Origin of the sequence: Devosia lucknowensis (assembly GCF_900177655.1) — a bacterium.
Lineage (GTDB): Bacteria > Pseudomonadota > Alphaproteobacteria > Rhizobiales > Devosiaceae > Devosia > Devosia lucknowensis.
The window spans coordinates 229438-287108 of record NZ_FXWK01000002.1; the positions used below are offsets into that span (position 1 = coordinate 229438).

The 57671-nt window shown below is 62.4% G+C and carries 50 protein-coding genes and 1 pseudogene (2 of these 51 only partly in view); 38 read left to right on the plus strand and 13 right to left on the minus strand.

Going from position 1 to position 57671, the window contains the following annotated elements:
• The 6 genes from CCK88_RS13480 to CCK88_RS13505 form a co-directional block, all read left to right on the plus strand.
• Nucleotides 1-243, plus strand: the 3' end of a protein-coding gene (locus tag CCK88_RS13480) for an ABC transporter permease (RefSeq protein WP_086471121.1). The gene continues 675 nt to the left of window position 1, outside the view; the window shows 243 of its 918 coding nt (coding positions 676-918); its start codon lies beyond the left edge, outside the window; the stop codon is at nt 241-243.
• The gene (locus CCK88_RS13485; protein WP_086471122.1) at nt 243-1097 is read left to right on the plus strand and encodes an ABC transporter permease; all 855 of its coding nucleotides are present in this window, start codon (nt 243-245) and stop codon (nt 1095-1097) included. Before CCK88_RS13480 ends, CCK88_RS13485 begins: the two co-directional genes overlap by 1 nt.
• A gap of 21 nt (nt 1098-1118) precedes the next feature.
• Nucleotides 1119-2618, plus strand: coding sequence for an ABC transporter substrate-binding protein (locus CCK88_RS13490; RefSeq protein ID WP_086471123.1), 1500 nt, complete (start codon nt 1119-1121; stop codon nt 2616-2618).
• Nucleotides 2619-2632: 14 nt separating this feature from the next.
• Nucleotides 2633-3292 carry a cysteine hydrolase family protein gene (locus CCK88_RS13495; RefSeq protein WP_170926490.1) on the plus strand — a complete coding sequence of 220 codons (660 nt, stop codon included), beginning with the start codon at nt 2633-2635 and terminating at the stop codon, nt 3290-3292.
• A gap of 58 nt (nt 3293-3350) precedes the next feature.
• Nucleotides 3351-4997 (plus strand): dipeptide ABC transporter ATP-binding protein, encoded by a 1647-nt coding sequence (locus CCK88_RS13500; protein ID WP_086471125.1) that lies wholly within the window; start codon nt 3351-3353, stop codon nt 4995-4997.
• Between the two features lie 81 nt (nt 4998-5078).
• Nucleotides 5079-6491, plus strand: coding sequence for a dihydrolipoyl dehydrogenase (locus tag CCK88_RS13505; protein ID WP_086471126.1), 1413 nt, complete (start codon nt 5079-5081; stop codon nt 6489-6491).
• A 5-nt stretch (nt 6492-6496) separates the two neighbouring features.
• Here CCK88_RS13505 and CCK88_RS13510 read toward each other — a convergent pair whose 3' ends face one another.
• The 5 genes from CCK88_RS13510 to CCK88_RS13530 all read right to left on the minus strand — a co-directional run bounded on the left by CCK88_RS13510 (nt 6497) and on the right by CCK88_RS13530 (nt 11134).
• Nucleotides 6497-7234 (minus strand): ABC transporter permease, encoded by a 738-nt coding sequence (locus tag CCK88_RS13510; protein ID WP_086471127.1) that lies wholly within the window; start codon nt 7232-7234, stop codon nt 6497-6499.
• On the minus strand, nt 7231-8163 hold the full coding sequence (locus CCK88_RS13515) for an ABC transporter ATP-binding protein (RefSeq protein WP_086471128.1): 933 nt from the start codon (nt 8161-8163) through the stop codon (nt 7231-7233). Before CCK88_RS13515 ends, CCK88_RS13510 begins: the two co-directional genes overlap by 4 nt.
• On the minus strand, nt 8160-9347 hold the full coding sequence (locus CCK88_RS13520) for an ABC transporter permease (protein ID WP_086471966.1): 1188 nt from the start codon (nt 9345-9347) through the stop codon (nt 8160-8162). Before CCK88_RS13520 ends, CCK88_RS13515 begins: the two co-directional genes overlap by 4 nt.
• Nucleotides 9348-9416: 69 nt before the next feature.
• The gene (gene osmF, locus CCK88_RS13525) at nt 9417-10331 is read right to left on the minus strand and encodes a glycine betaine ABC transporter substrate-binding protein OsmF (RefSeq protein ID WP_086471129.1); all 915 of its coding nucleotides are present in this window, start codon (nt 10329-10331) and stop codon (nt 9417-9419) included.
• A 140-nt stretch (nt 10332-10471) separates the two neighbouring features.
• Complete coding sequence (locus CCK88_RS13530) at nt 10472-11134, minus strand: GntR family transcriptional regulator (protein ID WP_086471130.1); 663 nt, start codon at nt 11132-11134, stop codon at nt 10472-10474.
• 140 nt (nt 11135-11274) lie between these two features.
• Between CCK88_RS13530 and CCK88_RS13535 the strand changes: the two genes are divergently transcribed.
• Together CCK88_RS13535 and CCK88_RS13540 are read left to right on the plus strand one after the other, a co-directional pair.
• Complete coding sequence (locus CCK88_RS13535; RefSeq protein ID WP_086471131.1) at nt 11275-12447, plus strand: MalY/PatB family protein; 1173 nt, start codon at nt 11275-11277, stop codon at nt 12445-12447.
• A gap of 64 nt (nt 12448-12511) precedes the next feature.
• Nucleotides 12512-13426: an MBL fold metallo-hydrolase gene (locus tag CCK88_RS13540; RefSeq protein WP_170926491.1), complete on the plus strand. Its 915-nt coding sequence runs from the start codon at nt 12512-12514 to the stop codon at nt 13424-13426.
• Here CCK88_RS13540 and CCK88_RS13545 read toward each other — a convergent pair.
• The gene (locus CCK88_RS13545; protein ID WP_086471133.1) at nt 13418-15136 is read right to left on the minus strand and encodes a SulP family inorganic anion transporter; all 1719 of its coding nucleotides are present in this window, start codon (nt 15134-15136) and stop codon (nt 13418-13420) included. The genes CCK88_RS13540 and CCK88_RS13545 overlap by 9 nt on opposite strands.
• A 15-nt stretch (nt 15137-15151) precedes the next feature.
• Nucleotides 15152-16045 (minus strand): MBL fold metallo-hydrolase, encoded by an 894-nt coding sequence (locus CCK88_RS13550; protein WP_086471134.1) that lies wholly within the window; start codon nt 16043-16045, stop codon nt 15152-15154.
• Between the two features lie 125 nt (nt 16046-16170).
• Between CCK88_RS13550 and CCK88_RS13555 the strand changes: the two genes are divergently transcribed.
• From CCK88_RS13555 to CCK88_RS13670, 24 genes are all read left to right on the plus strand, one after another.
• Nucleotides 16171-16917, plus strand: coding sequence for an SDR family NAD(P)-dependent oxidoreductase (locus CCK88_RS13555; RefSeq protein ID WP_086471135.1), 747 nt, complete (start codon nt 16171-16173; stop codon nt 16915-16917).
• A 10-nt stretch (nt 16918-16927) separates the two neighbouring features.
• Nucleotides 16928-18139 carry an acyl-CoA dehydrogenase family protein gene (locus CCK88_RS13560; protein ID WP_086471136.1) on the plus strand — a complete coding sequence of 404 codons (1212 nt, stop codon included), beginning with the start codon at nt 16928-16930 and terminating at the stop codon, nt 18137-18139.
• A gap of 29 nt (nt 18140-18168) precedes the next feature.
• On the plus strand, nt 18169-19191 hold the full coding sequence (locus CCK88_RS13565) for a phosphotransferase family protein (RefSeq protein WP_086471137.1): 1023 nt from the start codon (nt 18169-18171) through the stop codon (nt 19189-19191).
• 116 nt (nt 19192-19307) lie between these two features.
• Complete coding sequence (locus CCK88_RS13570) at nt 19308-19988, plus strand: TetR/AcrR family transcriptional regulator (protein ID WP_244557535.1); 681 nt, start codon at nt 19308-19310, stop codon at nt 19986-19988.
• Nucleotides 19989-20203: 215 nt separating this feature from the next.
• Nucleotides 20204-20920 carry a GntR family transcriptional regulator gene (locus CCK88_RS13575; protein ID WP_244557536.1) on the plus strand — a complete coding sequence of 239 codons (717 nt, stop codon included), beginning with the start codon at nt 20204-20206 and terminating at the stop codon, nt 20918-20920.
• The gene (locus CCK88_RS13580) at nt 20920-21339 is read left to right on the plus strand and encodes a rhodanese-like domain-containing protein (protein ID WP_244557537.1); all 420 of its coding nucleotides are present in this window, start codon (nt 20920-20922) and stop codon (nt 21337-21339) included. Before CCK88_RS13575 ends, CCK88_RS13580 begins: the two co-directional genes overlap by 1 nt.
• A gap of 3 nt (nt 21340-21342) precedes the next feature.
• On the plus strand, nt 21343-22296 hold the full coding sequence (locus tag CCK88_RS13585; RefSeq protein ID WP_086471139.1) for an ABC transporter permease: 954 nt from the start codon (nt 21343-21345) through the stop codon (nt 22294-22296).
• Nucleotides 22293-23174 (plus strand): ABC transporter permease, encoded by an 882-nt coding sequence (locus CCK88_RS13590; protein WP_086471140.1) that lies wholly within the window; start codon nt 22293-22295, stop codon nt 23172-23174. Before CCK88_RS13585 ends, CCK88_RS13590 begins: the two co-directional genes overlap by 4 nt.
• Nucleotides 23175-23226: 52 nt before the next feature.
• Nucleotides 23227-24828 (plus strand): ABC transporter substrate-binding protein, encoded by a 1602-nt coding sequence (locus tag CCK88_RS13595; protein WP_086471141.1) that lies wholly within the window; start codon nt 23227-23229, stop codon nt 24826-24828.
• A 5-nt stretch (nt 24829-24833) separates the two neighbouring features.
• Nucleotides 24834-25865, plus strand: a complete 1032-nt coding sequence (locus CCK88_RS13600; RefSeq protein ID WP_086471142.1) for an ABC transporter ATP-binding protein — start codon at nt 24834-24836, stop codon at nt 25863-25865.
• Nucleotides 25858-26829: an ABC transporter ATP-binding protein gene (locus CCK88_RS13605; RefSeq protein WP_086471143.1), complete on the plus strand. Its 972-nt coding sequence runs from the start codon at nt 25858-25860 to the stop codon at nt 26827-26829. Before CCK88_RS13600 ends, CCK88_RS13605 begins: the two co-directional genes overlap by 8 nt.
• 20 nt (nt 26830-26849) lie before the next feature.
• The gene (locus CCK88_RS13610) at nt 26850-27698 is read left to right on the plus strand and encodes an alpha/beta fold hydrolase (RefSeq protein ID WP_086471144.1); all 849 of its coding nucleotides are present in this window, start codon (nt 26850-26852) and stop codon (nt 27696-27698) included.
• A 23-nt stretch (nt 27699-27721) separates the two neighbouring features.
• Complete coding sequence (locus CCK88_RS13615; protein WP_244557538.1) at nt 27722-29389, plus strand: acetate--CoA ligase; 1668 nt, start codon at nt 27722-27724, stop codon at nt 29387-29389.
• An 8-nt stretch (nt 29390-29397) separates the two neighbouring features.
• Nucleotides 29398-31311: a CocE/NonD family hydrolase gene (locus tag CCK88_RS13620; RefSeq protein WP_086471145.1), complete on the plus strand. Its 1914-nt coding sequence runs from the start codon at nt 29398-29400 to the stop codon at nt 31309-31311.
• 3 nt (nt 31312-31314) lie between these two features.
• Nucleotides 31315-32718 (plus strand): amidohydrolase, encoded by a 1404-nt coding sequence (locus CCK88_RS13625; protein WP_086471146.1) that lies wholly within the window; start codon nt 31315-31317, stop codon nt 32716-32718.
• 366 nt (nt 32719-33084) lie between these two features.
• Nucleotides 33085-35013 (plus strand): ABC transporter substrate-binding protein, encoded by a 1929-nt coding sequence (locus CCK88_RS13630; protein WP_086471147.1) that lies wholly within the window; start codon nt 33085-33087, stop codon nt 35011-35013.
• An 81-nt stretch (nt 35014-35094) separates the two neighbouring features.
• The gene (locus CCK88_RS13635) at nt 35095-37203 is read left to right on the plus strand and encodes an alpha-amylase family protein (protein WP_086471148.1); all 2109 of its coding nucleotides are present in this window, start codon (nt 35095-35097) and stop codon (nt 37201-37203) included.
• Between the two features lie 21 nt (nt 37204-37224).
• Nucleotides 37225-38211 (plus strand): ABC transporter permease, encoded by a 987-nt coding sequence (locus CCK88_RS13640; RefSeq protein WP_086471149.1) that lies wholly within the window; start codon nt 37225-37227, stop codon nt 38209-38211.
• Complete coding sequence (locus CCK88_RS13645) at nt 38211-39389, plus strand: ABC transporter permease (RefSeq protein WP_086471150.1); 1179 nt, start codon at nt 38211-38213, stop codon at nt 39387-39389. The genes CCK88_RS13640 and CCK88_RS13645 overlap by 1 nt, the downstream gene beginning before the upstream one ends.
• Nucleotides 39390-39393: 4 nt before the next feature.
• Nucleotides 39394-41133: an ABC transporter ATP-binding protein gene (locus CCK88_RS13650; protein WP_086471151.1), complete on the plus strand. Its 1740-nt coding sequence runs from the start codon at nt 39394-39396 to the stop codon at nt 41131-41133.
• Nucleotides 41134-41149: 16 nt separating this feature from the next.
• On the plus strand, nt 41150-41935 hold the full coding sequence (gene hyi / locus CCK88_RS13655; protein WP_086471152.1) for a hydroxypyruvate isomerase: 786 nt from the start codon (nt 41150-41152) through the stop codon (nt 41933-41935).
• Nucleotides 41936-41938: 3 nt separating this feature from the next.
• Nucleotides 41939-42817, plus strand: coding sequence for a 2-hydroxy-3-oxopropionate reductase (locus CCK88_RS13660; RefSeq protein ID WP_086471153.1), 879 nt, complete (start codon nt 41939-41941; stop codon nt 42815-42817).
• Between the two features lie 75 nt (nt 42818-42892).
• On the plus strand, nt 42893-45004 hold the full coding sequence (locus CCK88_RS13665) for a beta-galactosidase (protein WP_086471970.1): 2112 nt from the start codon (nt 42893-42895) through the stop codon (nt 45002-45004).
• Between the two features lie 76 nt (nt 45005-45080).
• Complete coding sequence (locus tag CCK88_RS13670) at nt 45081-46085, plus strand: LacI family DNA-binding transcriptional regulator (RefSeq protein ID WP_086471154.1); 1005 nt, start codon at nt 45081-45083, stop codon at nt 46083-46085.
• Nucleotides 46086-46656: 571 nt separating this feature from the next.
• Here CCK88_RS13670 and CCK88_RS13675 read toward each other — a convergent pair.
• Nucleotides 46657-48116: pseudogene (locus CCK88_RS13675) on the minus strand (NAD-dependent succinate-semialdehyde dehydrogenase).
• An 11-nt stretch (nt 48117-48127) separates the two neighbouring features.
• Nucleotides 48128-48832 (minus strand): aspartate aminotransferase family protein, encoded by a 705-nt coding sequence (locus CCK88_RS13680; RefSeq protein ID WP_425290639.1) that lies wholly within the window; start codon nt 48830-48832, stop codon nt 48128-48130.
• Between the two features lie 181 nt (nt 48833-49013).
• On the opposite strand from CCK88_RS13680, the gene CCK88_RS13685 reads away from it, so the two are divergent.
• From CCK88_RS13685 to CCK88_RS13695, 3 genes are all read left to right on the plus strand, one after another.
• Nucleotides 49014-49151 (plus strand): hypothetical protein, encoded by a 138-nt coding sequence (locus CCK88_RS13685; RefSeq protein WP_086471971.1) that lies wholly within the window; start codon nt 49014-49016, stop codon nt 49149-49151.
• A gap of 510 nt (nt 49152-49661) precedes the next feature.
• A complete protein-coding gene (gene catB / locus CCK88_RS13690) occupies nt 49662-50285 on the plus strand; it encodes a type B chloramphenicol O-acetyltransferase (protein WP_086471155.1) in 624 nt (207 codons plus the stop codon).
• A 234-nt stretch (nt 50286-50519) separates the two neighbouring features.
• Complete coding sequence (locus CCK88_RS13695; protein ID WP_140048990.1) at nt 50520-51173, plus strand: CPBP family intramembrane glutamic endopeptidase; 654 nt, start codon at nt 50520-50522, stop codon at nt 51171-51173.
• A gap of 267 nt (nt 51174-51440) precedes the next feature.
• Here CCK88_RS13695 and CCK88_RS13700 read toward each other — a convergent pair whose 3' ends face one another.
• The gene (locus tag CCK88_RS13700; protein ID WP_140048991.1) at nt 51441-52277 is read right to left on the minus strand and encodes a hypothetical protein; all 837 of its coding nucleotides are present in this window, start codon (nt 52275-52277) and stop codon (nt 51441-51443) included.
• Nucleotides 52278-52716: 439 nt separating this feature from the next.
• Between CCK88_RS13700 and CCK88_RS13705 the strand changes: the two genes are divergently transcribed.
• Nucleotides 52717-53130, plus strand: coding sequence for a response regulator (locus tag CCK88_RS13705; protein ID WP_086471158.1), 414 nt, complete (start codon nt 52717-52719; stop codon nt 53128-53130).
• Here the strand turns inward: CCK88_RS13705 and CCK88_RS13710 are convergent.
• Nucleotides 53127-54560 (minus strand): PAS domain-containing protein, encoded by a 1434-nt coding sequence (locus CCK88_RS13710; RefSeq protein WP_086471159.1) that lies wholly within the window; start codon nt 54558-54560, stop codon nt 53127-53129. The two genes, CCK88_RS13705 and CCK88_RS13710, sit on opposite strands and share 4 nt — an antisense overlap.
• A gap of 404 nt (nt 54561-54964) precedes the next feature.
• Between CCK88_RS13710 and CCK88_RS18255 the strand changes: the two genes are divergently transcribed.
• A complete protein-coding gene (locus CCK88_RS18255) occupies nt 54965-55336 on the plus strand; it encodes a hypothetical protein (RefSeq protein WP_140048992.1) in 372 nt (123 codons plus the stop codon).
• Nucleotides 55337-55638: 302 nt separating this feature from the next.
• Here CCK88_RS18255 and CCK88_RS13715 read toward each other — a convergent pair whose 3' ends face one another.
• Together CCK88_RS13715 and CCK88_RS13720 are read right to left on the minus strand one after the other, a co-directional pair.
• Nucleotides 55639-56088, minus strand: coding sequence for a universal stress protein (locus CCK88_RS13715; protein WP_086471160.1), 450 nt, complete (start codon nt 56086-56088; stop codon nt 55639-55641).
• A gap of 33 nt (nt 56089-56121) precedes the next feature.
• Nucleotides 56122-56589, minus strand: coding sequence for a DUF305 domain-containing protein (locus CCK88_RS13720; RefSeq protein WP_086471161.1), 468 nt, complete (start codon nt 56587-56589; stop codon nt 56122-56124).
• 136 nt (nt 56590-56725) lie between these two features.
• On the opposite strand from CCK88_RS13720, the gene CCK88_RS13725 reads away from it, so the two are divergent.
• Nucleotides 56726-57671 carry the 5' portion of a hypothetical protein gene (locus CCK88_RS13725; protein ID WP_244557539.1) on the plus strand. The gene runs 236 nt beyond the window's last position, so 946 of the gene's 1182 nt are visible here — the first part of the coding sequence; it begins with the start codon at nt 56726-56728; its stop codon lies off the right edge, out of view.

The window sequence follows — 57671 nt, forward strand, 5'->3', positions numbered from 1 at the left end:
GCAATCCTGCCGGTGATCACCGTGGCCGGCATCAATCTGGGCATCCTCGTGGGCGGCACTGTGGTGCTGGAGATGGTGTTTAACTGGCCAGGCCTGGGCCGTCTCATCGTCCAGGGCGTCACCCAGCGCGACTATCCGATCGTGCAGGCGGGCGTCGTGACGATCGCCGTCATCTTCATCCTCATCAATGCCGTGGTGGACATCCTCTACGGCCTGCTCGACCCAAGAGTGAGGCTGTCGTGATGGCCAGCACACCAACCGCAACCGCATCGAGGCCGGCGTCTCGGGCACCCCGCTTTGCGTTCTCGTTCGTCCTCGCCATGCTGATGCTCGCCATCGTGGCGCTGCTGGTGATCGCGGTGCCCTTCTGGCCCGGCTTCGACCCGATCAAACAGAACCTGCTGTTCGCGCAGGAGCCGGCCTTGCGCAACGCCGCCTATCCGCTCGGCACGGACGCCCTGGGACGCGACATGCTCAGCCGACTGTCGATGGCGACGCGCGTGTCCGTGCTGATCGCGGGCGGCGCCGTGCTGATCAGCGCCTGCCTCGGCCTCACCATCGGCCTTCTAGCAGGATGGCTGCGCGGTCCGATCGACAGCGTGTTGATGGCCATGGGCAATATCCAGCTGTCCATCCCGGTGGTGCTGTTGCTGATCGTCCTAGTGGCCTCGCTGGGCTCTCACCCGGTGCTGCTTGTGGTCCTGCTCGGGTTGACGAACTGGGTCGGCTACGGGCGCGTGGTGCGCGCACAGGTCATGTCCCTGCGCGAACGCGAGTTCATCACGGCGGTGACCACGGCCGGCGGTTCGGGCTGGTGGATCATGAGCCGGCATCTGCTGCCCAACGTGCTTCCCTCGGTCTTCGTGCTGGCTGCATTCGATATCGGCGTCATCATCACCATCGAGTCATCCCTGAGCTTCATCGGCCTCGGTATCCAGCCGCCGACACCAAGCCTTGGGCTGATGATCAGCGAAGGTCAGCGCTACCTGCAGACCCACCCGTTTCTCACCGTCTTTCCCGCCATCGCCATCTTCCTGCTGATAGGGGGCATCCAGTTTGCCTCGCAGGCCCTGACGACCCGCCGGACGCGCGGCTAGCGTCCCATACCGGAGGTAACAATGACCCGTTCTGCCTATCGCCTGACCCGTCGTAGCCTTTTGCTCTCCACCGCCGTGCTCGCAGCCGGCGCCGCGTTTGCGTCCCCCGTCCTGTCGCAAGAGCAGACCACAGTTCGCGCCGCGCAGGTGACGGACCCGACCAGCCTCAACCCCATCTACGATACCGATCTGCAGTCGCTGAACATCTTCTACAGCGTCTTCGACCAGCTGGTGGGCATGGACAATGATGGACAGGTCACGCCGCGCCTTGCCACCGAGTGGACCGCCTCGGACGATCTCAAGACCTGGACGTTCACCCTGCGCGAGGGCGTGACCTTTCACGATGGCTCGCCGGTGACTGCCGAAGACGTCGTGTTTACCTTCGAGACGGCGATGAACGATCCCGCCTCGCGCCTCGGCGGCTATCTCACCAAGGTCGAGAGCGTGACCGCGGAAGGCAATTCGATCGTCATCACGCTCAACCAGGGCTATGCACCGCTGGACCGGCAGCTAACGCTGGTACCGATCGTGTCCAAGGCTGCCTACGAGGCCATGGGCGCGGACGAATACGGCCGGAAGCCAATCGGGTCGGGTCCCTATGTGGTGGAAAGCTGGGTGAGCGATGTCGCCGTGACCCTACAGCGCAACGACAACTACTGGGGCAACAAGGGCACCTACCCGACCGTCATCTTCCAGACCGTCCCCGATGAAACGGCACGTGCCAATTCGGTGCAGTCCGGCGACCTCGATATCGCGCTGCTCGGCCCCTCCAGCGTCCCGGCCGTCGAAGGTTCGGGCGCCGTGGACATCGTCAGCGTGCAGTCCAACCTCGTTGTCTATCTCGGCTTCAACACCGGCAATACCTGGCTCGGCGACGTCAATGTCCGCAAGGCCATCGACATGGCGATTGATCGTCAGACCCTCAACGATCGCCTCCTCAACGGCTTGATGACGCCGGCGTCGCAGCTGCTGGCCCCCGCCACCTTCGGCTACGACGCCGCGATTGCCGCGACGCCGTTCAATCTCGAGGAAGCCAAGAGCCTGATTGCCGCCTCCGGCTACGATGGCACGCCCATCCCGCTGACCTATCCCAATACCGGCCTGCCGCAGATCGACCAGATGGCGCAGGTGCTGGCCTTCTTCCTCAACGAGGCAGGCCTGCAGGTCACGCTGGAACCCCAGGAAGCTTCTACCTTCATCAACAACTGGTTCATCCGCGAGCTGCCCGGGCTTTACGTCTTCCGCTTCGCGCCTTCGGTGCTGGATGGCGACTTGCCCTTCTCGATGCTTATCCGCTCAGGCAACCAGGGTTTTGCCGAGGACACCGAAATCGACGCCCTGCTCGACCGTCAACTGGCCGAAGGCGACCCAGCAACCCGCGCCGCCACGCTCGGTGAGGTCAGCAGCATCGTCAATCGCGACACCTATTACGCACCGCTCTTCATTGACACCAACACCTATGGCGTCACCAAGGGGCTCGACTGGACGCCGCGTGCCGACGGCATGATCGTCTTCAACTGAGGGGAATGACCACAATGGCTGAACTCCACCCCTACCGCCTCTACGACGGGGACATTCCCAAGCAGAACACCGCGCTGCTCGTCGTGGACATGCAGCGCGCGTTCTTCGACAACAACGACTCGCTGGGCCAGATCGGCATCGATGTCTCTCCGTTGCGGGCAGCCATTCCAGGCACCGTGAAGCTCGTCGACATCGCCCGTCGGAACGGCGTGCCTGTCATCTTCACGCGCTACGTCTATTCGGTGGGCGGGGTGGATTTCGGCGTCAAGTACGGTGCCATGGCCGAAGAACGGCTCGCTGTATCTTCGCTTGCCCATGGGAGCGACGAGATCGAGCTTATTCCCGAACTCGGCCAGCGGCCCGATGAAGTCGTTATCGACAAGTCCCGCCCCAGTTCCTTCTATGGAACGCGGCTGGAGCCAGTGCTGACCGGCATGGGCATCCGCAACCTGATCGTCTGCGGCGTCACCGCCAACATCTGTGTGGAGTCGACGGTGCGCGATGCCGGCCAGCGCGACTATAACACGTTCGTGGTGGCGGACGCGGTTGCCGAGTTTCTGCCCGAGCGCACGCACTATGCCCTCTTCAGCATGGCATGGTCGTTTGCCCACGTCGTTCAGGTCGGCGACATCGCCAAGGCCTGGGGCGCACCCAATCAGGCACTGGCCAGCTAGGCCGTCAAACCGGGCCGGCCGCGATGCGGCTGGCCCTTGTCCGTTCGCGAGGCCCGTCATGACCGAAGACTCCCGCCCCCTGCTCGTCATGCGTGACGTCTCGATCGAATTCGAGACGCCGCGCGGGCCCATTTCGGCCGTACGGAATTTCAACCTCACGCTGGAGGCCGGGCGCAAGGTTGCGATCGTGGGGGAATCCGGTTCAGGCAAATCCACAATCGCTGCCGCGATGAATGGTCTTCTGGCAGCCAACGGACGCATCGTTTCCGGGGAAATCCTGTTTCAGGGGCGCGACATCGCGCGGATGAAGGAGACGGAGCTGCGGGCCATGCGGGGCAGCCTCATCGGGCTCGTGCCGCAGGACCCGATGACCAATCTCAATCCCCTGCAGCGCGTCGGCACGCAGATTGCCGAGGCACTGGAAGTCCACGGCAAGGCAATTGGCAAGGCCGCCTTGGCCCGCGCCGTCGACCTTCTGGAAATGGTCGGCATTCCAGAACCGTCGCGTCGTGCCCGGCAGTATCCGCACGAACTCTCGGGCGGGATGCGCCAGCGCGTGTTGATCGCCGCGGGTCTTGCCTGCGAACCCAAGCTCCTGCTGGCGGACGAGCCGACCAGCGCGCTTGACGTGACCGTGCAGCGGGTCATTCTCGAAGAGCTGGACCGACTGACGAGCCAGCTTGGCACGGCCCTCGTTCTCATCACCCACGACCTCGCCATGGCTGCCGAGCATGCCGACGACGTGGTCGTCATGTACCGCGGGGACGTGGTGGAAAACGGCGATGCGCGCGCGGTGCTGCGCCGTCCGAGCCACGAATACACCCGGCGGCTCGTCGCTGCGGCGCCCACACTCGATAGTACGCCCCTCATCACGACGCAGCCTGGGGCGCCGGACGGCAGCGCTGCAGCGCCTCTGGTGAAGATCACCGGCCTCAGAAAGGTCTATGGCGGCGGCGGCGGCTTGTTTGAAGCGAAGCAAAAATTCGTGGCCGTCGCCGGCTCTGACATCGCGATTGCCCGCGGCCAGACGGTCGCCATCGTCGGGGAGTCAGGGTCGGGCAAATCGACGACGGCGCGGATGCTGCTTAAGATCGAAGAGCCGACGGCGGGCGACATCTCGTTCGATGGCGTCCCAATCACGCATCTCAAGGGGCGCGCGCTTTTTGCCTTCCGCCGCCGCATGCAGCCGGTGTTCCAGAACCCGTTCGGCTCACTCGATGCCCGCTATACCGTGCTCGAATCCATCGAGGAACCGATGATCCTCCATGGCATGGGTGACGCCACTGCACGCGCTGCACGGGTGCGAGAGCTGCTCGACCAGGTCGCGCTGCCGCAGGATATCGCGACGCGCCGACCCGCCGAGATTTCAGGCGGACAAAGCCAGCGCGTGGCGATCGCCCGCGCCCTGGCGCTCAGACCGGACCTGATCGTGCTCGACGAAGCTGTTTCGGCGCTTGACGTCATCGTGCAGGCGCAGGTTCTCGAACTGCTCGTCTCGCTGCAGCGCGAGTTGGGGCTGTCCTACCTTTTCATCAGCCACAACCTCGCAGTGGTGCGGCTGATCTCGCATATGGTGCATGTGATGAAGAGTGGCGAGATCGTCGAATCCGGGCCGCCGGAGCGGCTCTTCACCGCCCCTCAGCACCCCTATACCCGCGAGTTGATCGCCGCAATTCCGGGCATCAACCTCACGGAAAGCGCATAAGCGCCCGGGGCGGAACCACACCGCGCGCCCGAGACTTTTCCTGACGCGGACCATTCCGTCCTCAATCGGGAAAGCTACAACATGGCCCAAGTCGATGAACTCGAGTGCGACGTGGCCGTGATCGGCGCAGGCACAGCGGGACTGGCGGCGATGCGCCGAGCGCTGCGCGAAGGCGCGAAGGTGCTGCTCGTCGACGACGCGTTTTCAGGCACGATGTGCGCCAATGTGGGCTGCATGCCCTCCAAGCTGCTGATCGCCGCAGGCAATGCCGCACACGACGCCCGTCATGCCGATGTCTTCGGGATCGGCGTCGACGGCATTCGCGTCGATGGCAGGCGCGTCATGGGGCGGCTGCGCGCCGAGCGCGACCGGTTCGCCGCCGCGACACGCAAGGGCTTCGAAGACTTTCCGGCCGGCACGATGATCACCGGGCGGGCGCGCTTTCTATCCGCGACAAGGCTTGGCCTCGAGGATGGGCGCATCATCACGGCAAGGGCCGTGGTGATTGCGACCGGCGGCAACCCCGTCATCCCCAAGGGGTTCAAGGAGATCGCCGATCTTTGCCTTACCCATGAGACGGTGTTCGACCTCGTGGACCTGCCCAAATCGATCGCGGTGATCGGGGGCGGCCCCATCGGGCTCGAACTGTCACAGGCGTTCGCCCGCCTGGGCGTCCGCACCTGCCTTTTCGACGAGTCCGAAACCATCGGTGGGGTGCAGGACGAAGCGATGCAGGACCTCATCCAAAAGGCAATCGGGGCCGAGCTGACGCTTCACCTCGGCGTCAAGACCAGAGGCAGTCGGGCCAATACGGGCGCTAGAGTGCACTGGTCCGGCGCGGCCGAGGGCGCAGAGATATTCGATCATGTCCTGATTGCCACCGGCCGCCCACCGCAGTTGCGCGACCTCGGGCTCGAGACAACAGGCATCCGTCTCGACGAGAATGGCACCCCGGAATACGACCGGGAAAGCATGCAATGCGGTACTGCCCCGATTTTCATTGCCGGCGACGCGAATGCGGATGTTCCCGTGCTGCACGAAGCCTCGTCGGAAGGACGCATGGCCGGCCGCAATGCGGCGACCTATCCCACAGTCGTGCGCACGCCGCGGATGACACCATTCTCGATGATCTTTTCCCAACCCGTCATCGCCAGGGTCGGGGCCGAACCCACCGGCGCCAGTGTCTTCGGCACCTCCGACTACGATGACCAGGGGCGCGCCAAGGTGGAAGACGAGGCGCTTGGACGCGTGGTCATCCATGCAGAGCCGACCCGTGGAAGGCTGACCGGAGCGCTGCTGTTCTGCCCTGGCGCCGAACACATGGCGCATCTTCTGGTGCAGGCGGTGGCACACGGCATCACCGCGAGCGAGATGCTGTCCCAGCCCTTCTACCACCCGACGCTCGAGGAAGGGCTCAAACCGGCGCTGCGCGAAATTTGCTCGAAAATCCCGGCTTCAGGCGATTACGACCGGAGCATCTCGCCGGGCAGCTGAGATCGTCAGCGCCCGGTGCGCCTGCGTTGGTGCTGTTCCAACGCGGCAAAGCCGTCGTGGATGAGGATCGCCAGGATACCGACGATGAGGCCCCCTTGGACCACGAAGGCGGTGTTCCCCGATTGAAGACCGGCGATGATGACCTCGCCCAGTGTCGGGGCGGCGACTGTTGAGCCGATGGTCGCCGTCGATAGCGCTATGGTTGTGGAAAGCCGAAGGCCCGCCAGGATCAGCGGCAGGGACAGCGGCAATTCGACCTTGGTCAGCCGCTGGAACGGGGTGAGCCCCATGCCCTTGGCGGCTTCGGTAACCGTCGGAGGAACGCTCGAAAGGCCGGCCAGCGTGTTCTCGAAGATGGGCAGCAAGCCATAGAGAAAGAGCGCCACCAGCGTCGGCGTAGTGCCAAATCCGAGGAGCGGAACACAGAGCGCGAGAACCGCCACCGGCGGGAAGGTCTGACCGATATTGGCGAGCGCCCTCGATACCGCAAGGAAGTCGGCGCCGAACGGCCGCGTGACGAGAATGGCGAGACCGATGGCCAGGATCGCAGAGGCAGCGATGGCGACAAGTACTATCAGCAGGTGGCTCAACGTCAGCGCCAGGAGACTGCCCTGATAGTAGATGGCGGGCTGGGCCGATCGCGCGAACAGCGAGAAAAAGCCGGAAAACGCGGACGGCTGCACGACCAGCCAGACCAGGACGACCAGTGCCACGAGCCGCAGGAGCAGTCCGAACCGGTTCACGGATGCGCCGCCAATTGCCCGAGGCCGTCGAGAGAAACAATACCGACACGAACGCCGTCGCGGACGACGGGCGCCGCCTTGCGGCCAGACCACAGCAGTTCCGAATAGGCACCGCGCAGGGTCATGTTGGCATCGAGCGGGTCGCCGCTGGCCTCCCCCTGCTCGATATGGTCGCCGATGGTCGAAAGCGACAGCAAGCGAAAGGCGCGATCAGTGGTGCCGACCAGCTCGCGCACGAAATCGGTGGCCGGGCGGGCGATGATCTCTGCCGGCGGCGCGCATTGCAGCAGCCGGCCCTTATCCATGACCGCGATGCGGTGACCCAGCAAAATGGCTTCATCCATGTCATGGGTCACCAGCACGATGGTGGTGCCGAAGCGAGCCTGGATGGCGCGCAATTCTTCCTGCGCCCTGCCGCGGGTCACGGGGTCGAGTGCTCCGAAGGGCTCATCCATGAGGAGAATGTTGGGCTCGGCCGCGAGGGCGCGGGCCACGCCGACCCGCTGCCGCTGCCCGCCGGAAAGCTGGGCGGGCATGCGATCCCGGTAGGTGGCCGGATCGAGCTGGAACAGGTCGAGCAACTCGTCGACACGCCTGTCGATCTTTGCCCTGTCCCAACCGAGCAAACCAGGGACCGTGCCGACATTCTGCGCGATGGTCCAGTGCGGGAAGAGGCCGTGGCCCTGGATGACATAACCCATTTTTCGCCGCAGCGCGTAGGCCGGAACGCTCATCACGTCCTGCCCATCGACACGGATGCTGCCGCTGGTGGGCTGGACCAGGCGGTTGATCATGCGCAACAGCGTGGTCTTGCCCGAACCGGATGTGCCTACAAGCGCGCAGATCGTGTGCGGTTCGATCGTGAGGGTGACATGATCGACCGCCGTTGCGTCGCGGAAGGTCTTGACGATGTTTTCGATCTCGATCACGCCGTGGCCCTTTTCGAGCTGAGTTCGATGAAACTGTCGAGCAGCACCGCCGCCGCGAACGCCAGCGACACGGTGGGTGCAGCCCCGAGCAGCACGAGGTCGATGGCGGTCTGCCCCACACCCTGGAAGACGAAGACACCGAAACCGCCGCCCCCGATCAGTGCAGCAATGGTGGCGAGCCCGATATTCTGCACCAGTACGATGCGGATTCCGGTGAGGATCACCGGAAAGGCAAGGGGCAACTCGACCTGCAACAGCCGCTGCAGCCAGGTCATGCCCATGCCGCGCGCGGCCTCCACGGTTGCGTCCGGCAGCCCGTTCAGGCCCACGATCGTGTTGGCGACGACGGGCAGGAGCGCATAGGCGGTCAGCGCCACCATGGCCGGCGCCACACCGATTCCCGATATTCCGGCGGCGCTGGCGCCTGGGACATTGGCGGCGACCCAGGCGAGCGGCGCGATCAGGACGCCGAACAGCGCGATCGAAGGAATGGTCTGGATGACGTTGAGGAGGTTGAGCGCGCCCGCCCGCAGCGCGATGAACTTGTAGCAGGCGATGCCGAGCGGCAGGCCGATCGCAGTCGCCAGCGCGACCGAGCCGAATGCCAGGAACAGATGAGTCCGCGCCTCCTGCCAGAAGGCCGGAGCGCGGCTGCCGTATTCCTTGACGATGGACAGCGCATCCCAGGCGCCGCTCCAGAGGATGATGCCGACCGCAACCCACGCGGTCAGCAGAAGAGCGAGCCGCAACCAGGGTCCGGGCCGCAGCCGCGCCAGCGCGTCGGTCAGCATCAGCGCCAGCACAAAGGCGAGGAGCCAGAACCCGGCGCCGATGCCGATGCGGGCATAATTGTCTCCTGACGGCGTCATCGCCTGTGCGGCGATACCGATCAGAAGCAGCAGGACCAGCAGGCTCGACGCGCTCGCGGCGAGCTTGACGGCCGGCGGCATGCGCCAGAGCGCGACGATGATGCAGAGGACAATCCAGGCCAGCCCGATCGCGGCAGGGAACGCCGGCAAGGCCTCCCAGAGAAGCACGCCCTCGCCGGGCACGATGCGATTGGCCTTGAAGACCGCAAACGGCAGGAGCAGTCCTGGAATGGCACCCAGGGCAACAAGAACTCCCAGCGGGTCGAGGCCGGAGCGAGCAGACGCGGGCTCTTCGGCAAGATGTGCGATGGTCATGCTCGGCCCATAGAAATGATGGGCCGCGGTTCGGTCCGCGGCCCTCTTGCGCATTGTGGGATCGAAGGCTTAGCCGCCGAGGAAACCATTCTGTGTCAGGAAGTCAGTGGCGACCGCAGCAGCGGGCTCGCCCCCAAGCTGTACGCGACCGTTGAGATCCTGGAGCACTTCGAGCGAGAGGGCCTCGAACACCGGCTTGAGCAATTCCTCGATCTGCGGGTACTCGGTCAGCACCTCTTCGCGGATGATCGGCGCGGGCTGGTAGACCGGCTGGACGCCCTGATCGTCCTCAAGCACCACCAGGCCCGACGCGGAGATCCCGCCATCGGTGCCATAGACCATTGCGGCATTGACGCCATTGGTCTGCTGCGCGGCCGCGGCGATCGTGGCTGCCGTGTCGCCGCCGGACAGGACCACGAGCTGTTCAGGCGTCAGCGTGAAGCCGTAGACGTCCTGGAACTTGGGCAGGGCCGCAGGCGAATTGACGAATTCCGAGGACGCTGCGAGCTTGACTTCACCGCCGCCAGCGACCCATTCGCCGAACTGGGTGAAAGTCGACAGGCCGTTGGCTTCAGCGACGTCGCTGCGCAGGGCAACCGCCCAGGTATTGTTGGCCGGGGACGCGGTCAGCCAGACGATCTTGTTGGTCTCGAAGTCGAGCTTGGCGACCTCGGCATAGGCCTCTGCGGCGTCGTTCCAGATCGGCTCTTCGGCGCGATCGAAGAAGAAGGCGCCATTGCCCGTGTATTCGGGATAGATATCGATCTCGCCCGCCAGGATCGCTTCGCGCATGATCGGGGTGGCACCGAGCTGGATACGGTCTTCCACGGCGATGTCATTGTCCTCTAGGACCTGCTTGATGATGTTCCCGAGCACGCCGCCCTCGGTGTCGATCTTGGAGGAGACCACCACCTGCGCAGACGCTGCGGTGGACATAAGGGCCAGCGCAGCAAACGCGCCCAGAACAGTTGTGACAAGGCGCATGAAGCTTCCTCTGATTTGGGGAACACACCCGATCGACGGATCGGGGCGAGCACTGTCAACGGGAAAGGCCGCAGATCGTTCCGCAGGAAAACTGCAAATGGCTGGCAGGGCCCGCCGATGAGGCCGCCCCTGCGCTCGAGCTATGCCCTTTTGGAATTCGCTTCGGCAGCCATGGCCGCAACCAGATCGTGGAAGCGGTCGCCCTGCACGACGATGTGGGCATGCGTAGCGCGGGCGGCGCTTTCGGCATCGCCTGCTCGGATCGCATCGAGGATTTCCTGATGCTCCGCCAGCGAAGTGGCGAGGCGACGGCGGCTGCGCAACTGCAGGCGACGATAGGGCTGCAGCATCGTGTTGAGGCGCGTCGCTTCGGCGACGAGAAAGCTGTTGTGCGTCGCGTTGTACAGGCAGCGGTGGAAGTCGGTGTTGACGAGGTAATAGGCCTCGGGGTCGCCGGCTGCGGCCGCCTGCCGGCACGCTTCCTGAGCTGCGGACAGGTCATTCAGTTCCACATCGGAGATGCGGCGCGCGGCGAGGCGCGCACATGCAGCCTCGATTTCCGCCATCACCTCGAACCGCTCGGTGATCTGCTCGAAAGTCCAGAGGGTAACGAATGTGCCGCGCTTGGGGGCGACGCGCACGAGGCCCGAGGCCTCGAGTTGATGCAGGACGTCGCGGATCGGTGTGCGTGAACATTCGAACTGCTGTGCCAGCTTGTCGAGGTCGAGTTTTGACCCCGGAGGGTGATCGCCATTGAGAATGGCGTTCTCCAGCGCCTGACGGATCGAAGCCGCGTTCGACATTTCACCACCTCCCAAGCTCGAGACTGTCACAACTTTAGACTGGGTTGACTTGATAAATATATCAGGGTCAACCTTGAGCACAACATCGGCGCACTTTCCCAAGCTGGGGCTGTCGCCCGAACAGACTGAATGAGGACGATGTGAGCGCACTTGCCGAGCAATGGGACGCCCTGACCACACACGACCTGGAGGCGCGCGGCAGCATCAAGTGGACCAGGTTCCCGGGCACGATCGGCGCCTGGGTCGCGGAAATGGATTTCGGCATTGCCCCGCCAATCGCTCAGGCAATCCGCGCAACGGCGGATACGCTTGAAACCGGCTATATGCCGAATGGGCTTGCCCTCGATCTCGGCGACGCCAGCGCATCGTTCCTCAAGCGGCGTTTCGGATGGTCGGTGGAACCCGAACATGTCGGTCTTCTGGGAGACGTGCTGCGGGCCTACGAGTTGGCTTTTACCTACTGGCGGAAACCGGACCAGCCGATCGTGCTGCCGACGCCCGCCTACCCGCCGTTCATGTCGCTGCCGGCGCTGCAGCGCATCGAGGTGATCCAGGTTCCATGCCTGCGCGATGAAGACGGGGTGTGGCGGCTCGATGACGCCGGTATAGAGGCGGCGCTTTCGGAGCGCGGCGGGTTGCTCGTACTGTGTTCGCCGCACAATCCCCTCGGTCGGCTCTACACCCGTGCCGAGCTCGAGCGCGTAGCCGCCATCGCCACCCGCACCGGCGCCCGCGTGTTCGCGGATGAAATTCATGCGCCCCTCAACTACGGTGGAGCGCATCTGCCCTACGCATCGCTGAACGCAGACACCGCAGCGCATGCCATCACCGCAATCTCGGCGTCGAAGGCCTGGAATATACCGGGCCTCGCCTGCGCGCAGATGGTCTTTTCCAATGCGGCGGATGCTGAGAAATTCACGAGTCTCGGACACCATGTCACGCGTGGCGCGTCGAATGTCGGTGCCCGCGCCAGCATCGCAGCCTATCTGGATGGCGATGAATGGCTGGGCGAGGTTACGTCCTACCTCGACGGAAACCGGCAACACCTGGCGCAGCGTCTTGAACGCGATCTGCCGGGCGCGCTGCACCGGATCCCGGAGGCGACCTATCTGGCCTGGATCGATGTAAGCCAGCTGACCAACAGGCGCGACCTGGCTCCGATGCTGCGAGAAGAAGCAAAGGTTGCGGTAACGGGCGGCGAGGATTGCGGCCTCGGTGGCGCCGGTGCGTTCCGGTTGAACCTCGCGACGCCGCGCCCCGTGCTGGACGAGGCGCTGGACCGGATTTTCGGCGTCCTGCGCAAGGGTGCCTGAGGCCGCGGTGCTTCCCGAATTCATCGAAAACGTTGCGCCCAATGTCAGGCGATTGGTTTGCCCTATGGGCAAGGCAGGCTCGGTCAACGGCTGGATCATTGGCAGCGGCGCGACATTGATCGTGGATGGCGGCGTTCCCGGAGCCGAAGCATCAGCGCGCTGGGACCAGGCCGAACAAGCGGACGTGGTCGGGGCGGTCGAGGCAATCCTTTGCACGCACATGCACCGCGATCACTCGGGGCAAATCCCGCGCCTTGTGGCGCGCCACGGCGTCCCGCTGCTCATGACCGAAGCGGAACATCGCAAGGTGGTGGCCGCGAGCGAGGCGAGCACCGAGCAGCGTCAGACAGACCTGACCTCTTTCCTGATCCGGCAGGGCGTTGCGCCGGCAGAGGCACGCTCAACCGCACCACCGGATTATTCTGTGCTCGCCTCGTTTCCGCGCGACTACCAGCCGCTCGACGATGGCATGACCGTGACGATTGCCGGCAGGGCTTGGCGCGTACTGACAGGTGGTGGCCATTCGTCGAAGGGCGCCTGCCTCATCTCCGAAGACGGGCAACTTATGGTGGCCGGCGACCAGATTCTGGGTGGAACCGGACCCCACATCACGGTTGGTCTCGACGAACCCGAGGCCGATCTCCTCTCCGCATATTTCGATTTCCTCGGTCGGCTCGCCGACCTGCCCGATACGATGCTTGTCCTTCCCGGCCACGGTTCTGCGTTTCGCAGTCTGCCCGCGCATGCTCTGGCCTTGCGCAAGGGACACCAGAGACGGCTCGATCGGCTGAAGGCACGCCTCGATGGCGCGATGAGTTGCACGGAAATGGCGCCGCTTGTCTTCACGCAGCAGGCCATGCGGCACTTCGGATATCTGGTGCCCGGCATGGCCCTGAGCCTCGCCAACCACCTCTGGCATCGGGGCGAGCTCCAGCGCCACGAGGACGATGATGGCGTCTGGAGGTTCGCGTCAGCCTGATTGCCGCCCGGCCATGATGGTGCACATTGCCTGATGCTGGCTGAGATGGATCCCATCGAGATGCCTTGGAAGACTGGTCCGCTGCAGCTTGTCCATGACCGGTCCCTTCACCTCGGAGACATGCAGACATACGCCCATGTCGTGGAGACGCTGGGCGATGGCTTCGAGACTTTCCAGAGCCGACATGTCGATGGCGTTGACCGCGGAGCACATCAGCACCACGTCGGTGATGCCGGGGCTGCTCATGACCTGGTTTACAATCAGGTCTTCGAGATAGCGCGCATTGGCGAAGTAGAGACTTTCGTCCACACGGATCGAGACGATGCCCGGCACCGTCTCGACCTGGTGGCGCTTGATGTTGCGATAATGCTCGGTGCCCGGCACCTGTCCAACGATAGCCGCATGCGGCACCGAGGAACGGTAGAGAAAGACGAGGGTGGATGTTGCTACACCGAGCACGATGCCGATCTCGACGCCAAGCAGGAGCGTCCCCGCGAGGCTGACCACCACCGCAGCGAAATCGGCGCGGGAGTAGACCCAGGTGCGCTTGAGACTGGAAAAATCCACCAGTGTCATGACGGCGACCAGAATGGTCGCGGCCAGTGTCGCCTTGGGCAGGACGGCCAGAAACGGCGCCAGGAAGAGCGTAGCCAAGGCAATGCCGACAGCTGTGAAGGCCCCCGCTGCGGGCGTGGCCGCGCCGGCGTCGAAATTCACAACCGACCGGGCAAAGCCGCCCGTGACCGAGTAGCCTCCGCCGATCGCCGACGCGATGTTGGACGCTCCGAGAGCGATCAGTTCCTGATTGGGCACAATGCGCTCGCGCCGCTTGGCAGCAAGCGTCTGGGCTACGGAAACCGACTCGACGAAGCCAACTACGGAAATGATCAGGGCGGGGACAAAGAGCTGGCGCAGGATGTCGAGGTCCAGAGAGGGCAGCGAGGGGACCGGAAGCCCCTGCGGGACATGCGCGACCAGCGCCACCCCTTGGCTGCCGAGGCCAAGCGCGACCGACCATGCCATCGCGAGAACAATCACCAGAATGGGGCCGACACGGGTGGCAATCGCTGCAGCGCTGGCGGAAAGTCCGAAACGCAGCAGAAGGTTCTTGAGGCCAAACCTCATCCACACGAGCAATGCCAGCGAAGCGCCACCAACGGCGGCGGTATGCCAGTTCACCGTTGCGATGTTATTCGCCAACGACATCAGCAGCTGCGGCATGGTGTGACCGGCCGCCTCGATACCAAGCAGGCCGCCCAACTGACTCGTCGCGATGATGATGGCGGATGCGGTGATGAAGCCCGAAATGACCGGGTGGGACAGGAAGTTGGCGATGAAACCCAGTCGGAACAGCCCCATCGCCAAGAGGATGACGCCGGACATCAGAGCGAGCATGACCGATGCACTGACATAGTCGGCACTGCCCTGGGCAACGATGGATCCGATCGCGGCGGCACTCATCAGGGAAACCACGGCCACTGGCCCGACAGCCAGCGCGGATGAGGTGCCGAAAACGGCGTATGCCACCAGCGGCAGGATCGATGCGTAGAGACCGATCTCGGGCGGCAAGCCGGCCAGCAACGCATAGGCGAGCGACTGCGGTATGAGCATGACCGTGACGACAACAGCGGCGACGATATCTCGCGTCAGCGCGTACCGATCATAGCGACTGCCCCAGTCGAGGATCGGCAGGATGGATTTGAGGGTCATGACTGTCACACAGCCTCAGAGCCCGCTGAGCGGAACCTTGAGGAAAACCCGGCCATCGTCGTCTTCGGGTGGCAGATTGCCGCCGCGCATGTTGATCTGCAGCGACGGGATAATCAGCCGGGGCATGGCTAGAGTGGCGTCGCGCGCCTCTCGCATCGCCACGAACTCGTCCTCGCTCCGACCTTGTCCGACATGGATGTTGTGGTCGATCTCGTCCGCGACGGTCGTTTGCCATTGAATGTCGCGGCCGTTCGGTCCGTAGTCATGACACATGAACAGGCGCATCTCGCGCGGCAAGCTCAGGACCCGTTGTATCGAGCGATACAGGGTGCGCGCGTCGCCGCCGGGAAAATCTGCCCGGGCGGAGCCTCCATCGGGCATGAACAGGGTATCCCCTACGAACGCCGCGTTGCCGACCACATGGGTCATGCAGGCAGGGGTGTGGCCGGGCGTGTGCATGACATACACCGTCATGCCGCCGATGCAGTAGCTGTCTCCATCGACGAACAGGCGGTCGAACTGGCTTCCATCGCGCTGGAACTCGGTGCCCTCGTTGAAGACCTTGCCGAAGGTGTTCTGCACGAGCGTGATATTCTCGCCGATTCCGAGCCGTCCGCCGAGCTTCCCCTGAATATAGGGACTGGCTGAAAGGTGATCGGCGTGAACATGTGTCTCGATCAGCCATTCGAGCGTAAGCCGACGGTTCTCGATGAAGTCGATGATGCGGTCGGCCCCGTCATAACTGATGCGACCTGCTGCGTAGTCTATGTCCATGACCGGGTCGACGACGGCGCAGGACGCACCGCCCGGATCCTTCACGACGTAGGAAATCGTGTTGGTCGGGGCGTCAAAGAACGCAGCGACTTCGGGTTTGAGCGAAAGGTCGGTGGCGAACGGAATGGGGGACATCGGCTTCTCCAACGCGAAATTCCTTCACGAATGGGACGATTTCGTTAACAACGTGCTCACTTGTCAAGGGTGACAGGGCACATTATAAATTCGAGCGCTCGTTCGGAAAATTGGTGAAAACAACAATGTTCGATGACATTGCGGGCAAGACGGCGCTGGTTACCGGCGCCTCCAGCGGGCTCGGCCTGCACTTCGCAGAACTGCTGGCTGACCACGGCGCCAAGGTGCTTCTGGCGGCGCGCCGCGCCGACGCCCTGGATGTCGCCTGTGCGGCCATCACAGCCAAAGGAGGCTCTGCCGAGCCCGTTGTCCTTGACGTATCGGATGCGCAATCGGTCATGACGGCGACGAGCGGCCGAAGCATCGACATCCTCATCAACAATGCCGGCATCAGCATCGCCAAGCGGGCGATGGATGTCGGCGAAACCGATTGGGACGACGTCATCGACACCAATCTCAAGGGCAGCTTTCTGGTAGCGCAGGCTGTCGCGCGTCAGATGCGGGACAGCGGCAGGCCAGGTGCAATCGTCAATATCGCATCGATCCTCGGATTGCGCGTCGCGGGCAATCTCAGCGTCTACGCGGCCTCGAAGGCGGCAAGCATTCAGATGACCAAAGCGCTGGCCGTCGAATGGGCTCGACACTCGATCCGCGTGAACGCCCTTTGCCCCGGCTATATCGAGACCGACCTCAACCGAGATTTCTTCGCCACCGAGGACGGGCAGGCCCTGATCCGCCGCATTCCGCAGCGGCGGCTAGGGCAACCAGACGATCTTGATGGCGCGCTTTTGCTGCTCTGCTCGGATGCCGGACGCTACATCACCGGGGCGGCCCTTGCCGTCGATGGCGGACACCTCGTTTCTTCCCTTTAAGGACCAGCTTATGGATTTCCAGATTTCGCCTCGCATCGAAGACTATCGGCGCCGCATTGCCGATTTCGTGGAGCGCGAAATCCTGCCGCTTGAAGACGACAAGGCGTCGTACGACGCGCACGGCAACATCACGCTCGATCTACTGGGAACATTGCGCGCCAAGGCTCGCACCGAGGGTCTTTGGTGCCTGCAGTTGCAGCCGGAGAACGGTGGCGCCGGGCTCGGCCGCGTGGGCATGGCGGTATGCTACGAGGAAATGAACCGCTCGATTTTCGGGCCGGTCGTCTTCAATTCGGCCGCGCCGGACGACGGCAACATGATGATGCTGGAAAATCTGGGCACGCCGGCGCAGAAGGACCGGTGGCTCAGACCCATCGCCGAAGGCACGGTGCGCTCGGCCTTTGCAATGACCGAGCCTGCCCCCGGTGGCGGATCAGATCCATCCATGATCCAGACTCGCGCGGAAAAGCGCGGCGACAGATACGTCATTACCGGCCGCAAATGGTTCATTACCGGTGCCGCAGAGGCAAGCCATTTCACCGTCATTGCCCGCACCTCGGATGATCCCCGTCACGGCCTCTCGGCCTTCATGTTTCACAAGGACCAGCCCGGCTGGGAGATCGTTCGCCGGATAGAGATCATGGGGCCCGAGGAGCATGGCGGGCATTGCGAGATCGCGTTCGACGGACTGGAAGTGTCCGAGAATGATCTGCTGGTGGGCGAAGGGCGGGGACTGAAGGTTACCCAGGCGCGCCTTGGCGTTGCCCGCCTCACACATTGCATGCGCTGGCTGGGACTATCCAAGCGCTGCCTCGAGATCGCCCAAGCCTATGCGCTCGAACGCCATGGGTTCGGCATGCGGCTCGCCGACCGCGAGAGCATCCAGTTGATGATGGGTGACCTGGCCATGCGCATCGAGGTCGGACGCCTTTTGGTGATGAAGGCTGCCTGGGAGCTGGAGCGCGGCGGATATGCGCGCAAGGAAGTGTCCATGGCCAAGATACAGGTCGCCAATGTCCTGCACGATGCGGCAGACCGGGCCATACAGATCAACGGTGCGCGCGGGTATTCCGGCGATACCGTGCTCGAGTGGATCTATCGCTATGCCCGGCAAGCGCGCCTCGTCGATGGCGCCGACGAGGTCCACAAGATGGTGCTGAACCGCTACCTGGTCGATGAAGGCCGCCAGTTCTGGAGCTGGCTCGAGGGTGCTGCGAACTAGCCAAGCGCAGCAGGCAAGGGAGGGACCGCATGACTGAAGTTGAGCTCAAGGCACTGCACGAATTTCTCGCCGCGACATTCGGCGCCACGGAGGCGCCACGGTGCGAGAAGATTTCGGGCGGACAATCGAACCCCACATTCTTTGTCGACTACGGCGACCGGCGCATGGTGTTGCGCAAACAGCCACAGGGGCCGCTGCTGCGCGGCGCCCACGCGATCGACCGGGAGTTTCGTGTTCTCAAGGCCCTTGCCGATACCGACGTTCCGGTGCCCGGGGCGATCCTTTATCACGCCGACGCCGATGTGCTCGACACGCCGTTCTACCTGATGGAGCGACTGGAAGGCCGGGTCTTCGAGAATTGCGCCTTGCCCGGCATGTCCGGGGAGCAGCGACGCGCGATCTACTTCGGCATGGCCGAAGCCTTGGCCAAACTCCACCGCATCGAGCCCGAAGCGATCGGACTGGGGGATTACGGACGTCCGGGCAATTACTTCGAGCGCCAGATCGCCCGGTGGAGCAAGCAGTATGACGAGTCCACCGGCAGCCGCATTTCGGCGCTGGACGAACTGGTGGCGCGCCTGCCCTCGCTGATGCCGCCGGACGACGGCAAGGTCACCATTGCCCATGGTGATTTCCGTCTAGGGAATATGCTGTTCCACCCCACCGAACCTCGGGTGGTCGGTATTCTCGACTGGGAGTTGTCGACGCTGGGGCACCCCTATGCAGATCTCGGCTTCTGCTGCATGCCCTGGCACACGACGCCGGACGAGTATGGCGGCATAATGGGTCTGGATGGCGACCTGGGTATCCCGACGCAGGCAGAATTCTGTGCTCATTATCATGCGCAGGTCGGCTCGGACGCGCCGCTGCTGCCGTTTCATGTCGCGTTCGCTCTCTTCCGCTTCTCGGTGATTTTTGTCGGCATTGCGGACAGGGTGCGCAGCGGCAATGCAGCCGCCGCCAATGCCGAAGCGGTGGGGCCGCTCGCGAAGCGGTTTGCCGAGCGGGCACTCGAAGTGATCAATGATCACCCAGATCATGCCGGCTTCTAACGAATTCTGCCCCGGCGCACCCACGCCAAGCCACGGTTGCGCACCACCGCGCTGTTGAACATTGACTTGCCCGACCCTTTTGCGCATGTCGTTTCGGGGCAAGGGATGGGCTGATTTTGACGCAGAAACAATTGCAGCAGGACTATTCGAGCGAGGCCATCTGCGAACGCATCCTGCAGCGTCACCGCGGCTCGGTCTCCGTTCAGAAGCAGCATCTGGCCGTCGCCAACCTGTCGCGCATCATCCAGGCGACGCTCAAACTATCCAACCGGCAAGGCTTTCACGCCATGTCGCTGCGCGAACTGGCCAGCACTGCGGGCCTCAGCATGGGCGGGATGTACTCCTATTTCGACAACAAGGAGACCTTGCTGCTGATGATCCTCGACGCCGTCTCAAGCTCGGCGCAAGACGTGCTCAGCGGCGCGCCCGAGGGCGTGGCCGACGACCCCGTGCAGCATCTGAACTGGCTGGTCGAAACGCATATCCAGCTCACCGAGATCATGCAGCCCTGGTTCGTCTTCGTCTTCATGGAGGCCAAGGCCTTCCCTGAACCGGCCAAACGCATGGCCATTGCCAGCGAGGCAGCTACCGAGGCGATGTTTGCCGACGTGCTTCGTCGTGGCGTCGGAACGGGTGCCTTCGCCATCGATGACGTCCAACTGACGGCGGCAATCATCAAGCCGCTGCTTCAGGACTGGTATGTGAAGCGCGCGAAGTATCGCAAGGCAGGCATTTCGGTGAGCCAATACGCCGGGCATGTGAACGGCTTCGTCCACGCTGCGATTGCCGCTCGATAACGAGCGCTCGTTCGAAAAAAATTTGCGCATTATGAAAATTCTTGGCTCGCAGACGCCCGGCAAGGGTGCTTGCGTTCGCCATAAGGCATTGAATTGGCATCCCGTTTCTTGCTGCAAATCGCGCTTCTGACCATGCTTTGAATAGCGGGCAGTGAGCTCTTGCGGAGAAGGTCGTCTTGTATATTAATGTTGCATACAAGACATGGAGGGATGTTTTGACAGTCGCCGCGAGTATCAGCAGCAAGATCGTCGAAGCGATCCTGAGCCAGCAGTTGACGCCAGACTCGAGGCTCGGTGAATCCGAGCTCGCCACCCTGTTCAACTGCAGCCGCACCATCGTGCGCGAGGCAATGCTCGATCTGTCGGCACGCGGGATCGTGAGCGTCAGTCCCCGTCGTGGCTGGTTCCTGACCAAAGTGGATGCCGAGACGGCGCGCGAACTCTACGACGCCCGCCAGATCATCGAAGTCGGTCTCCTGCGGCACTTCGCGCAGAAAGGACGACCGATGGAAGAACACCTCGTTCTTCGCCTGCGGGCGCACCTGGCAGACCAGAAGGCGGCCCTCGCAGAGGGCCATGTCGGACGCCGCAGCTACCTTCTTGGCAATTTTCACGTTTGCCTGGCCGAATGCCTGGGCAATCGGCTCCTGGCCGAAAAGCTCCGCGACTTCACCGTCCTGACAACCCTTTTCACCATGCGCCACCAGACGCCGGGCGATGCCCGCATGTCCTATGAGGAGCATGTCGCGGTGGTGGAGGCTCTGGCGTCCGGGCGCCTCGAGGCGGCCTGCGATTGCATGTCCGACCATCTCGGCACCTGGGATGCCAAAGTGCACATGGTGCGCGAAGTCGATCCCCTGGACGGCCTGCGCCGGGCGCTGACGCCGCCGGCGCTTGCCGTAAAGACCGTCGCCACCGGAGGGAAGAAGTAATGGCTATTCGCGGCACCATGGCCTGGGTGGACAGTCTGCGTCCGCAGGTACCGACGCTCAGCGCCGCCGAACTGGCCGGGCGTCTGAAAAGTGGCGACGCACTCACCGTCATCGACATCCGCGAACTTCAGGAACGCATCGACAAGGGCGCCATCCCGAACTCCCATCACGTTCCTCGCGGCATGCTGGAATTCTGGGCCGATCCCCAGATGAACTATCACCGGGATTATTTCGTCGAGAGCGGTCGGTATGTGGTCTATTGCGCAGGGGGTGGCCGGTCCGTCCTCGCAGCGCTAGCGCTGATGGACATGGGCTACGAGAACGTCTGGCATCTCGATGGCGGTTTCGGCGCCTGGGAAAAGGCAGGCCAGCCTGTCGAGGACGCAGCAGCGACCTCGCGTTGGCAGCGGAAGCCCTGAGCCATGATCGTTTTCGCAATCCGCCGCGCTGTTCTGGGGGTGCTGGTGCTGGTGGCGGTGGCGCTGATGGTGTTCGTCACCGTCCGTCTCATCCCCGGCGACATCGTCAATCAGCAGCTGGCAGAGGCCGGCGCGGTGACGCCGGAACTGCTTGCGGAAAAGCGCGCAGCAATGGGGCTGGACAAACCCATGCACGAGCAGTTCCTGGTCTGGGCCGGGGGCATGGTCAGGGGTGATCTCGGACTGTCGCTGTGGACCGGCCGCCCGGTGGCCGCGCAGGTCGGCACTGCGCTGTTGCCCACCTTGCAATTATCGATCATCGCCATCGCCATGGGCGCCCTTGTCGGCATCGGCGCCGGCGTTCTGGCAGCGCTGTGGCGTGGCACCGCCGGCGACATGGTGCTGCGCATGATGTCGACAGTATTCCTTGCCATCCCGCAATTGTGGCTCGGGCTCCTGACCCTGACCGGGCTGGCGCTGATTGGCTACTATATCCCCCTCCCCTATCGCAGCTTTGCGACCGACCCCTGGGCCAATTTCCAGCAGGTCATCTTCCCGGCGCTTGCCTTGTCGCTCGGCGTTGCGGCGGCGCTGTCGCGACTGACGCGGTCGGCAATGCTGGAAGTGACCGGTGCCGACTTCATCAGGGCGGCACGGGCCCGCGGGGTGTCGTCGTCGGGACTGTATCTCGGTCACGCGCTCAAGAATGCGCTGATCCCGGTCATCACGCTGCTGGGCACCCAGTTTGGCAACCTGCTGTCCGGGACCGTGATCATCGAGCGCATCTTCAATGTCCCGGGACTGGGCAACCTCCTGTTCGAAGCCGTCGCCAATCGCGACTACACGGTGATCCAGGCTGCCGTGCTGACCTACGGACTGATCACCATCGTCGTCAACCTGCTGGTGGACCTCTCCTATGGGCTCGTGGATCCGCGCATCCGGGAGGCCCGCTCATGAGCTCGCTCATCCAGGTCCGGGAGACCGCGCCGGAACGTCGGACCAGCCGGACGCTCGCCATCTTCAAGGCGTTGGTAAAAGACCCTATCGGCTGCACCGCGCTCATCATCCTGACCGTGGTCCTGGCCCTGGCGATCCTGGCGCCGTTCGTCGCGCAGTTCGACCCGCTGGTGCAGAACCGGCGCGCCATTCTTCAGCCACCATCGCTGACCCATTGGTTCGGCACCGATGATATCGGCCGGGACGTCTTCTCCCGCGTGCTCTACGGCACGCAGATTTCGCTGCTGGTCGGCCTGATGGTCGTGGTGATCACCATGATCATCGGTGGCCTGATCGGCATGATCTCCGGCTATTTCGGTGGCTGGGTCGACATGATCATCCAGCGCATCGTCGAAGCCCTCGACACGCTGCCGTCGCTGGTGCTGTCGCTGTTCATTGCCGCCATGCTGGGACCGAGCGTGCGCAACGTGATCATCGCGGTGACGCTCGCCCAGATCCCGCGCTTCGTTCGCGTCGTGCGCTCCGAAACCATGAAAATCCGCGGCCACGATTTCATTGCCGCGTCGCGGGTGATCGGCGCTTCGCCGCTGCGCATCATGCTCACGCATGGCGTGCCCAACCTGATGCCGACCATGCTCGTGCTGGGCTCGCTGGCGTTCGGCATCGCCATCATGACGGAAGCGGCTCTGAGCTTCCTCGGTGTCGGCACCCCGCCGCCCAACCCATCGCTGGGCACCATGCTTTCGCAGGGCACACGCTTCATCGGCCAGGCGCCCTGGCTCATCATTTTCCCCGGGCTGATGCTGACCATCAGCGTCCTCGCCCTCAACCTCATCGGCGACGCCCTTCGCGACGTCCTCGACCCTCGCAACCGCTAGCACCGATCAGCGGACCGAGCCCCAAGCCGCAATAACAAGGGAACGCACTGAAATGTTAAAAGGACTACTCGCCCGCTACGCATTCGTCACCGCACTTCCTGTGCTTGCCCTCGCGGCGGCGATGGTCGTGGCGCCCGCCGCGATCGCTCAGGACAAGCACGGTGGCAAGGTCGTCATCAATGTCCATGCCGATGCGCCGAACTTCGATCCGCTGGCCAGCACCGAGTTTGCCGTGCATTCGCGCCTCGGCCTGGCCATGAACCGGCTCGTCGAATGGCAGACCGGGGACGATATCGGCTACGGCCAGTTCGTCGCCAAGCCAGGCCTCGCCGAAAGCTGGGAAATCTCAGAGGACGGCCTGACCTACACGTTCAAGATCCGGGACGCCGTCTGGCAGGACGTGGCCCCGGTATCGGGTCGCGCCGTCACATCGGCGGATGTCGTGGCGACCTATGAGGCCATCCTCGCGGGTGGCGTTCAGAAGGGACTGCTGTCGGCCGTCGATACGATCACCGCTCCGGACGACAAGACCGTGGTGATCACGCTCAAGCGCCGCAATGTGGTGCTGCTGCAGAACCTTGCGCACCAGAACATGTGGATCCTGCCCACCGAAGCCTTCGATGGCGGGTACGACCGCAACACGACGGTCATCGGTACCGGGCCGTGGATCCTGACCGCCGATGAAGTGGGTGTCGCCACCCGCTATGTCCGCAACGAAAGCTATTTCGGCAAGGATGAGAACGGCGAGCAGCTGCCCTATCTCGACGAGGTCGAGATCTTGCCGATCAAGGACCTCAATGCCCGCATCATGGCCTTCCGCTCCGGCCAGGTCGACATCTGGTTCGGACCGCTGAACATGACGCAGATGGAAGGCCTCAAGCAGGCTTTGCCAGACATGCAGGATGTGCAGACCACGGCCAATACGCAGAGCGAGCTCTACCTCAATCCCAGCTTCGAGCCCTTTGCGAGCCTCGAAGTGCGCCAGGCGATGAACCTTGCTCTTGACCGGCTGGGCTTGGGCGAAGTGGTGCGCGGCGGCGGCGGCATCGGCGGTGTAGTAGGCCCTGCGCTCAACACCCAGACCCTGCCGGAAGAAGAACGCATCGCCCTCTACGGCACGCCGGATCATGAGAAAGCCAAGGCACTGCTCGCGGATGCCGGCTATCCCGATGGGTTCACCTTCGAATTCACCGTTCTCAACTACGGCGAGGAATTCGTCCGCGAGGCGGAGTGGATCCAGCAGGATCTGGCGGAGATCGGCGTTACGGCTGAAATAAAGATGGTCGATACCGTCGCCGGCCAGGCGCTTGGCAAGGAAGGCGACTTCCAGGCCATGTTCCTGATGATGAGCCCGTTTGCGGAAGCGGACGAATATTTCACCAGTCATTACCTGCCCGGCGCCGTGCGCAACTATACTGGCATCGACGATCCGGCCCTGACGGCAATGATCGAAGAGCAGCAGGGCATCATGGACGTGGCCGAGCGCCAGGAGAAAATCTGGGAAATCCAGCGCTACGTCTACGAGAACATCCAGAATCCTCTCCCGATCTGGGCCGCGGTCCTGCTGCACCCGGCACAGGCCGATATCCGCGGCTGGCACCCGATGATCACGCAGGGTTTCCCGAGCCTGCCTGAAGTCTGGGTCGAGGACTGAGCCCGATGACCGCCCCGTCCCCCAACGGCGCGTCCGTGACAACCACTTCGAGCGCAACCCGTCCCGTTGCGCTTGCGGTGGAGGGCATGGCGGTCACCTATAGCGGCATCCTCGAAGTCTGCTCGGATGTCACCATCGACGTCCGACGCGGCGAGGCCCTGGCCTTGATCGGGGAATCTGGATCAGGCAAGTCCGTCACGGTCCTGGCCGTGACGGGCCTGCTTGGACGCGGCGGCGCCATCGTGCGCGGCAGCGTCAAGCTCGACGGCGAGGAAATCTCGCAACTCTCCGAACGCGAACGCCGCGGCCGCAAGCTGCTCGGCAAGCGGATCGGCATGATTTTCCAAAACCCCTCGCGGGCACTGGACCCGGTGTTCACAATCGGTCAACAGCTCAATGAGGCGCTGCGGCTGACAGGCCTTTCGGGCAAGGCCGAATTGCGCGCCAAGGGTACCGAGTGGCTGCGCCATGTCGGCCTGCCCGATCCCGAAGAGGCGCTGGACCGCTATCCGCACCAGTTGTCGGGCGGCCAGAGGCAGAGGGCGATGATCGCCATCGCGCTGGCCTCCGAGCCCGAACTGCTCATCGCGGACGAACCCACGACCGCCCTCGACGTCACCATCCAGGCGCAGGTGCTCAATCTCATCCGCCGGTTGCAGCGCGAACTCAATCTGGCGCTGGTCCTTGTCACCCATGATTTCGGTGTCGTTGCTGCGATGGCCGACCGGGTCGCCGTCATGTATGGCGGACAGGTCGTCGAGACGGGCACCGTAGATGAGATCATCCGGCGCCCGCGTCACCCTTACACGCAGGCTCTGCTCGCCAGCATTCCCACCGGGCATGCCGGCGCGCGTATCGAAGCGCTCGCAGGCTCGGTACCCCATGCCGCATCCATGCCCTCGGGCTGCCGCTTTCACCCCCGCTGCCCATCCGCCATACCGACCTGCCAGACCCGGGAGCCGATACTCGAGCCGAACCGCGAGGGACGCGTGATGCGCTGCCTGCGCGCAGACGAACTGGGGCACCAGAATGGCTGAAGCACAAACCCTCTTTTCGCTCGACGACGTCAGCGTGCGTTATCCGATCCGACGCGGCTTCTTCCAGCGCGTCGTTGGCCATGTCGGCGCAGTGGATGGCGTAAGTTTCGATCTGAGGCGCGGTGAAACCCTGGCGCTCGTGGGCGAATCCGGCTGCGGCAAGAGTACGCTCGGCCGTGCCATCCTCCGCCTCGAAGAGGTCGCCGCCGGCACGATCACCACGGCCGGAAAACAGCTCGTCAGCCGCAAGGAACTGGCCCGCAAGGCCCAGGTCGTCTTTCAGGACCCCCTGGGGTCGCTGGATCCGCGCTGGACCATCGGCAATCTCATTGGCGAGGGGATAGACGTCCACCGCACCGCGACCGGTGCCGCGCGCGATGCAAAGGTGCGCGAACTTCTTGGCCAGGTTGAGCTGCCCAGCAGTGCCTTTCACAAATTTCCGCACCAGCTCTCCGGAGGCCAGCAACAGCGCGTCGCGATTGCCCGCGCACTGGCCATGCGGCCGGAGCTGATTGTGCTAGACGAAGCAACGTCGGCACTGGACGTCTCGGTTCAGGCGCAGATCCTGAACCTGCTCAAGGATCTGCAGGCGGAATATAGCCTCACCTACCTGTTCATCTCGCATGACCTCACAGTCGTCGGCCAGTTCGCGGACCGGGTTGCTGTCATGTATCTGGGCCGGATCATGGAGATGGGCGATGCCGCAGAGGTGCTTGCCGCGCCGCGCCATCCCTACACCAGGGCGCTGCTGGCCTCCTCGCTCAAGGTCGATCCGGACATGCGCATCGATCGCGTACCGCTTCTGACCGGCGATGTGCCCAGCCCCAGAAATCCGCCAAGCGGCTGCCGCTTCCGCAGCCGGTGTCCCCTGGCCCAGCCTGCCTGCGCTGACCTTCGCCATCACATGATCACCGCCGCCAATGGCCGACAGGCTGCGGCCTGCATCGCCAACGGCGATCTTTAATCCTGTTACCGAGACCCATCATGACCAAGATCGACCCAAACTGGACGTCCCACATCGCCGACCTCGATGGCGTCAAGATCCGTTACCTCGACAATGGCGGCACCGGTCCGGTGCTGGTCTGCCTTCACGGCACATCGATGACAGCCCACGCGTGGGGGCATCTGGCCGCTAGCCTGCGCGACGGATATCGCGTCATTGCCGTCGACATGCGCGGCCACGGCGCGTCCGATCGTCCCAACAGCACGTACACGATCAAGGAACTTGCCGGCGACATCGCCAAGCTCGCAGAAAAGCTCGACCTCACGGATATCACGCTCGTGGGTAGTTCGGTCGGCAATCAGGTTGCCGTTTCCTTCGCCGCGGCTCATCCGGAACGTATCGCCGGGCTGATCCTGTCCGATCCAAGTTTCTTTGTGGCGGATGGCGAAATCGTCAAATACCTGCGCTCGCACCACACCCGCCGCCGCAACTATCCGGCGCTGGCCGATGCGGAAGCCTTTGCGCGGGCGCTGCCGCAACGCTCCGGCCTCAGCGACGAGATGCACCGTCTGGCCAACCAGGGCGATTTCCGCGAAGAGGCGGATGGAAGCTGGAGCTGGGCATACGACCTTCCCGCCATCACCAAGCTTTTCCTCAATCTTTCGACCGATCAGTCCGCCGACATCGCCGCCATCAAGGCACCCGTCCTGGTGCTCAACGCCGATCGATCCAACGTCCTGAGCGCCAATCAGGCAGACGAACTCGCGAACAAGTTCGGCAATGCCACGCTGGAAACGGTCAAGAACAGCAACCACACCATCTGGGGTGATCAGCCCGATTATCTTGCAGCGCGGGCACGCAGTTTTCTCAAGGACCTCCCTGGCGCCTGACAATAGCTTGGGGGACATCCGAGATGGATAGATACGAACGCCTGCGCGCCCAATACCGGGCCGACACACCACGGACCTTCAACTTTGGCACCGATGTCGTCGACGCCTGGGCAACCAACACCGAGCGGAACGCCGCGTCGCCGGCGCTGATCTGGTGCAATGCCGCGGGGGCAGAGCATCGCTACAGCTTTGCCGATATTGCCGACCTCACCGACCGGCTCGCTGCGGCCCTCCGACGCCGCGGTGTCGGCGCAGGCGATCGGGTCATGGTCATGCTGCCCCGCATCCCCGCCTGGCAGATTGCCATGGTGGCCGTGCTCAAGCTTGGCGCGATCGCCATTCCTTGCGTCACCATGCTGACGCCCAAGGACATCAGTTATCGTCTTGCCAATTCGGGCGCAAAGACCGTCATCACCACCAGTCTCGAGGTCGAAAAATTTGCAGGCGCGCCGGATGACGCATTGCGGATCGCTGTCGATCCCAGCGTCGCCGCGGGAACGGCCGCTACGGCGGCAACACCCCATGGGTGGCTGTCGTTCGCGGATCTGATTGCCGAGGACAAGGCGAGCTTCACCGCTGCCACGGTGCAGGCCGAAGACCCGGCGTTGATCTTCTATACGTCAGGCTCTACCGGCCTGCCCAAGGGTGTCACACACGCCTCGCGCGCGCTTCATGCCTGGGCAGGCTCGGCGGAATACTGGCTCGACCTCGACCAGGACGACGTGATGTTTTGTACTGCCGACACTGGCTGGTCTAAGGCAGGGACGTCGATCCTGTTCGGCCCCTGGGGCAGGGGATCAACCGTCCTCTTCTATGATGGTCCCTTCGATGCGGGTTACCGCATCGACCTTATCGCCAGGCATGGCGTGACTGTTTATTGCGCGGCGGCAACCGAGCTGCGGCGCCTCGTGGCGCTCGATCTGACGGGCAAGGATCTGTCGAAGCTTCGCATCACGGTTTCGGCGGGCGAGTCGCTCAATCCGCCGGTGCTGGCAGCATGGAGCGCCATGACGGCGCGCCCCGTTCTCGAAGCCTATGGACTGACCGAGACGCTGATGCTGGTCGCGAATTATCGCGACACCGAAGTGCGACCAGGCGCAATGGGCCGCCCCCTGCCCGGCGTCGAACTCGATATCATCACCGCAGCGGGCGGACGCGCCGCCCCGGGCGAAACGGGCCAACTCGCCCTCCGCCTTCCCAGCCCAAACATCATGCTCGGCTATTGGCAGGACGATGCGCGCACAGCCGCGACGCGCACACGTATCGATGGCGTCGAGTATTTTCTCACCGGTGACAATGCCCGCGCAGATGCCGACGGCTACCTCTATTATGAAGGCCGCGCCGACGACGTGATCAACTCGGCGGGCTATCGTATCGGCCCGCAGGAGGTCGAGAACGCCCTCATCGAACACCCGATGGTGCGGGAGGCCGCCGCCGTACCGAGCCCCGACGAGGAGCGCGGCGAAGTGGTGAAGGCCTTTATCGTCCTCCATGACGGCTTTGAAGGCAGCCCTGCCCTTGCCAAGGAATTGCAGGACTTCGTCAAGCGGATGACGGCGCCCTACAAATATCCACGCCGCATCGAATTCATCGACGAACTGCCGAAAAACGCCGTCGGCAAGATCCAGCGGCGCGACCTGCGCCTGCGCGAATTTGCCGGCAACCCGCCAGCCACCAACACCCGAGCCTGAGGACGACAATGACCGAGACAAGCCATTCCGCCGCGCCCTACGATGTCGTGATCGCCCGCTCGGTCAAGTGCGTGGCGCGAGACGGGGTCAAGCTGTCGCTCGACATCTACCGCCCTGCAAAGGACGGCGAGGCTCTTCCCGGACCGTTCCCGGCCGTCATCACACGGTCGCCCTATGACACCCGCTCGGGCAAGGGTCCCTCGGGGCAGGCCGGCAACGGAGAATACTTCGCAAAGCGCGGCTATCTCTATGTGGTTCAGGACAGCCGCGGGCGCTTCGGGTCCGAAGGCGACTTCGTGCTGCTCGACGAGAAGGAAGGCGAAGACGGCTACGACGTGATCGAGTGGCTCGCCGCCCAGCCCTATTGCAATGGCATGATCGGGACGCAGGGATCGTCGCTGCGCGCCTGGAACCAGACGGCAACGGCGATCTTCCGCCCGCCACACCTCAAGGCGATGTGGGTCAACCAATCCGGGTCGAACGGCTTCATGCATGCCGTGCGCCATCACGGCACGCTCGAACTGCGCTGGCTGGCATGGCTTCTCACCAATGCCATTCACTCGCAGGAGGCACATGCCGATCCTGCATTGCAGACGACCTTGGTGCGCAATGCCGAAAACATGTTCGACTGGTTCAAACGCCTACCCTGGAGCGAGGGCAACAGCCCGCTTTCGCCGCTGCCCAAATGGGAAAAGCGCGCCCTCGACTTCTATCGCAATGGCGATTTCAGCGACTTCTGGGTGAACCCGACGCTCAATCCGGAAGCCTATCGTGGCGAGACCGCAGACATTCCCACCATGTATGCCGGGGCCTGGTACGACACCTATCCTCGCGCGACCATCAAGAATTATTCCGATCTGTCGACAAGGCTATCGCACCAGTATCTGCTGATGGCCGGCGGCGTTCATGGCGGACCCAATTTCGACAATCCGCTCGTGGGCAATGTCGACATGGGCAAGGGCGCGCCGATCAAGGGCAATATCCACAAGGACCGGCACGAAATCATGCTGGCCTTCTTTGATCGCTTCCTGCGCGGCGATGACAAGGCCTGGCAGGACCAGCCCCCTGTCCGCTATTTCCACATGGGTGGCGACGGCTCCCGTAGTCCGGCTGGCCGGCTGGTGCATGGCGGAAGCTGGAAGACGGCCGATCAATGGCCACCCCGCGGCAGCACTCCCCAGACCTGGAACCTGCACAGGGGCGGCGGACTTTCGCCGCAGCCTCCGGCGGCCCATGCCCCCACCAGCTATGTGTTCGACCCCGCCAGGCCGATGCCGACCGTGGCGTCCAACGTCTCGTCGATGACGCAGAACCTGCCGCCCTTCCCCCGCATGATGCGCACTGGCGATCCCATTTCGCTGCGCGAGAGCATCGTGCTGCAGGGCGCTAGCGATCAGGTAACGCATGCGGGCGTCCATGGGGCGGAAGCGCCCTTCGGCGATCTTGCGGACAGACCCGACGCGCTGTCGTTCACCTCCGATAGCCTCGATCGGGATCTGGATGTCACCGGCGCGCCCGAGGTCGAAATCTTCCTTTCCTCCGATGCGCCCGATACCGATATCTTCGTGCAACTGCAGGACGTCTATCCGGCGAGCGAGACCTGGCCGGACGGCTATCGGATGAACCTGACCGAAAGCATTTTTCGCGTGCGCTATCGCGACGGTTTCGACCGGCCGACGATGATGAAGCCGGGGGAAGTGGTGCGCGTGCGGTTCGAGCTCTATCCCATTTCAAACCGTTTCCAGGCCGGCCACCGCGTGCGGTTGCTGGTGTCGTCGGCTTCCTTCCCGCGCTTCGACGTCAATCCCAATACCGGCGAGCCGATCGGCCGGCATACGCAGATGCGGGTAGCCGTGAACGCAATTCATCACGACCCGGTCCATGCGTCGCGTTTGATCCTGCCCGTCATGGAAGGCAACTAGGCCATGGATCGCGCGCTGTTCGACCTGCTGAGCGGAGAAATCGAACGCCTGTCGCCGCATTTCACCGCGCTTGCCGACGACATATGGGCGACGCCGGAGCTATGCTTTGAGGAGCATCGTTCATCTGCAGCGCAGATAGCGGCATTGGAACAGTTTGGCTTCCAGGTCACGCGCAACGTTGCCGGCCTGGAAACGGCCTTTTTCGCGGATTGGGCGCCGAGCAAGGATTCGGGTGCAGAAACGCCGCTGATCGCGTTTCTGGGAGAATTCGATGCACTCCCCGGCCTCAGCCAGGTTGCCGGCATTGCCGAGGAGCGCCCCGTCACGGCCGGCGGCAACGGTCACGGCTGCGGCCACAACCTGTTGGGAAGCGGCTCCATGCTGGCGGCGGTTGCGCTGGCCAAGGTGCTCGACGCCCACAAGATCGGCGCGAGACTGCGTTACTACGGATGCCCGGCCGAGGAAGGCGGCTGGGGCAAGGCCATCATGGCGCGTGCCGGTGTATTCGATGGCGTGGATATCGCCATCGGATGGCATCCCGGCGCGTTCAACGGCGTGCGAGCCCGCTCCACTTTGGCGATCGCAAACCGTTCCTACCGCTTTCGGGGCAAGGCCGCGCACGCCGCCATGGCGCCGCATCTGGGCCGGAGCGCCCTGGATGCGCTGGAGCTGATGAATATCGGCACCAACTTCCTTCGCGAGCACATGCCGCAGGACGCACGAGTGCACTACGCCATAACCGATGCCGGCGGCATCGCCCCGGGCGTCGTCCAGGCGCAGGCCGAAGTGCTCTACATGATCCGCGCGCCCGAGCGTGACGAGCTGGGCGATCTGGTCGTCCGGGTGGACGACATCGCCCGCGGCGCGGCGCTGATGACCGGTACCGAGGTGGACATCGTCGATCAGGGCGGCGCGGCCAACGTCATCCCCAATGCCCCGCTTTGTGCCGCGATGCATGATGTCATGTGCGATCTGGGCCGGCTGGAGTTCACCGACGACGAGCGCGATTTCGCCGAAAGGATCCGCGCCACCCTGCCCGGTCTTGCGGCAAGCGACCGCCGCGATGCCCTCCAGTCCGACGTGCTGCTCGGCGAGAACGATGACAGGACCCCACTTCACGAGGGCCTGCGTGCCTATGACGGGCGCATGGCCCAGGGCGCCGGATCGACCGATGTCGGCGACGTGAGCTGGGTTGTCCCTGTGGTTGAATGCGCTACGGCAACCTGGGCGGCGGGAACGCCCAGCCACAGCTGGCAGGTGGTGGCCCAGGGCAAGTCCAGCGCGGCGCACCGCGCCATGGCTAGGGCCGCGGCGACCATGGCCGGCGTCGGCATCAAGGTCATTTTGAATTCCGACCTTCGGCATGCAGCGCGAAACGATCTCGACAGGCGGCGCGCAGGGCGCTGAGGACCTGACTACTGCCGCGGGCCGGAGCCTTTTCCGCACGTCCGATTGGAGATGCACCATCAGGTCGTCAAACATGTCCTGACCGATTTCGTCGATCAGCGCCTGCTGCCGCTACCGGTCTATCTGCGTGGGCGCCGGGCCAGAGGTTAGCGCGCTGCCTTCCTGCAGAAACCGGCTCAGGAGCGCAGCCAACTTCTGGCGGCCCTTTGTCCCGGACCGAGAGCGGCTCACCGATGGACGCCGCGGCATCGCGCCGACAACGCCACTCGAAAACAATTCAACATAACACTTTACCTAACGAATGCACAGAGCATAGCCTGCTGTTAGCTAAAAGATCGAAATGACGTTAGCTAGAGGAGGGATCACATGCATCGCATTAGCCGTAGAGCATTTATCGCCGGCTCCGCTGCCCTGTCGGGAGCCATCATGTTCTCGGGCACCGCCCGCGGACAGGGTGTAGCCGAGTCAGCATTTCTTGAATCCGAGGTCAGTTCCGGCGCCCTGCCGCCCGTTGCAGAGCGGCTCCCCGTCAATCCGCTGGTGATCACGCCACTGGAGCGCGCCGGCCAGCAGGGTGGCGACTGGAACCATGCCCTGGTCGGCGGCGGATCGCTGTCGATGCTGGTCCGCTACCAGGGATACGAGCCGCTGGTGCGCTTCAATCCGGAATGGACCGGGCTCGTCGAAAACGTCGCCGAGAGCTACGAGGTCAGCGAAGACTCAACCGAGTACACCATCAAGCTGCGCGCCGGCCACAAGTGGTCCGACGGACACCCCTTCACCACCGAAGACATCCAGTTCTGGTATGATGCCTACTTCACCGACGAAGAGACCAACCTCGGCGAACAGGCGTTCTGGATCGTGGACGGCCAGAAGGCTGACCTGGAAGTCATCGACGAGACCACTTTCAAGGTCCGTTTCGCAGGTCCCAATGGCTTCTTCCTTCAGCAGCTGGCCTGGGCCCAGCAGGATCAGCTGACGCGCTGCCCCAAGCACTATCTCGAGCAGTTTCACATCCGATACAACCCTGAAGCCGATGCCCTGGCGCAGTCTGCCGGGCTCGAAAGCTGGATCGCCCTGTTCCAGCGCGAAGTGGGTTTTCAGGACGACAACACGTTCTTCCAGAACGCCAACCGTCCAACCCTCAATGCCTGGTACTTCACCGAGGCTCCGGGCCAGAACACCGAACTGTCGGTCGCCACCCGCAATCCTTACTACTTCAAGGTTGATACCGAAGGCACGCAACTCCCCTATTTCGACCGCATCGTCTACCAGATGGTGGCCGATCCTGAGGTGTTGTTGCTCAAGACCTTGCAGGGCGAGATCGACATTATCGACCAATACATCGCGACGCCTGCCAACCGTCCGACCCTGTTCGACGGCCAGGAAACCGGCAACTATCAGTTCTATACGCTGCGCGAGACGGCGGCGAACGTCATGGCGTTCCAGCTCAATCTCAACCATCTCGACGAGACCAAGCGCAACCTGTTCAACACCATCGAATTCCGCCATGCCATGTCGCTGGCGGTGGACCGGCAGGCGCTGATCGATGCGGTCTTCATCGGTCAGGGCACCCCGGCCCAGCCGTCCATCGTCGAAACCGACGCGCTCTACAATGAGCAGTTGGCCAAGCAATTTACCGAATACGATCCGGCGCGCGCCAACGAGATGCTGGACGCGATCATTCCGGATCGCGATGGCGAAAATTATCGCCTGGACGCAGAAGGCCGCCGGGTGTCGATCATCTTCGAGATCGACCAGACCCGCACGACCTTCCTCGACATGTTCGAACTCGCCATCCCCATGTTCCAGCAGGTGGGCCTCGATGTGCAGATGCGCACCATGGACCGCTCGCTCTGGGAGGAACGCGTTCGACGCGGGCGCGAATATGATGCCACGGCGCACCAGTTCGGTGCCAATTCCGGCATCGCCGCCATGCTCGACGCCCGCTTCTACGTGCCCACCAACAGCAACTGCTTCTATGCGCCCGGCTGGTCGCTCTACTTCACCCAGCCGGACAATGAAGCGGCCGTCGAGCCACCCGAGGCGGTGAAGGCACAGCAGGATCTTTATCGTGAACTCAATGGCACCGGCGACCCCGCCGCCCAGAACGAGATCATGGCGCAGATCCTGCAGAACGCGGCAGACCTGTTCTTCACCTTCGGGGTGAGCTGGCCCGCCGACGGCTACGGCATCGTCAAGAACGATGTCGTCAACCTCATGGACATCATGCCGAACTCCTTCGGTTGGCCGACGCCTGGCCCGGCCCGTCCGGAGCAGTTCTTCAAGGCCTGACGGTCTTTCGAACTCCTGAGTCTCCCAAGATGCCGGCCCACGGGCCGGTGTCCCCCCGAACTCGTACCTTGAAGGTCCACAATGCTCGACGCCGCCCCCTCATCCGCCGCACGCCTGCGTACCCCCGACTGGTACCGCTCCGCCACGCGCTGGACCCAGCTCACCCTGGCCGAGGATGATCCGGTCAAGTTCGACCCGCAGCAGTGGATCGGCATCTTCAAGCAGACCCAGTCCAACGCGACCTGCATCAGCGCGGGCGGCTACGTGGCCTATTATCCGAGCAAGGTGCCACTGCACTATGTCAGCAAGTTCATCGGCGACAGCGATCCTTTCAGGGCGCTGGTCGATGGCGCGCGCAGCCTCGATATGCATGTGATGGCGCGCGTCGATCCGCACGCCATTCACCAGGACGCGGCCGATGCTCACCCAGAATGGGTCATGGTCGATCGCGATGGCAACCGGATGCGCCATTGGGCCTATCCTGATGTGTGGGTCACCTGCGCCTATTCGGACTACAACTTCAAGTTCATGCCCGAGGTCCTGCGCGAGATTACGCGCGATTATGACATCGACGCGATCTTCGCCAATCGCTGGCAGGGGCACGGCGTGTGCTACTGCGATGCCTGCCGCACAGACTTCAAGACCGCGTCCGGCCATGACCTGCCTCTGACCAACAGCCTCGACAATCCCGCGTGGCTCGCCTGGGGCGCCTGGCGCCGGACCAAGCTCAGCCGGCTGGTGGTCGAGTGGGACCAGGTCATGAAGGCGATCAAGCCGCATACCAGCTTCATTCCGAACATGGGTTCGGTCTCGCTGATGGAATTCGATCTCGAGATGATCGAGAAATACTGCCCCTTCCTCTGCGTGGACGACCAGGGCCGTCACGGAACCGAGCCGGTTTGGAAAAGCGGGCGCAACGGCAAGCGCATGCGCGCCACCTTCGAAGATCGCCCCGCCATCCTCATCACCTCGATCGGCCCGGAAGAGGCCTATCGCTGGAAGGACGCCGTGACCACCGGGGCCGAAATTCGCGCCTGGATGGATAGCGGAACCACGCAGGGTCTGCTGCCCTGGTTCACCAAGTTCAACGGCGTCGTGCCCGACACCCGCTGGATCGAGCCGGTTGCCGAAAGCTTTGACCTGCATGCGCGGCTGGAATCCGCGCTGGCCGCCACGCAGCCGGTCGCCGAAATTGCTATCCTTGATCCCACGACGACGCTGCGCCATCACGACCACGTCTCGCGCCGTGTCGCCGAAGCCCATGACATGGGTTTTTACCACGCCCTGGTCGAGGCCCGGCTGCCGTTCGAGATGCTGTCGGATGCCGTGATGACGCCGGAGCGGATGGACCGCTTCAAGGTGCTGATCCTCGCCAACTCCACCTGTCTTTCGACCGAGCAGGCCGAGGCGCTCGCGGCCTATGTCGCGCGCGGTGGCTCGCTGGTCGTCGCCCATGAAACAGGTTTCCGCACCCCGGACAATCAGCCGCGTGAAACGCCGGTGCTTGCCGACCTTCTGGGATATCGCCTCACCCGCGCAGTGCGCGGTCCGGTCAAGAATACCTATGTCGCGCTCAACGGCGACCATCCGATCAACCAAGGCTTTGATGGCGCAGAGCGCATCATGGGCGGCACGCACCTGCTCGGTGTGGAAGCGGTCGGGGAGAGCGAACAGCCGTTCCTCTTCGTCCCCGATTTCCCCGACCTACCCATGGAAGAAGTCTACCCCCGCGATGCGCCGCGGGACGCGGCGATGATCGCGCGCCAGCATGCCGGCGGCGGGCGCACGGTCTATATCCCGTGGAATATCGGCGCGATCTTCTGGGAAGTATTCGCCGGCGACCATGCCCGCCTGGTGTCCAACAGCGTCCACTGGGCGCTCGGCAAGCGGCCCGACGTCGAAGTCGAGGGGCGCGCCGTGCTCGACCTCTCGGTTCGCGAAGGCGATGGCACGACAGTCGTCCTGATCAACAACATCACCAATCCGATGATGATGAAGGGACCGATCCGCGAGGTCTATCCGGTTGGTCCGCTGACGCTGTCGCTGGCTACGCCCAACGGGCGGCAGCTGCGCGCGGTCGAACGCCTGAGCACCGGAGACGATCTGGAATTCTCGTTTGTCGACGGGCGCGTGCGTGTCACCATCGCCGAGCTCGAAACGCTGGACGCCATCCAGTTCCATTGGAGCTAAGCGGGTCAGGGAGGCATCGGCATGCTCAACTATGTGATCAGACGCATCTTCTACATGATCCCGACGCTCTTCGGACTGTCGATGATCGCCTTCATGATCATCCAGTTGCCGCCTGGCGACTACGTCACCTCGCTCATCGCTTCGATGCAGGACTCCGGAGCCAATGTCGATCCGCGCCAGGTTGAGCGCCTGCGCGAGGTCTATGGCTTCAACGATCCCATCTATGTCCAGTATTTCAAGTGGATCAGCGGCATCCTCCTGCGGGGCGATTTCGGTTACTCCTTCGAGTGGAACCGCCCGGTCGCCGACCTGATCTGGGAGCGCATGGGTTCGACCCTTGCGATCTCCATCGCCTCGCTTCTGTTTGTCTGGGCGGTGGCCCTGCCCATCGGCATCTATTCGGCGATGCGTCGTCACTCCGTGGGCGACTACGTCTTCACCTTTATCGGCTTCATCGGGCTGGCGGTCCCCAACTTCATCCTGGCGCTGACGCTGATGTATGTGAGCTACCGCTTCTTCGGCCAAAGCGTTGGGGGGCTTTATTCGCCCGAATATATCGACGCACCCTGGAGCTGGGGCAAGTTCGTCGATCTCCTCAGCCATCTCTGGATCCCGATCATCGTCATTGGCACCTCGGGCACGGCGGCCATGATCCGCATCCTGCGCGCGACGCTGACCGACGAATTGCACAAGCCCTATGTCATCACCGCCAAGGCCAAGGGCCTGCCCGAATACAAGGTCGTGGTGAAATATCCGGTGCGTATCGCGCTCAATCCCTTTGTGTCGGCGATTGGCTGGGTGCTGCCCGATCTCGTTTCAGGCGTCACTATCACCGCCATTGTCCTCAACCTGCCCACTGCAGGGCCGCTCCTGCTGCGGGCGCTGATCAGCCAGGACATGTATCTTGCCGGCAGCTTCATCCTTCTCATGGGCGTGCTGACCCTGATCGGCATGCTCATCTCCGACCTACTGCTCGCCCTTCTCGATCCCCGAATCCGGTTCACGTGATGACAGTGCACACCTTCATCGACGAAAAGCCCGAAACCGGGCCCGCCATCACCTCGCTCAAGCCGGAAGGCCGCAGCAGCGGTGACACCGGTTCAGCCGGCCAGTGGCAGCTCATCTGGCAGAAATTCTCGCGCAACAAGGTGGCGTTGTTTGCCGGTTGGGTCATCCTGTTCTTCTTTTTCATCGGCATCTTCGCCGAGTTCCTCGCGCCCGCTGTGCCCGAAGCGTCGCGGCCGCAGTTCACCAATGCGCCACCCCAGCAGCTGGGCCTGTTCGTCACCGATGACGATGGCTCCACCCGCTTCCAGCTTCACGTCACCGGCTATGCCATGGAGGTCGACCCGGCCTCGCTGCGGCGAACCTATGTTCCCGATCCGGAACAACACGTGCCCGTCGGACTTTTCGTCCGCGGCGCCCCCTACAAGATGTGGAACCTGTTCAACGCCGACCTGCACCTGCTCGGGCCGCTCAACCCAGGCGACACGATGTATCTCCTCGGCACCGACCGGCTCGGCCGTGATCTGCTGTCGCGGTTGATCTATGGGACACGCATTTCCATGTCGATCGGCGTCGTCGGCGTCTGCATCAGCCTTCTTCTGGGTGTGGTGCTGGGAGCCATTTCAGGCTTTTACGGCGGCATCGTCGATACGCTGACCCAACGCCTGATCGAGGTCATTTCCTCGATGCCAACCATTCCGCTCTGGCTGGGTCTCGCCGCGGCGATCCCCCTCACCTGGTCTCCGCTGACGGTTTATTTCGTCATTACCCTCATTGTCTCACTATTCGGCTGGACGGGACTTGCCCGCGAAGTGCGCGGCCGGTTCTTTGCCCTCCGCGGCGAGGATTTTGTAACCGCGGCCAAGCTTGACGGATCGTCGGAACGTCGCGTGATCTTCCGGCACATCCTGCCCTCGCTCACGAGCCATATCCTCGCCGTGGTGACCCTGGCGCTGCCCACCATGATCGTGGCGGAAACGGCGCTCAGCTTCCTCGGCATCGGCCTCAAGGCGCCCATCGTCTCCTGGGGCGTGCTGCTGCAGGAAGCGCAGAACGTCCGCACCATTGCCAATGCACCATGGCAGTTGATCTGGCCGGCCGGCGCGGTGGTCTTGACGGTGCTTGCCTATAATTTCCTTGGCGACGGCATGCGCGACGCCGCTGACCCCTATGAAAGCTGATCCAATGCATGTGGCACAGGTTTCAGCCGCCCCCGACGCACCTCAGACCGACGCGGACGTGGTGCTGAGCGTCGACCATCTCAGCCTCGACTTCCGGCTGCGCAACGAAGTGCTGCATGCTGCACGCGACGTGAGCTTCAAGCTGCGCAGGGGCAAGACGCTCTGCCTTGTCGGCGAGAGCGGCTCGGGCAAGAGCGTCACTGCGCGAGCACTGATGCGCATCATCGATCGCAATGGCGCCATCGCCAATGGCAGCATCACCCTTTACGGCGATGGACAACCGATCGACATCGCCCAGCTCGACGAACGCAGCCGTGCGCTCCTAGCCATTCGCGGCGGCCGCATTGGCCTGATTTTCCAGGAGCCGATGAGTTCGCTGTCGCCGGTCCACACTATCGGCTCGCAGGTCATCGAGGCGGTGCGCCTTCATACCGATCTCGGCAAGGCCGAGGCACGAGCGCGGGCGATCGAACTGTTGCGGCAGGTAGAAATCCCTAACCCCGAGCAGATGATCGACCGGTATACGTTCGAATTCTCGGGCGGAATGCGCCAGCGCGCCATGATCGCCATGGCGCTCGCGGCGAACCCCGAAGTGCTGATTGCCGACGAACCGACCACTGCCCTCGACGTGACCACGCAGGCCGAAATCCTCGACCTGATCAAGCGCCTTCAAGTCAGCCGCGGCATGGCCATGCTGCTCATTACACACGACATGGGCGTGGTCGCGGAAGTGGCTGACGAAGTGGCCGTGATGCACTTTGGCCGCATCGTTGAAAGCGGTCCGGTGGACGAAATCTTCCACGATCCCAAGCACGACTATACGCGCCGGCTGCTCAATTCCACTGTCAAGCTCGAGCAGAACCGGCGCGCTGCGACGCGCACCGAAAACATGACCGATCGACCGGTGGTGCTCTCTGCGCGCAACATCACCAAGACATATGGCGCTGCCACCTCCTGGTTCGGCGGCAACAAGCATGCGCTGACGGCGGTCGACAATGTCAGCTTCGACCTCCACTCCGGCGAAAACCTCGGCATTGTCGGCGAGAGCGGCTCTGGCAAGACCACGCTCGGGCGCACGCTCTTGCGCATCGTCGAACCGACGTCGGGTCAGATCCTCTTTCATCCGGACAGCCCCGAGCAGTTGGACATAACCGCGCTGTCAAAGCGCCAGCTGCGCGGCTTCCACCGCCAGGTCCGGCTCATCTTTCAGGATCCGTTTGCCTCGCTCAATCCACGCATGACCGTGCGCGACATTGTGGGCGATCCCCTGGTGGTCGGCGGCCAGCGCAACAGCAAGGCGATCGAGGATCGTGTCTGCGAACTGCTGGAACTGGTTGGGCTCGATCCGACCATGCGCGAACGCTATCCCCATGCCTTTTCTGGCGGGCAGCGCCAGCGCATCGGCATCGCCCGTGCCCTCGCCCTTGACCCCAAGATCATCATCGCCGACGAGGCCACTGCCGCGCTCGACGTTTCGATCCGCGCCCAGATTCTCGATCTGCTGCTCGATGTACAAAAGCGGCTCGACCTGAGCTTCATCTTCATTTCGCACGACATCTCGGTGGTCCGCTATTTCTGCGACCGCGTCGCCGTGATGCATCGCGGCAAACTGGTGGAACTGGGTCCAGCCGAGCAGATCTGCACGGCCCCACAGGAGGCCTATACCAAAAGCCTCATTTCGGCGGTGCCCAATCCCGACCCGCGCAACAAGCGCATGTTGCACCGCACCCGATTTACCGCCTGACCGAAGGACGCCCCTCGTGCCGAAATTTGCTGCCAATCTATCGTTTCTTTATCCGGAAGTGCCTCTGATCGAGCGCATCGGCAAGGCAGCGGCCGACGGCTTCGACGCCGTCGAATATGTCTCGCCCTATGAAATCGAGGCGAATGTGATCGCCGATGCACTGTCCACGTCCGGCGTCGAACAGGCGCTGTTCAATCTGCCCGCAGGCGATTGGGCTGCCGGAGAGCGTGGCATCGGCTGCCTGCCGAACCGCGTGGAAGAGTTTCGGCGCGGCGTCGACACGGCAATCGCCTATGCCAAGGCTCTCCACTGTCCGACGGTTAATTGCCTTGCCGGTCTTGCGCCCGCCGGGGCGGATGCCGCCGAACTCGACCGGACGCTGGCTGCAAACCTTGCCTATGCGGCGCCCCGGCTTGCCGATGCCGGCATCGCGCTGGTGTTCGAGCCGATCAACCGCCGAGACATGCCGACCTACCACGTATCGACCACGGATCACGCCGAGCGTGTCATGGCCATGGCAGGCGTCGACAACCTCAAGATCCAATACGACTTCTATCACATGCAGATATCGCAGGGGGACCTGGTCCCCACTTTCGAGCGCCTCTTCGATCGCATCGGCCATGTGCAGGTGGCTGACAATCCGGGCCGCAACGAGCCGGGCACTGGCGAAATCAACTACGGCTTCATCTTCGCCGAACTCGACCGGCTCGGCTACGCCGGCTGGGTGGGCTGTGAATATAAGCCCAAGACCACAACCACTGCGGGGCTTGGCTGGATGGCCCCCTATCGCGCGAGGGCCTGAGCCATGAAGATTGGATTTATCGGACTGGGCGTCATGGGCCGCCCGATGGCCGGACACCTGATCGCTGGTGGCCATGAGTTGTTCATCCATCGTGTAAAGCCGGTTTCCCAGCATCTCGTCGATGCAGGAGCCAAGCCGGTGGATAACGCCCGCCAAGCCGCCGCCGCTGCCGATGTTGTCATTCTCATGGTGCCGGACACGCCTGATGTCGAAGCGGTCCTGTTCGGCCCGGACGGGGTCGCTGAAGGCGTGCGGGCCGGTACGCTCGTCATCGACATGAGTTCGATTTCCCCGGTCGCCACCAAAGGCTTTGCGGCGCGGCTGGCCGAGCGGGGCGTCGACTATCTCGATGCGCCGGTTTCCGGCGGCGAAGTCGGCGCCCGAAATGCGGCTCTCACCATCATGGTGGGTGGAACAGAAGCCAATTTCGATCGCGCGCTGCCGCTCTTTGAACTGATGGGCAAAAACATCACCCGCATCGGCGAAGTCGGGGACGGCCAGACGGCCAAGGTCGCCAACCAGATCATCGTCGGCCTTACCATCGAGGCCGTAGCCGAAGCCATGCTGTTCGCAAAGAAGGCCGGCGCCGATCCCGCGAAAATCCGAGAGGCGTTGATGGGTGGATTTGCCTCTTCCCGTATCCTGGAACTGCACGGGGATCGCATGATCAAGCGCACATTCGATCCCGGCTTCCGCATCCGCCTCCATCGCAAGGATCTGGCGCTGGCGCTCGATGCCGCAAAAGGCCTCGACGTCGCGCTGCCCAATACTGCTGCCACGGCCCAATTGATGAATGCGGCCCTGGCGCTGGGCGATGGCGATAAGGACCACTCCGCTCTGATCCGAACACTCGAAACCATGGCCGGCGTCCGCGCCGACTAGCCAAAATCCAACCCCGACGTGACCATGGTCGCGCCTAGGCGCGGCCTCGCGCCCTGCTGCCTGGAGATCACCACCATGCCACTCGACAAGCTGCCGCAGACCCCGTTCGGGGCCGTGTACTTCCGCAAATCCAATCCCCCGCGCGAGGACTGGGAGCGGGACTACGGCGTGGCTTCGGAGGATGGTCTCAACGTTTTCCGCCACTGGTTCATGTGGTCGGCCATCGAGCGGCGGCCGGGCGTATATGACTGGGACGACTACGACCGCCAGATGGACCTTGCGGCCAAGCATAACATGAAGACAGTTATCGCCGAACTGACGCACACCGTGCCCGACTGGGCCTGGCGCAAGTTCGCCCACGCGCGCCAGATCCGCGCCGATGGCCGGGAGCTTGAACCGGTGATGGGCGTAAGCGCGGCCGTCGGTGGTTTTGCCCACAATGGCGGCGGCGCCGGCTCGCTCACCATGAACTGCCCTGAGGTCAAAGAGGCTGCCGGCGCCTTCCTTACCGCGCTCGCGACCCGCTACAAGGGTCACCCCGGCCTCCTCGGCTATGATGTCTGGAACGAGGTCAACTACGCGGCCGATGTCGATTATTCGGAATGGATGCAGGCTGACTTCCGCCGCTGGCTGCAGGCGAAATATGGCGATCTCGATACCCTCGCCGAAGCCTGGTACCGCTATTCCTACGCCGAGTGGGACGACATCCAGGCGCCGCGGGAAGTTGCCGCCTATCCGCAGAACCTCGACTGGCTCGAATTCAAGCGTGACAACTACTATGGCCAGATGCAGTGGCGCATCGACACCATCCGTGCCGTCGACCCGGACTGCATGATCGCCGCGCACGGCGTCGGCGGCGCCATCCCCAACATGGCCTCGAACGGCTCCGACGACTGGCTGGCAGCGTCCAAGGTCGAGCTCTATGGCCTCACCTGGGTGCCGGGCCGCCGCGGCTTCAAGCCGTGGCAGAATTTCTTTGGCCCCGATCTCACCCGCGCCGCTGCGCGTGGCAAGAAATGGTGGCATGCGGAGCGTCCCGGCGGCCCGCTCTGGATGCAACCGCAGGTGCTGGGCCGCGACAAGGAAGACGCCCGCGTCATGTCGCCCGAGGACATTCGTCTGCTCACCATGACCTCCTTCGCGGCTGGTGCGGTAGGTGTCCTCAACCTGCGCTATCGTCCCCTGCTCGACGGCCCCTTGTTTGGCGCCTTCGGTTCCTACGGCATGGACGGCAGCCGCACGCCGCGCTCGGACATGGCGAGCGACCTCGCCAAATGGGCCAATGCAACCGGGCAGCAGCGGCTGTTCGCCGCTCGCCCGGTCAAGGGTGACATCGGTATCCTGGTCATTCCCGAAGCGCAGGCCTGGGATTACCTCCTCAATCACAAGCATTGCCCTGAAACCTACCGGCAGGCCATGTGGGGTGCCTATCGCGGCTTCTTCGACAATGGCATTCAGGCCGACTGGGTGCATATCGACGATATCGCCGGTTATGACACCCTTTACGCGCCTTACCCCATCGCCATGACGAGCCAGACTGCGGCCGCGCTGCGGCACTGGGTTGAACGGGGAGGCACGCTCATTTCCGAGGCGACGCCGGGCTATTTCGGTGACCGTGGCAAGGTCGGCACCGTCCAGCCCAATCACGGGCTCGATGCCGTCTTCGGCGTCCGCGAGGACGAGGTCGAGTTCATGCCCGACATCGGCGATCGCATCAGCTTCGACTTCGGCGGACAAACGGTCCGCGGCGGCGGCTTTCTGCAGTCCTATTCACTTCAGGGCGGCTTGGCCCTCGGCGCCTTCGCGGACGGCAGGACTGCCGTGGTCGAACATGACTTCGGCCAAGGGCGCACGCTGCTGGTCGGCACCAACCCTGGCATCGGCTATTTTACGCGGAGTGAAGCTGGCAACCTCGCCTTCTTTGCCGGCGTGCTGGACTGGACAGGCCGCAAGCCGAGGATATCCCTTTCCGACAATCGCCTGCAGGCGCGCATGCACCAGGATGGCGAGCGTCAAGTCGTGTGGATACTCAATCCGACTGAGGAGAGTGCAACCGTTTCCGTTACCGTCGACGGCAAACCTCTCACCGCCGGCTATATCTACTGGCCGGGAAACGCTGCCCTCGAAAACGGCAGGCTCACCGTAGGACCACGCGACGTCCTCATCGTCGAAAGAGAGCAACCATAACGGACCGCAGGCGCAACGTTAGGTTGTGTTATCCTGGCGCAGGCACTATCAGCAGCCAGCTGACGAGGGACCGCAATTGGCGCGCATCACACTTGCCACCATCGCTGAAAAAACCGGGCTGTCGAAATTTGCCGTATCGCGGGCATTGTCGGGAAAAAGCGGGGTGAGCGAAGAGACGCGGCGCCTGGTCCAGACAGTGGCTGCCGAGCTCGGCTATCTGCGGCCGGTGCAGGACAGCACACCCAACGTGCTCGGCATCGTCTTCCACGACACCGATCTCGTGAACTCGGAACTTCAGGTGCTCGTGCAGTCAGGGTTCCAGTCCGAGGCGGTCCGACGCGGCTACCAGGCGCGCATGATCTGGACACACCTGCCCGACGAGGTCGAGGCCTTCGCCCGCACCTGTGCGGGTGTCTCCATGGTTGGTCCGCATCTCAAGGAGAGCAAGTACCGCGTCAAAGAGCTCGGCATTCCACTCTCGCTGAGTGGCTGGATCGACCCGCTCGAGCGGTTCGACATGGTGCATGGGACAGACCATGAGTCAGGCGCGGCCGTTGCGGAATATCTCATCGGCCTCGGGCACCGCCGTATCGCCTATGTTCAGGGCTCCAGCCATTACCGTGGCCGCATCGAGCGATTTTACGGACTACGGGAAGTCGTGGAGAAGCATCCCGAGGTCGAGCTGCGCCAGCTCACCTTTGACTCTGAAAAGATGTTTATCGGGCGCTTTCGGGAACTACTGGACGACGGCTTCAACCCGACGGCATTTTTCTGTGCCCATGACGGGCTGGCTTTGACCGCCATGTCCGAACTCATGGGCATGGGCTATAAGATCCCTCAGGACGCCACAGTTATCGGCTTCGGCGATTTCTCTGCTGCAACCCAGATTACCCCCAATCTCACAACGGTGAAGACCCAGGGCCAAGAAATCGGCGCGGGCCTCGCGCGGATACTCGATGACCGCATTCACGAACGCCTCAATCCGAGCGTGCCCGTGCGCCTCATGCTTTGTGGTCACCTCATCGAGCGCCAATCGTCCGGCCCCGCCCCGGCGCGCGGGAATGCGGCGACGGCCCCGTAGCAGCAAGACAGCACAGAGCACCGCTGAAGCGTGGCACCCAAATCTGGCTCTGTGTCACCCAGGCGCATTCCAGAAACGCCGCAGCATGCCTGGGATGCCTCGATGCAGTGGAAAATTGGCGCGCTGGTCAGAATAAAACTGCGAACACCTATGCCATTGAAATTATGAGGTAAAATCTGCGCCAGCAGTCATAAGGCCGCGCGATGGTCTCTGGGAAGGGAGGTGCTGGCGGATCTGGCGGAGAAAGAGGGACTCTCCGGGACTTCATGTGCTAGCGAGCTTTCAGGGTAGTAGGCTCAAAAACTAATGTGTATTAGGCACATCTCAATTTCAAGAGTGTGTCTTGAGCCCAAGGACAAGTGGCGCATCTAAGCGCCTAAATGGCAGACATGGGAGGCTGTTGACAGCCCGCTTTTGGCAGCAAGATTAAAAAGCGGACGTTTGATAGCGGACCTCCACTAGCTTGGTGCACCGAGGGCCTTTGGGTAAAGCAAACACCGACCGCGTAACGCGGTCGGTGAGCATTCAGAGGTCGTTGGGAGAATGGACGCCTCTGAAATACTGAGGCTACTTACCTGGAGGCATCATCGAGCCCGCCCACGCAGGCATATTTGAGCTCTGTGAATTCAAGGATACCGTGCGACGAGCCCTCGCCTGAATTACCGCTTTCCTTGATGCCGCCGAACGGTGCCAGTTCGGTCGACATGACGCCAGTATTGATCCCCACCATGCCGTATTCGAGCTGCTCCATGACCTTGAAAATGCGGGCGACATTGGTGGAGAAGAAATAGGCGGCGAGCCCAGTTTCCGTATCGTTGGCCGCAGCGATGACATCATCATCACTGTTAAAACGGAACACCGGCGCCAGAGGACCGAACGTTTCCTCCCTAGCTACAGCCATCTCCGCGGTCGCCCCGACGATCACCGTCGGCTCGAAAAAGGTTCGCCCTTTGGCGTGGCGGCGTCCGCCGACGACAATCCGCGCCCCCCTGTCCAGGGCATCGGCGATATGGGCCTCCACCTTGGCGACGGCCTCCTGGTTGATCAGGGGCCCCTGCTGGATGCCATCCTCGAAACCATCGCCGACCCGCAGCTCGGCGACGCGACCGGCCAGCTTCTCGACGAACGCATCGTGTATGCCCGACTGGGCATAAATCCGGTTCGTACAGACGCAGGTCTGGCCCATGTTGCGGAACTTGGAAGCGATCGCACCCTCGACGGCTGCGTCGATATCGGCATCGTCGAACACGATAAAGGGCGCATTGCCACCGAGTTCGAGCGCGACTTTCTTCACCGTCGACGAAGCCTGCCGCATCAGGATCTTGCCGACTTCGGTTGACCCGGTGAAGCCGACCATTCTGACTTTGGGATGGCTCGTCAACACGCCACCGATGGCGATGGCGTCGCCCGTAATCACGTTGATAGTCCCCGGCGGAAAACCCGCCCGTCGGGCGAGCTCGGCCAGGGCCAGTGCCGTGAGCGGGGTTTCCGGCGCTGGCTTGACCACCACGGTGCAGCCGGCCGCCAGTGCCGGCGCGACCTTACGCGTGATCATCGCGGCTGGAAAATTCCAGGGGGTGATGGCGGCGACGACGCCGATCGGCTGGCGCAGCACCATGATGCGTGCATCGGCGCGATGGGACGGCAGCAGCTCTCCGGCCACTCTTTTGGCCTCTTCCGCATAGAATTCGATGTAGGCCGCCGCATAGTCGATTTCGCCCAGCGCCTCGGCGATCGGCTTACCCTGTTCGCTGGTCAGGATCCTCGCCAAGTCCTGTCGATTGGGTATGATGAGGTCGAACCATTTGCGCAAGATGGCGGCCCGATCCTTGACGGTGCGACGCGACCAGCCCGCAAAGGCATGTGCGGCCGCTTCCACGGCCTCAGTCGCAAGGCTGGCGCCGCCATTCGGCACGGACCCGATTACCGTGCCCGTGGCTGGGTATGGATGGTCAGTTCACCCTTACCGGAAAAGCTGCCAGCGACATAGACCTGCGATTTGAGCAGGGCCGAATCTTTAAGTTCACGCATCTTGGTTCCAATCAAAGGGTGGCGCTGACCAGGGCCTGTTCCAGCTTGGACAGACCTTCGTCTAGCAACGCATCCGAAATGGTCAGCGCATTGAGAAGACGAATAGTGTTGCCGTGGACGCCGCAGGTCAGAAGGATAAGGCCTGACGCTATCGCGGCCTGCACCACGCGGCGAGCCGCTTCCGCGTCGGGCTGGTTGCTGCCCCGATGCCTCACGACATCGAAGGCGACCATGGCGCCCGGTCCACGGATAGCCGCTATCGGCACCATGTGGCTGGATCGGGCAAAACTCTCGAGCGTCGATCGGAGGCGGCTGCCGATCACATTGGCGCGTTCGACGAGCTTTTCGTCGGCAATGACATCGAGCACCGCAAGCGCGGCCGCGCAGGCGATAGGGCTGCCGGCATAGGTGCCACCAAGACCGCCGGGCTCGGCGGCGTCCATGAGCTCGGCGCGGCCGATAACGCCGGAGAGCGGGAAACCGCCGGCAAGGGCCTTGGCCACCGTGACCAGATCCGGCTCCACCCCGGAATGCTCAATGCCGAACATCTTGCCGGTCCGCGCGAAGCCGGTTTGGATTTCGTCGGCAATCAGCAGGATGCCGTGCCGGTCGCATATGGTGCGCAGGGCGATCAACAGTGCCTGAGGCGCTGGCAGGAAGCCGCCCTCCCCCTGGACCGGCTCGATGATGATGGCCGCGACCTCGCTGGCGTCGATATTGGCTCGAAAAAGCGTCTCGAGTGCCTAAAGCGTAGCGGCCAGTTGATCGGCGCCATCGCCCGGAAAGGGCAGATGGTAGATGCCCGGTGGAGAAATGCCGAATTTCTTCTTGTAGGGCGCCACCTTGCCCGTCAGCTCAGTCGTCTCGCCTGGAGGTGATCTGGTCGAATTCGTCCAGATGCCCGACAGTCACCCCACCAATATTTGTTTTGGTGGACCAAACCTTCAGACCGCCTACGTGACATTGTCCCACAGCGGCACAGTCGCTGAGACCCCCTGGTCCCGCCCAGGACTGCGGCTGCACTGGGCAGGCTAGCTCTGTCAATGATTGGCGCTCCACACTCGCCTGCGAAAAGCAAAGCTGATTGCGGAGCTGAGCATGACGCCCAAACGGCAGGTTTTGGGATCCTTTATAAGCGTGGACAATGACCGACATGGGGTCGTTAACTGTTAGGCAGCAAAGCGCCCCATTCCGGCCGTTCAGACCGCATTTGCGATTTCCCGAAAGCTGCCGGTCTGCTCAGGCCGCCGCCAGGTCAAAAAGCGGAGTGGGTACCAGACGCTCAGCTTCGGTGCTTTTGAAAGCGCAGACCGACGTTTGATTGGCTAAGATCCATCAAGACCGGTCTATTTGACGATCTGCTCCGCTCAAGATATTCAAGTTTTCATCATGAAGATGACGCACTGTACCATCTCCAGCGCGATCCTGTGGGCCTGACGCTCTCAAGGGATCGCTGATCCGGGCGCCTCGCTGCCGCCCGACCCTTTTGCACGCCATCAACCATCCATTCCGGCGCCTTGCGACCGGCAGACCAAGTGCATCATCATGACCAATTTCTTTGCGAGCCCCTTCAAGGGCATACCGCTCGATCAGCAAGTCCAACATCCCAATATCCTTGTGGGACGTTACAGCTATTACTCTGGTTATTATCATGGGCACAGTTTCGACGACTGTGTTCGCTACCTTCTGCCCGAGAAGAGTGCCGACAAGCTCATTGTGGGCAGCTTCTGTTCAATCGGCTCAGGCGTGGCCTTCATCATGGCCGGAAATCAGGGCCATAGGAACGATTGGGTATCGACCTTTCCCTTCGCTTTTGTGCCCGATGCTCCGGAATTCGCACTAGCGGCAAACGGCTTCAAACCTGCCGGCGACACAGTGATAGCCGATGATGTTTGGATCGGTTCCGAAGCAATCATCATGCCGGGTGTTCAAATCGGCCATGGCGCTGTTATTGGTACACGTGCCTTGGTGACCAAGGATGTCGAACCTTATACCATCATGGGCGGCAACCCCGCAAAGCCCATCCGCAAGCGCTTCGATGAAGGTAAAATTGCGATGCTATTAGAAATGGCATGGTGGAACTGGTCAACAGAGCGTCTTTCGTTAGCCATGCCATTGCTCACCAGCTCGGACATTGAAGCCTTGCATCGGTTTTGGCGGGAGCAATGAAGATGAGAGTGTTGTCCCAACTGCCATAAAGCTTTCAAAGCAAAGACAACGGAGCGGACCAAGTTCGCTCCGTTTACCCTATTTGCATCCTATCTGGATCGGGGTGGGTTGCGGCCGGCCAGCTTTTTAGCGTCTGATTGCGAAGAGCGTTCATCCTGCATGGGCGTGGGACGAGATCCCGCCCGTAAAGCCGATAGTCCACCCAGGTGAACAGCCGAAGGGAATGGAGAATTTGTGCCCAAACTAGCCGTTGTCTTGTTCGGTCTGGCCATTTGCTACTTTCCCTCTCACGTGAACCCGCTCAATCGGCTTCTCGGTGTAGACATCGGATTTAAGGGGCCGTCCACCATTGTCTTATGGAATTGGCTGGCTGTGGGCGCACTTTTGGCATTCGTACTGGTGGTGGAGCGCAAGTCTGTTGCGTCCATTCTGATCAAGCGCCCCAATGGCAAAGATATCGAAACCGCCCTGTTTTACTGGGGCATAGCAATGGCATGGTCCTGGCTTGCGATGACGCTCCTGCCGCCGGTTCAAGACGCAGGGACAGCCTCGTTGGTCGCACTACCAATTCCTATCCTGCTGGCAATAATCGTTACCACGGCAATTACGGAAGAGATTTTGTTCCGCGGCTACCCAATAGAGCGCATCAACGACATCACATCAACGACGTGGGCTGGGCCGGCCCTGAGCCTCATGGTCTTCCTTGTCCCGCATCTGACTTTTTTCGGACCGGGCTGGCTTTTGTATCATGGGGGCGGTACAGCAATGATCTATGCTCTTTACATGCGCAGGCGAAACCTGATCGCCTGCATGCTTTTGCATTTACTAGTCAACGCGCCCATTCTGATCCCTGCATCAGGTCTATTCAGTCAGACTCCGGCATCTTAAGGCTTCATGACGTTGGTTTTGGGTAGTTCGCCTTACTAAGGCTATGACTTAAATCGGGTCGGCAGCGGCCGGGCAGGAATGCGCCCCATTCCGGCCGTTCAACGAAACGTCGCGTGCTCCCAAAAGCGGACACCGCCGGACCGCTGGCTCAACGACCAGATGGGGGTGGTTTTCGGACTGGCAGGTTGGGGATGGCCCGTTGAAGAAGCGGACATGGGTAGCAGCGACCGCAGCCCGACGGCGGCTATCCTCTCGTAGGTGGACTGGTCACCTGGTTGGGTTGTAGTCCTTCGGAAAGTACACAGTTTTCATACCGTCAGTGCCGGGCTCCCGGTTGGCCAATTGGTCGAGAATTTGGATCGATTTGGCACGGATAGCTGCCCATTCGTGCACGTTGCTACGCTTGTAGGTGAGCTTGATCCTAAGGACGTCGCGCCAGATAAACCGGTGCTCGCAATGCGGTACTGGAAGCCTCTCGGGTCTAGAGCAACTGATGTAGCCGCCGCCTACTGCCGCAAACGCATCGTCGATGCTGTAGATGTCGTCCCAAGGCACTGGGCTAGCTGGATCATCGCCGGGCCCAAGCGTTTGCTTAATTGGCGTCAGTCCGGCAATCGGCTCGACCGGCCAGTCAGGGGACAGTTGGGCGTACGACGACAACATCAGCGCGTCTTGCTCTGCAGCGTCGCAATCGTCTTGTTTTCGAACCGTCGGGCAGAATCGCTCCACCATCACATGGATAAAGTTTCTTTCAGTCGATGGCCGTCCGAAGAGGTAAACATCCTGCTGTGTGAATGCCGAGATGTCCGGCAATACTGAGTAGAAGGCAAAGCCGCTCCACAGCTCATCGCGCACGACGAGGTCGCCCTCGAGAATTGTATGCAGCCTGTCGTTGGCCACGACAAATGGCACGCCCGCAACCTTGAATGCGAACTCTGCCGGCGTCTCATCGGTAACCGACACCACCAGCGTAGGCCGACCCCGGACAGCTTGCTCTTGGTAATCAGTTCCGGCTTCTTCCACCGATGGCCCAGAACAGCCTGCCGCAAAAACTGCCAATAGGACAAGCCGAGGCCAACTTGGAATATGAGCCGGACGGGTCATTTACTACACCTTCCTGCGGAATGTTGGCCGGCACCGCAACGTCGATCACTCTATCCTTCCGCTTGTAAGGGTTGGTTCGACCCTATTCAACGACCGCAAAGGGGTCGCCAGTTGTCCATCCGCATTCCACCATGTTTGCCGATTGGGCAGAAATACCGACTATTTGAAAGTGGTCGGTGCTGTTAGCGTCTGGCCTGAGTGACGAGTAAGTAGACTAAACGCTTTCGGCTTCCGTCTTTTGGGTGCTTTTGGGCAGGCAGTTGGCTTTGGGCTCTTTTGCTGTTGCTGACCGCTAGTTCAGAGCCAGTAAGCGGTGACCGTTTCTTAAAACTGCTGGTCGAGGCTAAAAGTGAGGACTCGGCAGACTGGAGTGTGAAATCGGGATGGATCGAAAGTGTCTCTCACCTAGTTGAGCTTTAGGTAAAACCCAGGAGGCTTCATGTCAGACGACTACACGCCTTACGCTCTGGTCGCGGATGATGATCCCCTGATCCGAATGGACGCTTCCGATATCCTACAAGATGCGGGCTTTCGGGTGCATGAGGCAGCAAATTACGGACAGGCGATGGCGATACTCGTGGCCGCTTACGATAGCATCCAATTGCTGTTCACAGATGTGCAGATGCCGCCTGGCGAGAAGAACGGCTTTGACCTTGCGCAGCAGTGCTCTCAAAACTGGCCGCATATCAACATTCTGGTAGCATCAGGCATGATCGAACCCGAGGCGGACGATCTGCCAGATGGTGCAGTTTTTGTCCGTAAGCCCTTTAGCGCTGACGTCGTATACGACCACCTTCAGAAAGTGCTGCCTGATGGCGCGAAGCCTGAGCCGCTGAAACGCCGTTCTGCCTAGCCGAAGTTTTCGATCGGCGCGCGCATTGTAAAAACAATGCCAACACTGCGGAAATCGATTGTTGCTTCGCCGCGGATGGTTGCGGAAAGGGCGCGCTCTATCATGCGCGAGCCAAACCCGGACCGAGACGGCTTTTGCACTTCGGGCCCGCCGCTCTCGGTCCAGCGAAACACAAGGTCGTCACCTTCACGCCCCCATTCGATCAGGATACGCCCTCCGTCGTTCGATAAGGCGCCGTACTTAACGGCGTTGGTGGCAAGTTCGTGCAGGGCCATCATCAACGCGCCGCTAGCATCTTGTCCAATCTTGATTTCGGGACCGAAGAAGTGGATGCGCCCCGCTTGATTGAAGGGCTCGATCGCCATCGCTACCGAGTCACGAATGCCAGCGACGTCAGCCTTTGCTCCCGTCAGGATGTCCTGCGATCGGCCCAAGGCATTGATACGGTCAACAACGGTCGTGCGAATGCTCTCGATAGGCTCGTCAGCGCGGAGCGACTGGCTGACCACCGACTGTACCGTTGCAAGGATATTCTTGATCCGGTGGCCCATTTCATGGGTCATCAGTGTGCGGTACTCGTCCGCTTCCTTGGCCTCGGTGATGTCGATGCTCACTCCGCTCATCAGCATGGGATTGCCGCTCGCGTCGTAGCGGGTTTGCGCACGGATCTCGATCCAATGCTGCGATCCGTCCGGCCAAATGGCACGGTAGTCAACGTGCAGGTCGCCGCCGTTTGCCAGCGCCTGCTGCACAGTCTCGGCCCATCGCGCGCGATCATCCGGATGGATCGACGCTGCCAGGTCATCGTAGGTGAAAGTGTCTGCAGCAGCGCGGCCAAAGTTTGCTTTGCAAATCGGACTGGCCACTAGGCGCTGTTGCGGCAGCTCAAGCGTCCAGGTGCCCAGCCCGCCTGCCTTGAGAGTGAACTGCAGCCGATCCTCGCTTGCGGTCAGGTCGGCAATCCTTTGCTCCATCGAGGCTTCGACCTCGTCACGGTCTGGAGAGATGCCAGCTGTGCGTTCACGTGTGACATCAAGCTGAGACGCGAAGTAATAGGAAAGCTCGCCATCGTTGAAGACCGGCGACACCAGGAGCCGGTTCCAGAACAGCGTGCCGTCCTTTTTGTAATTCAGAAGGTCGATCTCGATGGGCTCGCGGTCGGCTATCGCCTTCCGAACCTTTGCCACATCGTCAAGATTGGTACCTGGCCCCTGCAGAAAGCGGCAATTGCGCCCAAGCGTCTCGTCCCGAGAATACCCGGTGAGACGGGCAAAGGCATCGTTTACGAAGACGATCGGATTATCGGGCTGGCGTGGATCAGTGATGAGCATCGGCATGCGGGTTGCACGCATGGCTGCTGCGAAGGGGTCGCTGCCGGTGTTCTGATCGTGAATTTCGCGATCGATCCGGCGTTCTTCTTTATTGTCCATGCGTAATCGGGCTTCCGCTATGTCGTGCGGTTGATCATCTTTTGTTCCGTATTATCTCAACATTTGCAGATGTCGAGTCACCACCCGCGTTTTATGGGTCACCAAAACGGCATTGGGCGTCCATCAAGGATACGTGGATGACCGTCCTTGTTGGCTGCTGGACTGAGGGTTGCGCCTAACACCCATAAGCGTGGCGGAAACTCTCTGTGAGGCTATCAGCGTCCGACAGGGGGTGGTAAACCGCCAGTCTGCTTTCCGGTGTAAAGGTCGAAAACCAGACGCCGCTGCAGATAATTTCTGGCGGACAATCAGTCCCCAATTAAGGCGTAAATACCTCTGATTGATAATGAGCCAGATTCGGAATTATTGATCGGCGCTATGCCGATTCCAAAGGACGAATCTAAATGAAGACCTCAGTTCTTTGCAGACTTTCAATAACATCTATGATTGTGTTCGGCACCTCTGGCTGCGCTAGCTCGCTGGATGATGAAGCCCCTCAAATTGTGAAGCAACTTGCGTTGCTACTCGACGCACACGCGACCGGTCAAACAGCAGGGCTTGAGGAGGCGGCTTGCTCTATTGGATCAGAGGTTGACCTCTCCAACATCGAAATTAATGCTGGGGGCTATTCCTCAAGCTCTCGAAACGTTGTGGCCCAAGCGAAAACCTTTTGGGACCTGAGGCGCAAAGAAAATCTTCTTTGGGAGAGAGTCCTGCACATCGAAATTTCATCAGGAGGTGATTGTGAAACATATTACCGTCTGTACGGACCTTGAGCACATTGTGCTCTTCGTGTCGGCGGAATTGCGATGTTAGGCTTCTCCGACATCGTAATATCAGCCATCGCCTCCTGATCGAGGTAATTCCGCTTTTGGCAAATCCCTGTCTAGTGGCGAAGGTCTGGAATGGGGTCGGATGCAGACCACCACTCTAGGGTGACTTTCTGCCAGTCCGTTTTGGCGTAATCTGTGCGAGCGGACGTAGCGCCCGCGCGACACAAAGAGCCGTTCCGCCGTCAGGCCGCGATCTATCAGCATCCCCTGCTGTGCGGAGTGCGGAACGCGCGTCGACCGCATGCCTATTTCACGATGAGCACCGGCACCTTGGACGCCGCCAACACCGCCGCCGCCTGACTTCCAAGTATGAGCCGCTGAAGCCCGCGCCGCCCATGTGAGCCCATCACGACCAGGTCGCATCCAAGCTTTTCTGCCGTCTCGAGAATGGCATCGGATGCGCGCATCCCGGGGACGTAGGCATCGTTCATCTCGATACCAGCGGCGACCGCCTTGGCACGGGCGGCCTTTAGTATGCCGGAGGCCTCCGCAGAGTAGGCCACCTCCAGTTTGTCGATCAGGGACTTGGCGTCGATCGTCCCGAAGCCGCCGGTACCGAGACCGGTCTCGATCGGATCCGTGGAAGTGACGACTGTCACCCTGGAGCCGTTCGGCTTCGCCATTTGAAGGCCAAGGTCCAAAGCCTTCCTGGCAAGGTCCGATCCGTCGAAAGCGATCATGATGTGTGCGAACATTGCTGCCTGTCCTTTCTTCGAGGGTAGGGATGATTACTCGGTCCGACCGGCGCCGGCACCTGCAGCTTCCCGGGTCAGCCACGCCTGCATCTCGGCGATCTCCACCTGCTGGGTGGTAATGATCTCCTGCGCGAACATCCTGATCCAGGGATCGTCGCTGAACTGCTGGGCGACCTGCGCCATCTCGACCGCTCCCTGATGGTGCGGGATCATTGAACAGACGAACGCCGTCTGGAAGTCTTCCGCTGTCATGCCGCGCATCATATTGGAGTGCATCGGCTCCATGGTCTGCAGCAGGGCGGCATGGCCCTCGTCCGCGGAAGTCGCCATCATGTCGATGTGCTCCTGCATGGAGGCTCCGCCGTGGTCGGCATGCGCGTCGCCGCAGATGTCCGGAAGCGGCAGGGCCGCCGCGACGTTGGCGGGCTGGTCGCGCACCACCAGCGCGCCGACGAATGCCGCGGCGAGTACGGCTGCCGCAGCCCAACTCAGGTAGTTCATTTCTTCGGTCCTTCCTTCACTTCAGCAACCCTGCACCAACGAAAGGGATTTGCGCTTGATCCAGATCAAACATGCATCGACAGTGCATGTTTAAGTGTCCACACCTGCAGGGATGCAGCAACAGATGGAGCTTAAAGTGACTCTCGATAGAAGTGGTACGCAGGGAACGGGATGGGGACGGCTTGGCCGGCTTGCTGTCGGTGCCCCCATCGTTTCCACGGTGGCGGCCCTCCTCGCCGCGACGCCGGCGCATGCACACGTGAAGTGGTTCGCGCCATATGTTGTCGGCGCGGCGCCGGCACCGATCTCCGAGACCTTGGCCAACGGCTGGTTCTGGATGGGCATCGTGCTGGTACTCGTCTTTTTCGCGGTGACCGTCGTGGTGGAACGCAGCCCGGCAGGCACGACGATCGGTAGAGTGCTGGATCGCTTCACGAGTCCCCTGTGGCTCCGCTCGGACGACTTCATGAGGGCCATCATCGGCGCCTTCTTTGTTGCCATCTTCGCGGTCGGCGGCGTATATCTCACGCCGGACCTGCAGACGCCCAACGAATGGGTATCGTGGCTCCAGCTGCTGATCGCCCTCCTGGTGTTCTCGCGTAAGACCATGCCGCTGGCCGCCGCCGGCATCATCGGGCTTTGGGTCATCGCGCTACGCGACTACGACTTCTTCCACCTGCTCGACTACCTGGCGTTGGGCGTGGGCGTGGCCGGCTACTTGGCGTTGGCAGCATTCCCCGAGAGCAAGTACTACCAATACCGCTTCGCGGTGCTCCGTTGGGGCGTGGCCATTGCCCTTATGTGGTCGAGTCTCGAAAAGTTCGCCTATGCGGAGTGGTTCCACCCGCTGGTGGAAGAGCGTCCGTTCCTGACCTTCGGCATGCCGCGTGACACCTTCATCCCGATGGCCGGCGTCGCCGAGTTCACCATGGGCTTCGGTCTCCTCTGGACGGCACTCATCCGCCGGCTGTCGGCGATCGCGCTGATCATCATTTTCACGGCCGCCGTCTATCCCTTCGGCCGCATCGACCTCGTCGGCCACGCGCTGATCATGGGCACGCTGTTCCTGATCGCCACCGATC

Coding starts and splice junctions, on each gene's coding strand:
- CCK88_RS13485 (WP_086471122.1), top strand. CDS start 243: ATGGCCAGCACACCAACCGCAACCGCATCGAGGCCGGCGTCTCGGGCA.
- CCK88_RS13490 (WP_086471123.1), top strand. CDS start 1,119: ATGACCCGTTCTGCCTATCGCCTGACCCGTCGTAGCCTTTTGCTCTCC.
- CCK88_RS13495 (WP_170926490.1), top strand. CDS start 2,633: ATGGCTGAACTCCACCCCTACCGCCTCTACGACGGGGACATTCCCAAG.
- CCK88_RS13500 (WP_086471125.1), top strand. CDS start 3,351: ATGACCGAAGACTCCCGCCCCCTGCTCGTCATGCGTGACGTCTCGATC.
- CCK88_RS13505 (WP_086471126.1), top strand. CDS start 5,079: ATGGCCCAAGTCGATGAACTCGAGTGCGACGTGGCCGTGATCGGCGCA.
- CCK88_RS13520 (WP_086471966.1), bottom strand. CDS start 9,347: ATGACCATCGCACATCTTGCCGAAGAGCCCGCGTCTGCTCGCTCCGGC.
- osmF (WP_086471129.1), bottom strand. CDS start 10,331: ATGCGCCTTGTCACAACTGTTCTGGGCGCGTTTGCTGCGCTGGCCCTT.
- CCK88_RS13530 (WP_086471130.1), bottom strand. CDS start 11,134: ATGTCGAACGCGGCTTCGATCCGTCAGGCGCTGGAGAACGCCATTCTC.
- CCK88_RS13540 (WP_170926491.1), top strand. CDS start 12,512: ATGGGCAAGGCAGGCTCGGTCAACGGCTGGATCATTGGCAGCGGCGCG.
- CCK88_RS13545 (WP_086471133.1), bottom strand. CDS start 15,136: ATGACCCTCAAATCCATCCTGCCGATCCTCGACTGGGGCAGTCGCTAT.
- CCK88_RS13550 (WP_086471134.1), bottom strand. CDS start 16,045: ATGTCCCCCATTCCGTTCGCCACCGACCTTTCGCTCAAACCCGAAGTC.
- CCK88_RS13555 (WP_086471135.1), top strand. CDS start 16,171: ATGTTCGATGACATTGCGGGCAAGACGGCGCTGGTTACCGGCGCCTCC.
- CCK88_RS13560 (WP_086471136.1), top strand. CDS start 16,928: ATGGATTTCCAGATTTCGCCTCGCATCGAAGACTATCGGCGCCGCATT.
- CCK88_RS13565 (WP_086471137.1), top strand. CDS start 18,169: ATGACTGAAGTTGAGCTCAAGGCACTGCACGAATTTCTCGCCGCGACA.
- CCK88_RS13580 (WP_244557537.1), top strand. CDS start 20,920: ATGGCTATTCGCGGCACCATGGCCTGGGTGGACAGTCTGCGTCCGCAG.
- CCK88_RS13585 (WP_086471139.1), top strand. CDS start 21,343: ATGATCGTTTTCGCAATCCGCCGCGCTGTTCTGGGGGTGCTGGTGCTG.
- CCK88_RS13590 (WP_086471140.1), top strand. CDS start 22,293: ATGAGCTCGCTCATCCAGGTCCGGGAGACCGCGCCGGAACGTCGGACC.
- CCK88_RS13595 (WP_086471141.1), top strand. CDS start 23,227: ATGTTAAAAGGACTACTCGCCCGCTACGCATTCGTCACCGCACTTCCT.
- CCK88_RS13600 (WP_086471142.1), top strand. CDS start 24,834: ATGACCGCCCCGTCCCCCAACGGCGCGTCCGTGACAACCACTTCGAGC.
- CCK88_RS13605 (WP_086471143.1), top strand. CDS start 25,858: ATGGCTGAAGCACAAACCCTCTTTTCGCTCGACGACGTCAGCGTGCGT.
- CCK88_RS13610 (WP_086471144.1), top strand. CDS start 26,850: ATGACCAAGATCGACCCAAACTGGACGTCCCACATCGCCGACCTCGAT.
- CCK88_RS13615 (WP_244557538.1), top strand. CDS start 27,722: ATGGATAGATACGAACGCCTGCGCGCCCAATACCGGGCCGACACACCA.
- CCK88_RS13620 (WP_086471145.1), top strand. CDS start 29,398: ATGACCGAGACAAGCCATTCCGCCGCGCCCTACGATGTCGTGATCGCC.
- CCK88_RS13625 (WP_086471146.1), top strand. CDS start 31,315: ATGGATCGCGCGCTGTTCGACCTGCTGAGCGGAGAAATCGAACGCCTG.
- CCK88_RS13630 (WP_086471147.1), top strand. CDS start 33,085: ATGCATCGCATTAGCCGTAGAGCATTTATCGCCGGCTCCGCTGCCCTG.
- CCK88_RS13635 (WP_086471148.1), top strand. CDS start 35,095: ATGCTCGACGCCGCCCCCTCATCCGCCGCACGCCTGCGTACCCCCGAC.
- CCK88_RS13640 (WP_086471149.1), top strand. CDS start 37,225: ATGCTCAACTATGTGATCAGACGCATCTTCTACATGATCCCGACGCTC.
- CCK88_RS13645 (WP_086471150.1), top strand. CDS start 38,211: ATGACAGTGCACACCTTCATCGACGAAAAGCCCGAAACCGGGCCCGCC.
- CCK88_RS13650 (WP_086471151.1), top strand. CDS start 39,394: ATGCATGTGGCACAGGTTTCAGCCGCCCCCGACGCACCTCAGACCGAC.
- CCK88_RS13660 (WP_086471153.1), top strand. CDS start 41,939: ATGAAGATTGGATTTATCGGACTGGGCGTCATGGGCCGCCCGATGGCC.
- CCK88_RS13665 (WP_086471970.1), top strand. CDS start 42,893: ATGCCACTCGACAAGCTGCCGCAGACCCCGTTCGGGGCCGTGTACTTC.
- CCK88_RS13685 (WP_086471971.1), top strand. CDS start 49,014: ATGCCCGACAGTCACCCCACCAATATTTGTTTTGGTGGACCAAACCTT.
- catB (WP_086471155.1), top strand. CDS start 49,662: ATGACCAATTTCTTTGCGAGCCCCTTCAAGGGCATACCGCTCGATCAG.
- CCK88_RS13700 (WP_140048991.1), bottom strand. CDS start 52,277: ATGACCCGTCCGGCTCATATTCCAAGTTGGCCTCGGCTTGTCCTATTG.
- CCK88_RS13705 (WP_086471158.1), top strand. CDS start 52,717: ATGTCAGACGACTACACGCCTTACGCTCTGGTCGCGGATGATGATCCC.
- CCK88_RS13710 (WP_086471159.1), bottom strand. CDS start 54,560: ATGGACAATAAAGAAGAACGCCGGATCGATCGCGAAATTCACGATCAG.
- CCK88_RS18255 (WP_140048992.1), top strand. CDS start 54,965: ATGAAGACCTCAGTTCTTTGCAGACTTTCAATAACATCTATGATTGTG.
- CCK88_RS13715 (WP_086471160.1), bottom strand. CDS start 56,088: ATGTTCGCACACATCATGATCGCTTTCGACGGATCGGACCTTGCCAGG.
- CCK88_RS13720 (WP_086471161.1), bottom strand. CDS start 56,589: ATGAACTACCTGAGTTGGGCTGCGGCAGCCGTACTCGCCGCGGCATTC.